The sequence below is a fragment of the Shewanella sp. WE21 genome (genome assembly GCF_002966515.1).
Taxonomy (GTDB): domain Bacteria; phylum Pseudomonadota; class Gammaproteobacteria; order Enterobacterales; family Shewanellaceae; genus Shewanella; species Shewanella oncorhynchi.
The window spans coordinates 4,383,029-4,440,699 of the sequence record NZ_CP023019.1 but is presented as its reverse complement, the minus strand read 5'-3'; the positions used below and the strand labels follow the sequence as shown (position 1 = coordinate 4,440,699).

At 46.0% G+C, this 57,671-nt stretch carries 51 protein-coding genes, 3 tRNA genes and 2 pseudogenes (2 of these 56 running past the window's edge); 32 read left to right on the top strand and 24 right to left on the bottom strand.

Annotated features, from left to right (window positions below; genetic code table 11):
* From CKQ84_RS19840 to CKQ84_RS19820, 5 genes and pseudogenes are all read left to right on the top strand, one after another.
* On the top strand, window positions 1–1,194 hold the 3' portion of the coding sequence (locus CKQ84_RS19840; protein ID WP_105252489.1) for an efflux transporter outer membrane subunit. It extends 273 nt beyond the left edge of the window; 1,194 of the gene's 1,467 nt are visible here — the last part of the coding sequence; its start codon lies beyond the left edge, outside the window; its stop codon occupies window positions 1,192–1,194.
* Window positions 1,195–1,270: 76 nt separating this feature from the next.
* Window positions 1,271–3,778, top strand: coding sequence for a heavy metal translocating P-type ATPase (locus CKQ84_RS19835; RefSeq protein WP_105252488.1), 2,508 nt, complete (start codon window positions 1,271–1,273; stop codon window positions 3,776–3,778).
* Window positions 3,779–3,861: 83 nt separating this feature from the next.
* Window positions 3,862–4,125 (top strand): hypothetical protein, encoded by a 264-nt coding sequence (locus tag CKQ84_RS19830; protein WP_105252487.1) that lies wholly within the window; start codon window positions 3,862–3,864, stop codon window positions 4,123–4,125.
* 20 nt (window positions 4,126–4,145) lie between these two features.
* Window positions 4,146–4,628 carry a Cu(I)-responsive transcriptional regulator gene (gene cueR, locus CKQ84_RS19825; RefSeq protein WP_105252486.1) on the top strand — a complete coding sequence of 161 codons (483 nt, stop codon included), beginning with the start codon at window positions 4,146–4,148 and terminating at the stop codon, window positions 4,626–4,628.
* 267 nt (window positions 4,629–4,895) lie between these two features.
* Window positions 4,896–5,050, top strand: a pseudogene (locus CKQ84_RS19820) (IS630 family transposase); the annotation flags it as partial.
* Here the strand turns inward: CKQ84_RS19820 and CKQ84_RS19815 are convergent.
* From CKQ84_RS19815 to CKQ84_RS24085, 3 genes and pseudogenes are all read right to left on the bottom strand, one after another.
* Window positions 5,046–5,406 (bottom strand): annotated as a pseudogene (locus CKQ84_RS19815) (transposase); the annotation flags it as partial. The pseudogenes CKQ84_RS19820 and CKQ84_RS19815 sit on opposite strands and share 5 nt — an antisense overlap.
* 1,056 nt (window positions 5,407–6,462) lie before the next feature.
* Window positions 6,463–7,758: a site-specific integrase gene (locus CKQ84_RS19810; RefSeq protein ID WP_105252485.1), complete on the bottom strand. Its 1,296-nt coding sequence runs from the start codon at window positions 7,756–7,758 to the stop codon at window positions 6,463–6,465.
* Between the two features lie 61 nt (window positions 7,759–7,819).
* Complete coding sequence (locus CKQ84_RS24085; RefSeq protein WP_105252484.1) at window positions 7,820–8,038, bottom strand: hypothetical protein; 219 nt, start codon at window positions 8,036–8,038, stop codon at window positions 7,820–7,822.
* A 180-nt stretch (window positions 8,039–8,218) separates the two neighbouring features.
* Between CKQ84_RS24085 and CKQ84_RS19800 the strand changes: the two genes are divergently transcribed.
* Window positions 8,219–9,790: a DUF3369 domain-containing protein gene (locus tag CKQ84_RS19800; RefSeq protein ID WP_105252483.1), complete on the top strand. Its 1,572-nt coding sequence runs from the start codon at window positions 8,219–8,221 to the stop codon at window positions 9,788–9,790.
* A 60-nt stretch (window positions 9,791–9,850) separates the two neighbouring features.
* On the opposite strand, the gene CKQ84_RS19795 is transcribed toward CKQ84_RS19800, so the two are convergent.
* Entirely contained in the window at window positions 9,851–10,303 is a 453-nt protein-coding gene (locus CKQ84_RS19795) for a hypothetical protein (RefSeq protein ID WP_105252482.1), read from the bottom strand.
* A gap of 257 nt (window positions 10,304–10,560) precedes the next feature.
* Here CKQ84_RS19795 and ccoN point away from each other — a divergent pair, with 257 nt between their 5' ends.
* The 11 genes from ccoN (at window position 10,561) to ttcA (ending at window position 20,791) form a co-directional block, all read left to right on the top strand.
* Window positions 10,561–11,997: a cytochrome-c oxidase, cbb3-type subunit I gene (gene ccoN, locus CKQ84_RS19790; RefSeq protein ID WP_028759964.1), complete on the top strand. Its 1,437-nt coding sequence runs from the start codon at window positions 10,561–10,563 to the stop codon at window positions 11,995–11,997.
* A gap of 13 nt (window positions 11,998–12,010) precedes the next feature.
* Window positions 12,011–12,637, top strand: a complete 627-nt coding sequence (ccoO, locus tag CKQ84_RS19785) for a cytochrome-c oxidase, cbb3-type subunit II (protein ID WP_028759965.1) — start codon at window positions 12,011–12,013, stop codon at window positions 12,635–12,637.
* An 11-nt stretch (window positions 12,638–12,648) separates the two neighbouring features.
* The gene (locus CKQ84_RS19780; protein ID WP_028759966.1) at window positions 12,649–12,825 is read left to right on the top strand and encodes a CcoQ/FixQ family Cbb3-type cytochrome c oxidase assembly chaperone; all 177 of its coding nucleotides are present in this window, start codon (window positions 12,649–12,651) and stop codon (window positions 12,823–12,825) included.
* Window positions 12,825–13,793, top strand: coding sequence for a cytochrome-c oxidase, cbb3-type subunit III (gene ccoP, locus CKQ84_RS19775; RefSeq protein ID WP_028759967.1), 969 nt, complete (start codon window positions 12,825–12,827; stop codon window positions 13,791–13,793). The genes CKQ84_RS19780 and ccoP overlap by 1 nt, the downstream gene beginning before the upstream one ends.
* 110 nt (window positions 13,794–13,903) lie before the next feature.
* Window positions 13,904–14,383: a FixH family protein gene (locus CKQ84_RS19770; RefSeq protein ID WP_105252481.1), complete on the top strand. Its 480-nt coding sequence runs from the start codon at window positions 13,904–13,906 to the stop codon at window positions 14,381–14,383.
* 22 nt (window positions 14,384–14,405) lie between these two features.
* The gene (locus CKQ84_RS19765; protein WP_105252480.1) at window positions 14,406–16,805 is read left to right on the top strand and encodes a heavy metal translocating P-type ATPase metal-binding domain-containing protein; all 2,400 of its coding nucleotides are present in this window, start codon (window positions 14,406–14,408) and stop codon (window positions 16,803–16,805) included.
* A 38-nt stretch (window positions 16,806–16,843) separates the two neighbouring features.
* Window positions 16,844–17,092, top strand: a complete 249-nt coding sequence (gene ccoS, locus CKQ84_RS19760) for a cbb3-type cytochrome oxidase assembly protein CcoS (RefSeq protein ID WP_028759970.1) — start codon at window positions 16,844–16,846, stop codon at window positions 17,090–17,092.
* Window positions 17,089–17,781 carry a sulfite exporter TauE/SafE family protein gene (locus CKQ84_RS19755; protein ID WP_105252479.1) on the top strand — a complete coding sequence of 231 codons (693 nt, stop codon included), beginning with the start codon at window positions 17,089–17,091 and terminating at the stop codon, window positions 17,779–17,781. The genes ccoS and CKQ84_RS19755 overlap by 4 nt, the downstream gene beginning before the upstream one ends.
* A gap of 55 nt (window positions 17,782–17,836) precedes the next feature.
* Complete coding sequence (gene etrA / locus CKQ84_RS19750) at window positions 17,837–18,589, top strand: electron transport transcriptional regulator EtrA (protein WP_006081599.1); 753 nt, start codon at window positions 17,837–17,839, stop codon at window positions 18,587–18,589.
* A gap of 222 nt (window positions 18,590–18,811) precedes the next feature.
* On the top strand, window positions 18,812–19,744 hold the full coding sequence (gene uspE, locus CKQ84_RS19745; RefSeq protein ID WP_105252478.1) for a universal stress protein UspE: 933 nt from the start codon (window positions 18,812–18,814) through the stop codon (window positions 19,742–19,744).
* A 78-nt stretch (window positions 19,745–19,822) separates the two neighbouring features.
* Window positions 19,823–20,791, top strand: coding sequence for a tRNA 2-thiocytidine(32) synthetase TtcA (ttcA, locus tag CKQ84_RS19740; protein WP_173244915.1), 969 nt, complete (start codon window positions 19,823–19,825; stop codon window positions 20,789–20,791).
* Window positions 20,792–20,976: 185 nt separating this feature from the next.
* On the opposite strand, the gene CKQ84_RS19735 is transcribed toward ttcA, so the two are convergent.
* Both CKQ84_RS19735 and CKQ84_RS19730 read right to left on the bottom strand, forming a co-directional pair.
* Window positions 20,977–21,600, bottom strand: a complete 624-nt coding sequence (locus CKQ84_RS19735) for a DUF2987 domain-containing protein (protein ID WP_105252477.1) — start codon at window positions 21,598–21,600, stop codon at window positions 20,977–20,979.
* Window positions 21,593–22,405 (bottom strand): glucosaminidase domain-containing protein, encoded by an 813-nt coding sequence (locus tag CKQ84_RS19730; RefSeq protein WP_028759975.1) that lies wholly within the window; start codon window positions 22,403–22,405, stop codon window positions 21,593–21,595. Before CKQ84_RS19730 ends, CKQ84_RS19735 begins: the two co-directional genes overlap by 8 nt.
* A gap of 310 nt (window positions 22,406–22,715) precedes the next feature.
* On the opposite strand from CKQ84_RS19730, the gene CKQ84_RS19725 reads away from it, so the two are divergent.
* Window positions 22,716–23,636, top strand: a complete 921-nt coding sequence (locus tag CKQ84_RS19725) for a YvcK family protein (RefSeq protein ID WP_105253119.1) — start codon at window positions 22,716–22,718, stop codon at window positions 23,634–23,636.
* 113 nt (window positions 23,637–23,749) lie between these two features.
* Here CKQ84_RS19725 and CKQ84_RS19720 read toward each other — a convergent pair whose 3' ends face one another.
* From CKQ84_RS19720 to CKQ84_RS19700, 5 genes are all read right to left on the bottom strand, one after another.
* Window positions 23,750–24,943, bottom strand: a complete 1,194-nt coding sequence (locus CKQ84_RS19720) for an amino acid aminotransferase (RefSeq protein ID WP_105252476.1) — start codon at window positions 24,941–24,943, stop codon at window positions 23,750–23,752.
* 391 nt (window positions 24,944–25,334) lie between these two features.
* Window positions 25,335–25,421: transfer RNA gene (locus CKQ84_RS19715), tRNA-Leu, on the bottom strand.
* A 49-nt stretch (window positions 25,422–25,470) separates the two neighbouring features.
* Window positions 25,471–25,544, bottom strand: a tRNA-Cys gene (locus tag CKQ84_RS19710).
* Between the two features lie 8 nt (window positions 25,545–25,552).
* Window positions 25,553–25,628 (bottom strand) — tRNA-Gly (locus CKQ84_RS19705).
* A 373-nt stretch (window positions 25,629–26,001) separates the two neighbouring features.
* Entirely contained in the window at window positions 26,002–27,435 is a 1,434-nt protein-coding gene (locus CKQ84_RS19700; RefSeq protein WP_105252475.1) for a glyceraldehyde-3-phosphate dehydrogenase, read from the bottom strand.
* A gap of 203 nt (window positions 27,436–27,638) precedes the next feature.
* On the opposite strand from CKQ84_RS19700, the gene CKQ84_RS19695 reads away from it, so the two are divergent.
* Window positions 27,639–28,538 carry a DUF2989 domain-containing protein gene (locus CKQ84_RS19695; RefSeq protein WP_105252474.1) on the top strand — a complete coding sequence of 300 codons (900 nt, stop codon included), beginning with the start codon at window positions 27,639–27,641 and terminating at the stop codon, window positions 28,536–28,538.
* Between the two features lie 201 nt (window positions 28,539–28,739).
* Entirely contained in the window at window positions 28,740–29,750 is a 1,011-nt protein-coding gene (gene gap / locus CKQ84_RS19690) for a type I glyceraldehyde-3-phosphate dehydrogenase (protein ID WP_006081590.1), read from the top strand.
* A 162-nt stretch (window positions 29,751–29,912) separates the two neighbouring features.
* On the opposite strand, the gene nadA is transcribed toward gap, so the two are convergent.
* From nadA to astE, 5 genes are all read right to left on the bottom strand, one after another.
* Window positions 29,913–30,995, bottom strand: a complete 1,083-nt coding sequence (nadA, locus tag CKQ84_RS19685; protein ID WP_028759980.1) for a quinolinate synthase NadA — start codon at window positions 30,993–30,995, stop codon at window positions 29,913–29,915.
* Window positions 30,996–31,127: 132 nt separating this feature from the next.
* Entirely contained in the window at window positions 31,128–32,750 is a 1,623-nt protein-coding gene (locus CKQ84_RS19680; protein WP_105252473.1) for a dihydrolipoyllysine-residue acetyltransferase, read from the bottom strand.
* Window positions 32,751–32,759: 9 nt separating this feature from the next.
* Window positions 32,760–33,737, bottom strand: coding sequence for an alpha-ketoacid dehydrogenase subunit beta (locus CKQ84_RS19675; protein ID WP_028759982.1), 978 nt, complete (start codon window positions 33,735–33,737; stop codon window positions 32,760–32,762).
* 3 nt (window positions 33,738–33,740) lie between these two features.
* Window positions 33,741–34,919, bottom strand: coding sequence for a thiamine pyrophosphate-dependent dehydrogenase E1 component subunit alpha (locus CKQ84_RS19670; RefSeq protein WP_105252472.1), 1,179 nt, complete (start codon window positions 34,917–34,919; stop codon window positions 33,741–33,743).
* Window positions 34,920–35,080: 161 nt separating this feature from the next.
* A complete protein-coding gene (gene astE / locus CKQ84_RS19665; protein ID WP_105252471.1) occupies window positions 35,081–36,115 on the bottom strand; it encodes a succinylglutamate desuccinylase in 1,035 nt (344 codons plus the stop codon).
* Between the two features lie 330 nt (window positions 36,116–36,445).
* Here astE and msrA point away from each other — a divergent pair, with 330 nt between their 5' ends.
* Window positions 36,446–36,925 carry a peptide-methionine (S)-S-oxide reductase MsrA gene (gene msrA, locus CKQ84_RS19660; RefSeq protein WP_105252470.1) on the top strand — a complete coding sequence of 160 codons (480 nt, stop codon included), beginning with the start codon at window positions 36,446–36,448 and terminating at the stop codon, window positions 36,923–36,925.
* 116 nt (window positions 36,926–37,041) lie between these two features.
* Here the strand turns inward: msrA and pgm are convergent, their stop codons facing one another.
* Together pgm and seqA are read right to left on the bottom strand one after the other, a co-directional pair.
* Window positions 37,042–38,694, bottom strand: coding sequence for a phosphoglucomutase (alpha-D-glucose-1,6-bisphosphate-dependent) (pgm, locus tag CKQ84_RS19655; protein ID WP_105252469.1), 1,653 nt, complete (start codon window positions 38,692–38,694; stop codon window positions 37,042–37,044).
* A 73-nt stretch (window positions 38,695–38,767) separates the two neighbouring features.
* Window positions 38,768–39,310, bottom strand: coding sequence for a replication initiation negative regulator SeqA (seqA, locus tag CKQ84_RS19650; protein ID WP_105252468.1), 543 nt, complete (start codon window positions 39,308–39,310; stop codon window positions 38,768–38,770).
* A 298-nt stretch (window positions 39,311–39,608) separates the two neighbouring features.
* On the opposite strand from seqA, the gene CKQ84_RS19645 reads away from it, so the two are divergent.
* From CKQ84_RS19645 to efp, 6 genes are all read left to right on the top strand, one after another.
* Window positions 39,609–40,385, top strand: a complete 777-nt coding sequence (locus CKQ84_RS19645) for an alpha/beta fold hydrolase (protein ID WP_105252467.1) — start codon at window positions 39,609–39,611, stop codon at window positions 40,383–40,385.
* 101 nt (window positions 40,386–40,486) lie between these two features.
* The gene (locus CKQ84_RS19640; RefSeq protein ID WP_006081578.1) at window positions 40,487–40,708 is read left to right on the top strand and encodes a DUF2788 domain-containing protein; all 222 of its coding nucleotides are present in this window, start codon (window positions 40,487–40,489) and stop codon (window positions 40,706–40,708) included.
* A 10-nt stretch (window positions 40,709–40,718) separates the two neighbouring features.
* Complete coding sequence (gene ybfE / locus CKQ84_RS19635) at window positions 40,719–40,991, top strand: LexA regulated protein (RefSeq protein ID WP_006081577.1); 273 nt, start codon at window positions 40,719–40,721, stop codon at window positions 40,989–40,991.
* A 54-nt stretch (window positions 40,992–41,045) separates the two neighbouring features.
* The gene (fldA, locus tag CKQ84_RS19630; protein WP_006081576.1) at window positions 41,046–41,573 is read left to right on the top strand and encodes a flavodoxin FldA; all 528 of its coding nucleotides are present in this window, start codon (window positions 41,046–41,048) and stop codon (window positions 41,571–41,573) included.
* 112 nt (window positions 41,574–41,685) lie between these two features.
* Window positions 41,686–42,867 carry an elongation factor P maturation arginine rhamnosyltransferase EarP gene (gene earP / locus CKQ84_RS19625; RefSeq protein WP_105252466.1) on the top strand — a complete coding sequence of 394 codons (1,182 nt, stop codon included), beginning with the start codon at window positions 41,686–41,688 and terminating at the stop codon, window positions 42,865–42,867.
* Window positions 42,868–42,912: 45 nt separating this feature from the next.
* On the top strand, window positions 42,913–43,473 hold the full coding sequence (gene efp / locus CKQ84_RS19620) for an elongation factor P (RefSeq protein ID WP_105252465.1): 561 nt from the start codon (window positions 42,913–42,915) through the stop codon (window positions 43,471–43,473).
* A gap of 132 nt (window positions 43,474–43,605) precedes the next feature.
* Here efp and CKQ84_RS19615 read toward each other — a convergent pair whose 3' ends face one another.
* On the bottom strand, window positions 43,606–44,940 hold the full coding sequence (locus CKQ84_RS19615; RefSeq protein ID WP_105252464.1) for a glutamine synthetase family protein: 1,335 nt from the start codon (window positions 44,938–44,940) through the stop codon (window positions 43,606–43,608).
* Between the two features lie 296 nt (window positions 44,941–45,236).
* On the bottom strand, window positions 45,237–46,619 hold the full coding sequence (locus CKQ84_RS19610; protein ID WP_105252463.1) for a Na+/H+ antiporter NhaC family protein: 1,383 nt from the start codon (window positions 46,617–46,619) through the stop codon (window positions 45,237–45,239).
* Between the two features lie 751 nt (window positions 46,620–47,370).
* On the opposite strand from CKQ84_RS19610, the gene CKQ84_RS19605 reads away from it, so the two are divergent.
* The 3 genes from CKQ84_RS19605 to CKQ84_RS19595 all read left to right on the top strand — a co-directional run bounded on the left by CKQ84_RS19605 (window position 47,371) and on the right by CKQ84_RS19595 (window position 50,757).
* Window positions 47,371–48,585 (top strand): pyridoxal phosphate-dependent aminotransferase, encoded by a 1,215-nt coding sequence (locus CKQ84_RS19605; RefSeq protein ID WP_105252462.1) that lies wholly within the window; start codon window positions 47,371–47,373, stop codon window positions 48,583–48,585.
* A gap of 209 nt (window positions 48,586–48,794) precedes the next feature.
* Window positions 48,795–49,382 (top strand): 5'-deoxynucleotidase, encoded by a 588-nt coding sequence (gene yfbR / locus CKQ84_RS19600; protein WP_006087181.1) that lies wholly within the window; start codon window positions 48,795–48,797, stop codon window positions 49,380–49,382.
* 25 nt (window positions 49,383–49,407) lie between these two features.
* Window positions 49,408–50,757, top strand: coding sequence for an anti-phage deoxyguanosine triphosphatase (locus tag CKQ84_RS19595; protein ID WP_105252461.1), 1,350 nt, complete (start codon window positions 49,408–49,410; stop codon window positions 50,755–50,757).
* 190 nt (window positions 50,758–50,947) lie between these two features.
* On the opposite strand, the gene CKQ84_RS19590 is transcribed toward CKQ84_RS19595, so the two are convergent.
* The 4 genes from CKQ84_RS19590 to zwf are packed head-to-tail and all read right to left on the bottom strand — an operon-like array spanning window position 50,948 to window position 55,641.
* Complete coding sequence (locus tag CKQ84_RS19590; RefSeq protein WP_028759995.1) at window positions 50,948–51,589, bottom strand: bifunctional 4-hydroxy-2-oxoglutarate aldolase/2-dehydro-3-deoxy-phosphogluconate aldolase; 642 nt, start codon at window positions 51,587–51,589, stop codon at window positions 50,948–50,950.
* Window positions 51,590–51,609: 20 nt separating this feature from the next.
* Complete coding sequence (gene edd, locus CKQ84_RS19585; RefSeq protein ID WP_028759996.1) at window positions 51,610–53,436, bottom strand: phosphogluconate dehydratase; 1,827 nt, start codon at window positions 53,434–53,436, stop codon at window positions 51,610–51,612.
* Window positions 53,437–53,460: 24 nt separating this feature from the next.
* A complete protein-coding gene (pgl, locus tag CKQ84_RS19580; RefSeq protein ID WP_105252460.1) occupies window positions 53,461–54,159 on the bottom strand; it encodes a 6-phosphogluconolactonase in 699 nt (232 codons plus the stop codon).
* 9 nt (window positions 54,160–54,168) lie between these two features.
* Entirely contained in the window at window positions 54,169–55,641 is a 1,473-nt protein-coding gene (gene zwf, locus CKQ84_RS19575; protein ID WP_028759998.1) for a glucose-6-phosphate dehydrogenase, read from the bottom strand.
* A 312-nt stretch (window positions 55,642–55,953) separates the two neighbouring features.
* On the opposite strand from zwf, the gene CKQ84_RS19570 reads away from it, so the two are divergent.
* The gene (locus CKQ84_RS19570) at window positions 55,954–56,808 is read left to right on the top strand and encodes a MurR/RpiR family transcriptional regulator (RefSeq protein ID WP_006081563.1); all 855 of its coding nucleotides are present in this window, start codon (window positions 55,954–55,956) and stop codon (window positions 56,806–56,808) included.
* A 188-nt stretch (window positions 56,809–56,996) separates the two neighbouring features.
* On the top strand, window positions 56,997–57,671 hold the 5' portion of the coding sequence (gene pyk / locus CKQ84_RS19565; protein ID WP_105252459.1) for a pyruvate kinase. It continues 765 nt past the right edge of the window; 675 of the gene's 1,440 nt are visible here — the first part of the coding sequence; its start codon is at window positions 56,997–56,999; its stop codon lies off the right edge, out of view.

Here is a 57,671-nt window from a genome sequence, read left to right as displayed (position 1 = left end):
GGTGAGAGCCGTCAGGGCTTCCTGCCGAGCGGTGGCGCTGAGCTTGGTTATGAGAACCGTCGCCGGAGTGAGGTCGAGACGCCCCATAGTCAGTCGCGTCAGATAGAAACCTATCGCGGCGCGGTAGACGCTTCCTGGGAAATCGATCTTTTTGGCCGTGTGCGGCGATCGGTGGAGGCCGCTCAGGCGCAAGCAGGCTCCCGCGAGGCTCTGCTGCGTGGTGTGCAGGCGGGGGTCGCTGCTGCGGTGGCTGCCACTTGGTTCGAGCTACGCGGTATCGAGGCCGAACTAGCTGTAGCCGCCGACATCAGCCAAAGCCAGCGCGAAAGCCTGAGCCTGGTCGAACGTCTCGTGCACGCCGGTTCTGCCAGCGAATTCGACCAGCTCCGTGCCGAGGCCTTGTTGCACCATGTCGAGGTGGCCGTGCCCGAATTGGAGCGCCGCCGTGCGGCCTCCAGCAATGCACTGGCCATCCTTCTTGGCGAAACGCCCCAGACGTTTAGACCACCCGCTGTAACGCCTGCGCGTGAAGCGCTTGCTGTTCGAATAATCGCCGTGGGCGATCCCGCAGCACTCCTTTCTCGGCGTGCTGATATTGCGGCGGCTGAACGGACTCTCGCTGCGGCGACCGCTCGGATTGGGTTCGAGACGGCTGGTCTCTACCCCGAGATCCAAGTGCATGGTTCAATCGGGCTCGTTGCTGGAAGTCTCGATGAAGTAAATGGCTCCGGAGTGTTGTCCAGCTTCCTCGGCCCAGTCATTCGCTGGTCTCTTTTCGATACTGGGCGCGTGCGTGCCCGCATCGCCGCCAGCGAGGCTCGTACCCAAGAGGCGTTGATCGTCTACGACCAGACCGTGTTGCGCGCACTGCAGGAAACCGAGGATGCCTTCAAAGCCTATGGTGCCGCGGGTAGCACGCTTGAGCTGCGTCTGCTTGAGTCAGCCGCAAATCGCGAGGCGGCTCGTCTTGCCCGTGTGCGGTTCTCAGCAGGTGAAGGCATCTACCTTGATGTGCTCGAAGCCGAACGGTCCGACTTTGCAAGCCGGCGTGCGCTGGCAATCGCTCGCACCCACCAACGGCTTGCCGTTGTCAGCATCTACAAGGCGCTGGGTGGCGGCTGGGAGATCTGCGCGCAGGCGGAGCAGGACTGCAGTGGCGCAGACGGCATTTCGAACGGACGCGTCGTGAAATAAATCACATATAGGACTTGACCTTCCCATAGCTGGAAGCATTAAGCTTTTTTTAACTCAACATTTAAGGAGTAGTTCAATGGCTTCTGTTTCCTTGCCACAAAACGCCAATCAATCCGTGTCCGCAGGCACTCGTCTGAGCCTGCCTGTCGAAGGCATGACGTGTGCATCATGTGTCGGCCGTGTCGAGCGAGCGTTGAAAGCGGTCCCTGGGGTGCAGACGGCCGTGGTCAATCTTGCCACCGAGCGCGCCGACATGACTTTCACCGGCGTAGCCGATCCGCAGGCGGTTGTCCACGCCATTCAGAACGCTGGCTACACCATTCGCGAAGAGACCATCGAGTTGGCGATCGAGGACATGACCTGCGCATCGTGTGTGGGCCGGGTAGAGAAAGCGCTCGTAAAAATTCCGGGAGTGCTCGAAGCCACTGTAAATCTGGCGACCGAGCGCGCGAGGGTGCGCCATTTTGCAGGGGTCGTCTCCACGGCAGATCTTGAAGCCGCTGTCGAACAGGCGGGTTACAAGTCCCGTCGCTTGTCCGCCGAAACGGCGAATGCTGGCGATCAGGACACTGAGCGTCGTGAGAGCGAGGCGCGGGCACTGCGACGTTCTTTCATCACTGCAGCCATCCTCACCTTGCCCGTATTCATCCTTGAGATGGGCTCTCACCTTATTCCCGCCATGCATCATTGGGTGATGGGGGTTCTGGGGCAACAGACCAACTGGTATGTGCAGTTCGTGCTCGCCACCCTGGTCCTGTTCGGTCCGGGTCTGCGCTTCTTCCTAAAAGGGGTACCGGCGTTGCTGCGTGGTGCTCCCGACATGAACTCACTGGTCTCGGTCGGCACCGCGGCGGCTTATGGTTATTCGATCGTCGCAACCTTTGCCCCTGAAGCGCTGCCGCAAGGCACTGCCAACGTCTATTTTGAAGCTGCTGCTGTCATTGTTACCTTGATCCTGCTCGGACGCATGCTGGAGGCGCGCGCCAAGGGGCGAACCTCGCAAGCGATCAAGCGGCTCGTCGGACTTCAGGCTAAGACCGCATGCGTCCAGCGCAACGGCGAAACGTTTGAAATACCGCTCGATCAGGTGATGACTGGTGACATAGTGCTCGTTCGTCCGGGCGAGAAGATTCCGGTCGATGGCGAAGTCGTCGAAGGTGCCTCCTATGTTGACGAGAGCATGATCACCGGTGAGCCGGTGCCCGTATCTAAAGGGGTGGGAGCCGAAGTTGTCGGTGGCACTATCAACAAGACGGGCGCTTTCAGTTTTTGCGTCACCAAGGTCGGCGCGAATACGGTGCTCGCGCAGATCATTCGTCTGGTCGAGCAAGCGCAGGGGTCAAAGCTGCCGATCCAGGCGCTGGTCGACAAAGTGACCATGTGGTTCGTCCCAGCGGTGATGGCAGCTGCCACGCTGACCTTCCTAGTCTGGCTAATCTTCGGCCCGTCCCCAGCGCTGACCTTTGCGCTCGTTAATGCGGTCGCGGTTCTTATTATCGCTTGTCCGTGCGCTATGGGACTGGCAACGCCGACCTCAATCATGGTTGGCACCGGCCGTGCGGCCGAGCTCGGCGTACTCTTTCGTAAGGGCGAAGCCTTGCAGGCGTTGCGCGATGTGAGCGTTATCGCGCTCGACAAAACTGGCACGCTGACCAAAGGACGCCCCGAGCTGACCGATCTCGTGCCTGCCGAGGGATTTGAATACAACGAAGTTCTTGCTCTTGTTGCGGCCGTCGAGACCCGCTCCGAGCACCCGATTGCCGAATCGATCGTCACAGCCGCAAAGCAGTTGAACCTCGCCCTTGCACCTATTGAGAGCTTCGACGCAACACCGGGCTTCGGCGTGTCGGCCAAGGTCGCAGGTCGTACCGTCGCCGTCGGTGCGGATCGGTTTATGACGCAGCTCGGTCTGGATGTGTCGAGCTTGCAGTCCACCGCCCTGCGTCTTGGCGAGCAAGGCAAGAGCCCACTTTATGCCGCGATCGACGGCCGCTTGGCAGCGGTGATTGCAGTCGCAGATCCAATCAAAGATACAACGCCTGAAGCAATCAAGGCGCTGCACGCGCTCGGACTGAAAGTCGCGATGATCACTGGCGACAATGCGGCGACCGCTGCGGCGATCGCCGAGCAGCTTGGCATCGATGAAGTATTAGCCGAGGTCCTCCCCGATGGTAAAGTCGAGGCGCTGAAGAAGTTCCGGAACAATGGCGCGCAAGTCGCCTTCGTGGGAGACGGTATCAACGACGCGCCAGCACTCGCCGAAGCTGATGTTGGGCTCGCTATCGGCACGGGAACCGATGTAGCGATAGAAGCTGCTGACGTGGTGCTAATGTCGGGCGACTTGCGTGGAGTGACGAATGCGATCGCGCTTAGTCAGGCCACGATCCGTAACATTAAGCAGAACCTTTTCTGGGCCTTCGCCTACAACGCCGTGTTGATCCCGGTTGCGGCGGGTGCGCTCTACCCGTTGAATGGCACCTTGCTTTCGCCAATTTTCGCAGCGGCCGCAATGGCACTTTCCAGTATATTTGTGCTCGGCAACGCGCTCCGACTCAAGCGTTTCAGGGCTCCGATGATGGTTTAAACCCACACCAAGTCATTGGCTTTTGGGGTGGTAGCGCAAAAGTCACGCTTGGTAGACGAATATTGTTGAAGGAGTAACACAACATGTTTTCACCAAATACGCCCTTGGATCACCTCAAGGACGATTATAGCGACGCCCGAGAACATCTCTTTGCCACTGCAAGAGTCGTCACACCTGAGGTGTGGCGGGACTATATGCATTTGATCACCACATTAGCTCTGAGCAATCTTCAGATGGAATATAGACAACATGAATGCGATCTGAATACCTGTATGCCGACGTGTTCTTTACGCCCAGAGAAATATCTGTGCGTAGGTAAACCTAAGTTTTTGGGCGTATTTGATTAATTTACTAGAAGGAGAGAATGATGAATATTGGTCAAGCAGCCAAGTTGTCCGGCATCTCGGCGAAGATGATTCGCTACTACGAACAGATTGGCTTGATACCCAAAGCTAACCGTTCTGATGCTGGCTACCGAAATTACAACTCGGCGGACGCGCAAAGCTTTCGCTTCATCCGTCGCGCACGCGACCTTGGCTTTTCTGTCGAACAAATCTCGGAACTCTTGGTCTTGTGGTGCAACCGAGATCGCGCGAGCGCCGACGTTAAGGCGTTGGCGCTCTCCCATGCCGACGGACTGAAGGCGAAGATCGTTGAACTACAAGCTATGGTGCAAACGCTCGAGCAGCTAGCTGAAAATTGCCATGGCGATGGCCGCCCGGATTGCCCGATCCTTGCGGATTTGGCTGAGCCAAGCGCTGCAGCTAAAGAACGTTCGCAAGTTCCACATAGAACACCTCGATTTGGGAGTGACACACCCGCCTCGTCACGCCATCGTCCGCCACGGTGACTAACTCGTGAGCTTCTTCGATGGCGGCGTTTTCCAAGTTAGTTGCCACTATTGACTTACGCATCGAAGAAGCCCAAAAAGCACAATCATCAAGTTCTGTACAAGAACCAATACTAATCAAAACCAGCTCCAGAGGATGACCTAAAAATTACGCTAAGCGCGATAATCATTTTTTGTTTTTCAGCCCAGGTATAAAGCCAACGCCAGCAATACAATTTACATTAATTATGTGGCCTAATTGATATTCGCTTTTTAATTATAAAAAATATGAATAATCCGAACATCGTAGCCTTAGTAAATCGGAGAAAAGTGCACGCAAACGTAGGCGCTATTTAGGCTTACTCCATTTCAGCGAAGGTAATTCTCGTACCGCTCTCGCAAGTATGCTGGTCAGTAGAATCAGTGTGAAACGATGGATAACAGTGTTATGGGAAACCGGTTAGATTGCTGTTTGATGAAACTAAATTTTACTTCATTATTTCTCTCGCAAAGAAGGCGCTGGCCTCGGTGTGCCCCTTGGGTATTTTTATCATATCTTTCTCCATGCGTAATAATTTTTTTATATACGAAATTTCTTCAAATCATTACGTTCAGACTATTCTAAGGTAAGGCCTTGCTGCAAGGCTTCGTGTTTTTCCTTCCAGTTGTAAAGCAGACTAGTGCTAACTCCAAGAGGCTTTTTCGCATCGGCAACGCTATAACCTTGCTCCAGCACCATCAAGACGGCTTCATCCTTAAATGCCTGCGGATAACTCTTATGTGATTTGTTCAGACTCATATTTACCTCTTAATTTATTGACCATACTGTCTCAAAGTTAAGTGTCCGATGGGATTAGACCAGAACACGCTATCAGGGGCAGTGTTATGGATATCAATCCCATTTAAAAGTCATTCGTATTATAAGCTACTCAGAAGTTATGGAGGTTAAACCGCTTAAGTAGGCGTTATCCATAGAAATTTTAATTCTAAATTCACTAATTCGAGCTAAAAGTCTAACTTGAAAATGTCCAGAAATGAGCTGGGTGGGGTCGAGTTGAGATTGTCCGATTAAGTCTAGCAATTTAATCAACGCTGTCAGTTCATATATGAGCTAGTACACATAATGATTTTTGTCCAAAAGAAGGTTAGGGCGCTTCACTCGATATCTATAAAAACTCCTTAAAATGAAATATTTATGTCCATGGCGGCTCAAAATCGGCAACATCTTAGTATTTTATTGTGACTTTTTGGACAAGCATAAGCGCGTTGCTAGGTGTTTCTGGCGAGTTTGCGAGTCCAATATACCAAAGCATTCACGTAGCGACGATTAAATTGTTTAAGATACAGTCAGGTGAAACTGGTGATGTGTTCGAGCGACTCCGATGTTGATAAATCACGTCATCAACATTACAACAAATTAATAGGTAAGATTAATAAGCAGTGGAAATATAGCTACGAACCAATTTCAATTAAGCTTGGTAAACCGATGAATTATTGTAAGTAATCATTCTAATGGAGCGACATGATTTGATTGGGACATTGTTTCATAAAATTCATTTCTAACACGTCATCTATACTTCAAAAGAGTTCGCATAGCTGCGAGTGAGATGCACTTTGTCAAAAAGCAGCAAACACAAAGTTTAATGCGCTCTGGATGAACAGCTTTGCACCATAATGGAGCAAAGCTGTTGGCGGAGTGAATTATAGCCTTGATATATAATAACAAAAGTCAGACTCACGAAATGACACAAAACTCATTTGGAATGACAAGCCACACAAAAACAGAGCGGCGATGGGAACCATATAGATAGAACGTATTTAACATAATATACATTGTGCGCATCTTTGTGTCGAATCACTCTATACCTTTCAAATGATCGATTGGTTTGTTGAACGCACTCTCATGACGTTCAATTTGGCTTGTGTGCAAATATTGCGATGTAGTGTCGATACTTTCGTGGCCAGCGTCGGCTTGTACATGGGATAACGGTCTGCGGTTGATATTGATATCGTGCGTAATGCCGGTGTGACGAATATTGTGGGCAGTAAGTTTGCGCATCTGCGCCGCATCTTGTGTAAAGCCATCGATTTCTATACGTTCTGCAGCCAGATTAATTATTTTTTGAATTTCGTCGCGAACATGACGAATGCCTAGATTGGCATTGAGGATACCAACATCTCGGCCGCGTCCAGCAGCTTTATGCCGTACAAACAAAGGATGATTTTCGTTTGGTCCTGGATAATCCGTTAATCCTAAAAACTGACGATATTTGACTAATGCATCGAGCAAAGCTTTTGAAATCGCAACACTGCGTCTTTTACCACCTTTACTCAACGGAATATGAAAACTCCAGATGCCCGTTTGCTGATTACGTTTAAACTGGTTCATCACCGGCGAATAACCCGCACGTGCAGACACATCTGAAATGCGTAAATAACAGCAATAAATCAATATAACGAGGAATAAACTTCTTTGATGTAACTCAGGAAATTCTTCTGCTAGTCCAGTAACGGTCGCCATAATATATGACCACTGTAATTCAGTAAATGCGAGACTATTTTCATCTTCATGACTTTGACGCTGATATTGCCTGTTTGCTGCAAATCGACTGTGATTAAGCCAGATTTGAGCAGGATTCCGCTCACAATATTCTTCACTTGTCAGATACGAATAAAACGAAGACAAAATGGCCATTTTTGTTTTTAACGCATTATCGCTTAACACATAAGGCTGGATTTGCCCGAGTTGTTTTTTGCCGACAAATGGTCGCCATTGCGAGTTTGGAACCCGTTCATCATGCAGTTTATCGTACTTAAACTGTGGCACATTAAAATAACCGATCAGTGCTATCGGCGGTGCTTGGCAATAATCAACGTAACGGCTCATGTCTTTGCGCGTAACTTGAATGGGAGACATTGAAACTACATCAAAACACCAATGCAGAAACGTAGTGAGTTCACTGCGATAAGCTTTATAGTTGTTTTCGTTATGCTTTTGCTCAAATAGCCAATCACTGGCATGCTCGATGACTAAGCCCGCATCAACCACCTTTTTCATGCTAATTTGGGTGATATATTGGTTAACAATACTATTGCCAACTTGTATGAATTCAAATGAGTCAAATAACGGGATTACTGGAGGAAGTTGCATATTACATCTGAATTATAAGAGTTTCTTGTATGATAATACTTAAACGCAAATGCCGATAATGTTATTTATCGGCATCAAGATATGTCAGATTTTTAGCGCAACTTGAAAATGAACATTGCTGACAAGTAATACGCTTTTTGCAACAGATCAAGCATAGCTGCCACACTTGCTGTTTCGATTGGCTATCTAAGCACGTGAAGTCAGATGCGCAGATGTGTCCATCATGTATCAGCTGTGCCAATTTATGCGCTGAAATTGATAAGTTAATTCGATTAGTCATGCCCTTTCCCTCCCTATCATTATTTGATAGTAATAGAATACACAAATGAGAATCGTTATCAACAAAGTAATTTAAGGATTGCCACTCATCTCGCTATTTTATGCAAGATTTTGCACCGCTTTGAAATGTGTCTACTACACTGATTATGTGATCATTATTTTTACTTGAATGAGGTATCGAATGCTGATTGATCTTGCAAAGAAAAACCCTCTTTTTTCCGGTAAAAAGTCTACCGAGACAACAGAGTCTGGTATTCCTTGGAAGGTATTAGTGGTCGATGATGAACCTGATGTTCATACCGTCACTAAGCTTGCCCTCTCCCGCTTTAAACTTGATGGCCGTGCCCTCACCTTTATCAATGCTTATAGTGCCGAACAAGCAAAAGAATTACTCAATCAAGAACATGACATCGCCATTGCCTTTATTGATGTTGTCATGGAAAGTGACCATGCAGGGTTAGAACTAGTAAAGTGGATCCGTGAAGAATTACTGAATAAAACCACTCGATTGATCTTACGTACAGGCCAGCCAGGGCAAGCACCAGAAGAAGACGTTATCGTCAATTACGATATTAATGATTACAAAGCAAAAGCTGAACTCGATTCCCGTAAGCTGATGACCAGCGTCTACTCAGCCCTTCGCTCTTATCGCGATATCATGGAAATCGAGCAAGCAAGGCGCACCCAAATAAATCACCGTAAGGGCTTAGAAAGAGTACTAGAAGCCACCTCAGGATTATTTGAACTGCGCACCCTGCATAAATTCGCCGATGGGCTACTGACTCAAGTGGCCACTCTACTTAATCTCGATTCAGAAACGCTACTGCTGACTTGTAATGCAATTGATGCGATTAGTGGTCATGTTGAACCTGTCAATATAGAAATCCTTGCTGGTACTGGCCAATTTGCGAATAAATCCCACATTACGCAACTACCTGAACATATTGATCGTCTACTGCGCAGTGCGCTCACCCAACAGCGGTGCCTTTATGAAGACAATTGTTTTATCGGTTACTTTCCCACCAAAGGCGGTTTAATCAATCTACTTTATATGGATGGTATTGATAGAATTGATGATCTTGATAAGAAACTCATTGATATTTTTGCCATCAACGTGGGCATAGCCTTTGAAAATTTGCTGCTCAATCAGGAGGTGGAAGATACACAATCAGAGCTTATTTTACGTTTAGGTGATGTTGTTGAAAGCCGCTCGAAAGAAGCTGCCAATCATGTGAAACGTATGGCGGAGTATTGTTCTCAATTAGCATTACTCGCCGGTTTAAGTGAATACGAAGCCGATTTACTGCGCCGTGCTTCACCAATGCATGACATTGGCAAAATTGCGATCCCCGATGCTGTCCTACTTAAACCCGGCAAATTAGATGACGAAGAATGGAAAGTTATGCGTCAGCACCCTATGATTGGCCATCAAATTCTTGCAAATTCTGAGCGACCAATACTAAAGGCCGCATCAATTATTGCACTGCAACATCATGAAAAATATGATGGTTCTGGTTATCCTGCAAATCTAAAACAAGACGAAATTCACATATTCTCGCGGATTGTGGCAATCGCAGATGTGTTTGATGCCCTTTCCCATGCCCGCTGCTATAAAATAGCTTGGCCTTTAGAAGAGGTTTTAGCTGAAATGCGTAAAGGGGCGGCAACACACTTTGATCCTCACTTATTACAGCTCTTTATTGAAAATGTAGACATTTTTGTCAAAGTAAAAGAAAACTGGAAGGATCACTAATCTGTATAGTTGATTGTCTTGATGTTTAGAAATCCATATCAAGCACTTTCAAAGATATATCTAACCATTGTCATCTGCGAGAAAATCAAAAACAGCCGTTTTAGTTTCACCATTAACGCTAAAACTCACAAAGCCACGCCAAACCATGTAACCACTACTACAAGAACCGTAGACTAACTGACCGATATAAGTCATTTCGTCAGTTTGCTTCACATTTACAGGAATAACGCCCATAAACATGTCTCTTCCTTCTAAGCGGATTTGCACATTAGAAATTGCCATGGAAGATAACAACTGTAATGTCAATGGCTTTTCGCTTGGTGCACTCCCTGGTGACAAGCGAAAAGTGAGCTCAACATCCCCAACTTTTTTAACACAATCCCCCTTAGAAAATTGGCAAAGTGAAGGATCAAGACTGCTTTTAAGTGTGACTTGCTTTGCATCTTCCTTACAAGCTGTGAGATTGAAGCTAAATAATGCAATAAATAAATAGGGACTCAGACGAGTTAGCACAAAGATTAACCTTATGATGCAATATGTTAACATTCTATGGCGTAGGTTGATCTAGATCAACTTTCCACACCCCTTCTTTGGTATCTTTTTTGATATGGCTCAAGTATCATTGCGAAACCTCATATTTGAGCAAAAATATGCAGGGTAACGCATTGACATCGCTCAGCAACCTTAATAGGGAGGCTGAGTTTTATGTCATTTATAACAGGTAAAGCTTGTCTTTACTAAAAGTAAAAGTAATAAGCAGTGGAAGCATTATGATGAACCATTCCCAGCCAACAGGCGCTGATTACAATTACGCCATTGTCCGCCAATTTGCCTTAACCACAGTTTTGTGGGGTATTGTTGGTATGTCAGTCGGCGTATTAATTGCGGCTCAGTTAATCTGGCCTCAGCTGAACTTTGACACTCCTTGGTTAACGTATAGTCGCTTGCGACCATTACACACCAATGCGGTGATCTTCGCGTTCGGTACATCAGCCCTTTTTGCAACATCCTATTATGTAGTACAACGCACCTGTCAAACCCGACTATTTGCACCTAAGTTAGCCGCATTTACGTTTTGGGGATGGCAAGCCATCATTCTGTCAGCAGCTATCTCTTTACCAATGGGTTTCACCCAAGGAAAAGAATACGCTGAATTAGAATGGCCTATCGATATCGCAATTACTATCGTTTGGGTGTCCTACGCTATCGTGTTCTTCGGTACTATTATCAAACGAACAACTTCGCATATTTATGTGGCGAACTGGTTCTTTGGTGCCTTTATTATTACCGTTGCCGTACTTCACATAGTTAACTCTATGGCAGTACCAGTCAGTCTGTTCAAGTCATACTCTCTGTATAGCGGCGCTGTCGATGCTATGGTGCAGTGGTGGTATGGTCACAACGCTGTAGGTTTCTTATTAACCGCAGGCTTCTTGGGGATGATGTATTACTTCGTACCTAAGCAAGCAGGTCGTCCTGTGTACTCTTACCGTCTTTCTATTGTCCACTTTTGGGCACTGATCGCACTGTATATCTGGGCTGGTCCTCACCACTTACATTACACAGCTTTACCTGACTGGACTCAGTCTTTAGGTATGGTGATGTCACTGATCCTATTCGCACCTTCTTGGGGCGGTATGATTAACGGTATCATGACCTTGTCTGGTGCTTGGCATAAACTGCGTACTGACCCTGTGTTACGTTTCTTAGTTGTTTCTCTGTCTTTCTACGGTATGTCTACCTTCGAAGGTCCTATGATGGCAATTAAGACAGTTAACGCATTATCACACTATACAGACTGGACTATCGGTCACGTTCACTCCGGCGCGCTAGGCTGGGTTGCAATGGTGTCAATCGGTTCTCTGTATCACTTGATCCCTGTATTGTTCGGTCACGGCCGTATGTACAGTATCAAATTAATTAACGTCCATTTCTGGTTAGCGACTATTGGTACTGTGCTTTACATCGTCTCTATGTGGATTTCAGGTGTAATGCAAGGTCTGATGTGGCGCGCAGTGAATGCTGACGGTACTTTGACTTATAGCTTTGTTGAAAGTCTGGAAGCTTCTTATCCTTTCTACTTCGTACGTTTCCTTGGCGGTTGTTTCTTCCTGACCGGTATGCTGATCATGGCATATAACGTGATCCGTACTGTGAAAGCCTCTAAAGATTCATTGCCAGCATTGGCTGAACCAACAGCGGCTTAAAGGAGCAAACTCGATGAAATTTAATCATGAGATAGTTGAAAAAAACATCGGTTTGTTAGCGATTTTTACCGTTATCGCTATCAGCTTCGGTAGTCTCGTTGAAATCACACCGTTGATTTTTCAAAAAGATACGACTGAGCCAGTTGAAGGTTTAAAGCCATACACTGCCCTGCAAATTGAAGGTCGTGACATCTATGTTCGTGAAGGTTGTTATAACTGTCACAGCCAGATGATCCGTCCTTTACGTGCAGAAACTGAACGTTATGGTCACTACTCTGTCGCGGGCGAATCAGTTTGGGATCATCCATTCCAATGGGGTTCTAAGCGTACGGGTCCTGATCTTGCACGTGTTGGCGGTCGTTATAGCGATAAATGGCATGAAGTTCACTTAATCGATCCTCGTGCTGTAGTTCCTCAATCGAATATGCCAGGGTTCCCATGGTTAGCCGAAAACAAGTTAGACGGCAAACTAACGGGTGACAAGATGACTATCCTACGTAACCTGCATAAAGGTGGTTACAAGGGTAATGATCTTTATACCGATGAAGAAATCGCAGGCGCACAGCAAGCTGTTGCAGGTAAGACAGAAATGGACGCCTTGATTGCATATCTTCAGTCTTTGGGTCACGCACTCAAATAAGGAGGCAATATATGGATTACGGCACATTACAAGGCATTTTGACCATCATTGTGATGCTGACCTTCGTCGGTATATTTGCTTGGGCATATAGCTCGCGTCGTCAAAAATCATTTGATGAAGCAGCTAACCTTGTGTTTTCCGATGAGGAAGTCAACAAGGTATCGAAGGACTCAGGAGAGAATAAGTGATGAGTAGCTTCTGGAGTGTTTGGATTACTGTACTCTCGTTAGTCGTGATCGCGGGTTGTTTTCTATTACTGCGTGTGTGTTCTAAGAACACCACTGACGTAAAAGAAGGCGAATCCATGGGTCACAGTTTCGACGGTATTGAAGAACTCAATAACCCACTGCCAAAATGGTGGAGTTATATGTTCTATATCACTATCGTGTTTGGCTTGATCTATTTGGCACTATTTCCTGGTTTAGGTAACTACAAAGGCTTATTAGGCTGGACGAGTTCTAACCAGAGTATCGGTACAGAGCATGGCATTAAAGCCGATTCTGCCGCAGCGATTGAGCTAGCAGCAAAAGAAGGTCTTTATGTTCAGTATGATCAAGAAGTAAAACACGCTGATGAAAAATATGGCCCAATCTTCGCGGCTTACTTGGCAACACCACTAGAAGAATTAGTGAAAAACCAAGAAGCGTTGAAAGTGGGTGGCCGTTTGTTCCTGCAAAACTGTGCTCAGTGCCATGGTTCTGATGCACGTGGTAGCAAAGGCTTCCCTAATCTTACCGATGGTGACTGGTTATATGGTGGTGAATTAGCCACGATTAAGACCACTATCATGGCAGGTCGTCATGGCATGATGCCACCCAAAGGTGGTTTGCCAATCGAAGATAGCGAGATTGCTGGTTTAGCTGAATACGTTGTTAAATTGTCTGGTCGTGAGCATGACGAGAAACTCGCTGCCCAAGGTCAAGGGTCATTCATGAAAGGTTGTTTTGCGTGTCATGGTATGGACGCTAAAGGCAACAAGTTTATGGGTGCTCCTAACTTAACTGACGATGTTTGGTTATATGGCGGTAGCCGTGGCATGATCGAAGAGACCATTAAACATGGTCGCGCAGGTGTGATGCCAGCATGGAAAGACGTTCTCGGTGAAGAGAAAGTTCACGTCATTACAGCTTATGTTTATAGCTTGTCAAACAAGTAATTAGGTATAAGTAACACTAAGGCCTCGAAGACTTCGAGGCCTTTTTTTTAAAGTGCTAAAACCGTCTTTTAACGGTAAAATGGCGCAAATTTTTTGAATGGGTATCTGACATGAGCGAACAACAAGCCTGGTATAAGCAGTTCTGGCCTTGGTTTCTAATTATTCTTCCTTTATGTGCCGTCGTCGCAAGTTTTACCACACTAAAAATTGCCCTTACGAACTCGGACTCTTTAGTCGCCGAGGATTACTACAAAGATGGCAAAGCCATTAATATGGACTTAAGTAAAGTGAAGTATGCCAAACAAATAGGCATGAATTTTTCACTCGATCAAGCCAATAATGAGATTTTACTGACGCAGCAAGGGGGACCTGCATATCAAGCCGCCTTGAAAGTTGAGTTCTATCATCCAACCATTGCCGACAGAGATATGAAACTCACTGCGACGGCCGATGCCAGCAATGTGTATCGCATTAGCATCCCTACTACCCTAACCGGCCCTTGGGAAGTTCGCCTCGAAAGTTACGACGGTAAATGGCGAATTCACCAACGCGTTGAATTAAAAGATCACGTCCAACTTTGGCTGAATTGATTGTGGTTAAATAAGTAGCGCTATGACGTATCCAAGTTGTTTTCACTGCCAAGAGCCCGTTCTGACGGGCCAGCAGTTTGTGACTCGCATTAATGACCGTGATGAACTGATGTGTTGCCCTGGCTGCCAGGCGGTTTCTCAAGCGATTGTCGATGCGGGATTACTCAGTTATTACAAGTTCCGCACTGAGCCTGGCAATAAACAGAATGCCCTGGTCCCCGAAGCATTAACGCAATTTAGCGCCTATGACTTGCCCGAAGTGCAACAAGACTTTGTGCATTCTGAGGACAATGTCGAGTCAGTATCACTCTCCATCGATGGTATCACCTGTGCCGCCTGTGCTTGGTTAATTGAACACAAAGTCAAACAACTCGCGGGCGTGAGCCAAGTGCTAGTCAACTCAACCACCCAACGCGCCATGATCAGTTGGGATAAACGCAAGGTAAAACTTAGCGATATTCTCGGACAAATTAGTCGTATCGGCTATCAAGCCGCGCCCTACCAAGTTGACGAACAAGAGCTCAACAATAAACTCAATAGCCGCAAGTTTTTACTGCGTTTAGGCTTAGCTGGCTTTGCGACTATGCAAGTCATGATGTTCGCCCTCGCCCTTTATACTGGCTACTTCACCGATTTAGACGTGCAATATCGGGACTATTTCCGCTGGGTTAGTATGATTTTTGCCACGCCTGTGGTGCTTTATTCGGCGCAACCCTTCTATTTTAGCGCCATTCGTACCCTGCTCAGCGGCAAACTCAATATGGATGTGTCTGTTTCGATTGCCATTGGTGGTGCCTATACTGCAAGCTGTTTTGCCACAGTGAATGGCACAGGCGAAGTGTATTTTGAATCCGTATCCATGTTTACTTTCTTTTTGTTACTCGGGCGTTACTTCGAGCAAAAGGCAAGACAAAAGGCCTCGGTCAGCTCCAGTAATTTACATAAACTGGTGCCGCTCACTGCACACTTAGTCACCGAAAATGGTCAAGAAGAAATTCCGGCCAAAAAGTTACGCCTCAATGATGTGATCCTTGTGAAACCAGGGGAAATGGTTGCGGCCGATGGTGTGGTGATTGAAGGCCACACAAACATCAATGAAGCTATGCTCACAGGTGAGCAAATGCCCATTGAAAAGCAGCAAGATCAGCAAGTGTACGCTGGTACTATCAACGTCGACCAACCGATAAAAGTTAAAGTTACCGCATTGGGGCAAGACCAACTCGTGGCTGAAATTATTCGACTGCAGGAACTGGCATCCAATACAAAACCTGCGATAGCCCTATTAGCCGATAAATTATCCCGCTATTTCTCGGGTACGATTCTAACAATCGCGACGATGACTTATTTGGTTTGGCAACAGATTTCCCCAGAGGATGCCTTTTGGGTAACGCTATCGGTTCTGGTCGCCACTTGTCCTTGTGCCTTAGCGCTAGCGACACCGACCGCCGTCACCTGTGCAACCGCCATTTTTACCCGTCTTGGGATCATTACCCGCAAAGCCGGCGTATTTGAAAAACTGCCGCAGATTAAACATGTGGTCTTTGATAAAACTGGCACCCTTACCTGTGGTACGCTCTCTATCGGGCAAACGCAGTGCATGGCCAATTTAACAAAGACGCAGGCCTTAGCTATTGCCGCAGCGCTGGAAACGGGCTCTCGCCATCCGATTGCGGCAGCATTTGCCCTATTTGCCGATAATGCCTTGGTCGCGGAACAAGTTCACCATGAAGTTGGCTTTGGTGTTCGAGGCCGTATCGAGGGGACTGACTATTTAATTGGTAATGCTGTATTTACTGGCGCACGTGTCGATACTCAGGACCCAACCCAAAAGATTTGGTTAGCACGCTCGGCCAATGAGCAGCTTGAAGTGCTTGCCAGCTTTGAGATCCAAGACAATATTCGTCAAGACAGTAAGGCCACGATTGAGATATTAAAGCAACAAGGTTGCCGCATTAGTATTGCCAGTGGCGATAGCTCCGGACATGTGCATCAACTGGCCAAAGAGCTGGGAATTGAAGATGTGCACAGCGGATTAACGCCCGCGGGTAAACTTGCCCTAGTAGCAAAATTACAACAGCATACTCGCGTGGCTATGTTTGGCGATGGCATCAATGATGCGCCTGTACTTGCGGGGGCTGATTTGTCGGTCGCCATGGGCAGTGGCAGTGCGATTGCCAAAAACAGTGCCGATTTGATTTTACTGAGCGATCATCTATCCCGTTTCACCCAAGCTGTCGCGGTCGCTAAACTGACCACGCAAATTATTAAACAAAATTTAGCTTGGGCGCTAGGTTACAACGCCCTTATCTTGCCTTTAGCTGTCACTGGTCATGTGGCACCTTATATTGCCGCGATTGGCATGTCGGCGAGTTCTTTGATTGTGGTCGGTAATAGCCTGAGATTATTACGGGTAAAAGTGTGATCATAATAAAACGTTTAACCAGATAGTAAGAGGTCATTATGGAAATTATTTATGTGCTTATCCCCATTGCCATGATCTTCGTCGCCATTGCGGTAATGGTATTTTTTTGGGCAGTGAAATCTGAGCAATTTGATGATCTTGACCGTCAAAGTGTTTCTATATTGTTTGATGAAAATACTGACAAACCTGGCCATCTAGCCACCCCCGCCATTCAGTCAACAGCAGAACATGATGACATCGCAGCGCAGCAAGCGATAAAAAATCAGCAAAAAGGTATGCCTTTGTGATTGAGTACAATGTCACTGGTGCCTTTCTCGTCGGCTTGATGGGAGCTGCACATTGTTTTGGTATGTGTGGCGGTTTAGTGGGCGCGTTTTCCGCCCAAATCCCTCATCCTAAAATAGGTAACCAGCTGGCCCATCAGCTTAAATATTTACTGAGTTACAATTTAGGCCGTATTTTAAGTTACACCTTAGCGGGCGGCTTAGTGGGCGCATCGTCGGCAGGTCTTGGTCACTTATTTGAGCTGGATATTTATCTGATTGTCCTGCGCATGATTGCCGGACTGATGATGATCGCAACAGGACTTTACATCGCTAAAATTTGGGTTGGAATAGTGCAAATTGAGCGTGTAGGTCAATGGCTATGGCAATATTTAAAACCGCTAGCGCAGCGTCTTGTTCCAATCAAGAATCCGAGCCAAGCAGTCATGGCGGGATTCATTTGGGGCTGGCTCCCCTGCGGCCTCGTCTATAGCACCTTAACTTGGTCGGTTGCATCTGGCTCTGCCAGCCAAGGCGCCTTGATTATGTTAGCCTTTGGCTTGGGTACTTTACCCGCCCTATTAAGCGCTGGCGTGGCGGCAAAACGCCTTGCTGCATGGGTACAAAAGAAAACCGTTAGACTATTGAGCGGCTTACTGTTAATTGCCTTTGGTGGTCAAACTTTATATATCGCACTCGCGCAGCTAAACTAGCCCAAGTGAGTGAATTGGTTTAACATGGTTGCAGTGGATAAACTTGAGAATCAACATGACAATTGAACAAAATAAGAATCGTCGTCCTGCCGCTAGCGGATGCACAATCCATTGTCACGATTGCAGTATGGGTACCCTTTGTATTCCTTTTACCCTCAATGCAAGTGAGCTAGATCAGCTCGATGATATTATTGAGCGTAAAAAGCCAATCCAGAAAGGCGAGCAAATTTTTAAGTCAGGTGACGCGTTGAAATCCCTGTTTGCGATCCGCTCTGGCACCATCAAAAGTTACACTATTACCGAGCAAGGTGATGAGCAGATAACGGGCTTCCATCTCGCGGGTGATGTGATTGGTTTTGATGGTATTCACGCTCAGTTGCACCAGAGTTTTGCACAGGCCCTCGAGACCTCTATGGTTTGTGAAATCCCCTTTAATATCCTCGATGAACTTTCGGGCACTATGCCTAAGTTACGTCAGCAGATCATGCGTCTAATGAGTAATGAGATCATGAGCGATCAAGAAATGATCCTGCTGCTCAGTAAGAAAAATGCCGAAGAACGTCTAGCAGCGTTTATCAGCAATTTAGCAAATCGTTTCGGCAGTCGTGGTTTCTCACCTAAAGAATTCCGTTTAACCATGACCCGCGGGGACATTGGCAATTATCTCGGTTTAACCGTTGAAACCATCAGCCGCTTACTTGGACGCTTCCAAAAGTCAGGCTTGATTGAGGTTAAGGGTAAGTACATCACTATCCTCGACTCGCAAGAGCTAAATCTGTTAGCGGGTAATTCTCGCATCGCGAGATAGTCAATCGCAAGAGCATTAACCGTGAGAGGTCAAGCCTAAATAATTGTCGCAAATAGCATAACAGTTTAATGGTAAAAGCTGTGCTTGCTAGACATGTCATGCAGATTAAGGCATGATTTTTAAGCGAGTTTTAATCAATTTCAAATGAGTTTGATCTAGAACAATACAGCTCACTGCCAAAGGCTCATGATGATATTGAGCCTATGACTAAAGGAACCTCCCATGAAGGATTATCAAAAAATACTGGTTGTGGTTGACCCTACCACTGAGAATCAAGTTGCCCTTGCACGAGCGGTCGCCTTGGCCAGTAAATGCAACGCTCAAGTCACTGTGTTTCTTTCTATCTTCGACTTCTCTTACGAAATGACTTCGATTCTGTCGAATCAAGAACGCGAAGCCATGCGTCAAGGTGTCATAGATCAACGGCTCGCTTGGATCCAAGACTTACTCGCCGCTTATACTCATCTGCAACTCAATATCGATACTCAAGTCATTTGGCATAATCGCCCCTTTGAAAGCATTATTAATCATGCTATTTCAGGGCAATACGATTTGATTGTTAAAGGCACCCATGCCCACGACAAACTCAAGGCGGTGATCTTCACTCCAACTGATTGGCATTTAATGCGTAAAGCCCCTGTGCCAGTGTTGATGGTGAAAGCCCATGACTGGCCAGCCGCGGGCAAAATCCTCTGTGCTGTGAATGTGGCAACCGAAGATACCGATCATCAAATGCTTAACGGTAAAATTATTGAACATGCAAAAGATTTGGCGAAAAAGTTCTCTGCTGAAGTACATTTAGTCAATGGTTATCCCGGCACGCCAGTTAACCTAGCCATTGAGCTTCCTGACTTTGATGCCCAGTCATACAACGAAACCATTCGCATGCAGCATGAGCAGCGCGTGAGTTATCTTGCGGGCGCTTATGATATTAATCCAAGTCATTGCCATGTAAAAGAAGGTTTACCAGAGGATGTGATCCCTGAGCTGGCTGAAAAACTTGATGCTGAATTGGTGATCTTAGGGACTGTTGGTCGTACCGGATTTTCAGCAGCATTGATAGGTAATACCGCTGAACATGTTATCGATAGCATCAACTGCGATTTATTGGCTATTAAGCCCGACGGTTATAAATCACCGTTAGAAGAAGCCTAAGCAATACGCGGCTCTTTACCCCACCAAAGATAGCTGGAATAATACGCGCCCTGAAACTGTGTTACTGGGCGCTTTTTTATGCTTGAAGCTATATCTGAAGTTACGGTAAATCCTATGCCGGAAGAATTATCAAAAAAACAAACTACCCGTCTGAATAAATTACAGAAGCGGCTTCGTCGTGAAGTGGGCAGCGCGATTGCCGATTACAATATGATTGAAGATGGCGATAAGATCATGTGCTGCCTCAGTGGCGGTAAAGACAGCTACGCCATGCTCGATATTTTGATGAATCTGCAGCAACGCGCGCCCATTCAGTTTGAAATCATTGCGGTTAATTTAGATCAGAAGCAACCAGGCTTCCCTGAGCATGTATTGCCCGCCTATCTCGATAAGCTCAATGTGCCTTATCACATCCTCGAGAAAGATACTTACTCGATAGTGAAAGACAAAATCCCTGAAGGTAAAACCACCTGCTCCTTGTGCTCTCGCCTGCGCCGCGGCACGCTTTATGGCTTTGCTCAGCGTATCGGCGCCACTAAAATCGCCCTAGGCCATCACAGGGATGACATTATCGAGACCTTGTTCTTAAATATGTTCTTTGGCGGTAAGATGAAAGCAATGCCGCCAAAGCTGCTGTCGGATGATGGTGCTAATATCGTCATACGTCCCCTAGCCTATTGTCGCGAGAAAGATCTCGAAGAATATGCCAGCTTAAAAGAATTTCCAATCATTCCATGCAACTTGTGTGGCTCACAGGAAAACTTAAAGCGCGCCGCAGTCAAAGACATGCTAAATCAATGGGATAAACAATACCCAGGACGCATTGAAACAATATTCACCGCCATGCAAAACACCGCACCATCACAGGGTGTTGACCGTGAGCAATTCGACTTTGTGTCTCTAACACGTGACCCAGATGCGCCTATGCGTGGTGATGTTGCTGAAGCCAATCTACCTGCATTCGATTTTCTTGATATCGCCAATAGCGGTCGTATCGATTTAGATGCAGCAAAACGCATTGATATTGTTAACACTTACGAAGTCTAACTTACACTGAATTTAGCGCCCTAGTCAGTAAGAGAAGTTAACGCAACGAAAGTTAGCAAGAGAAATTAGCACAACAAAATGCCCACTTAATGTGGGCATTTTTATGGCTACAGAATAAGTTTATCTTTGAGCCAGCGCTTCTGAATCGCTTATCTCAAGACGGCTATTCAAAGATACAAAGATGATTACTTCACCCAAGGACTCAGCACTAATGGCTGGGCACTGAAGCTTAGCGTGGTGATGCTTTCAAGCTCATTAGCGGCTAATTTATAACTGCCTTTTATAGCTTCTTCACGGCCATTAAGGCGTACATAGACTTCTTGTTCAGGTGAGAATTCAAAGTTTAAGCCAGTAATGGATTCCCTAAAATAACGCATCGGGAAGCCTTGCATAGCACCGAGCAGCGTGTCCATCTCAGTCATTATTTGTTGTAAGCGCGTTTTATCGTACTCGGCTAATGTCTGTTTTGCTCTAACTTGCATTGCAATACCACATCCCTCAGCGCTGCCAGCGAAATGCAGATTAACCAAGGCTCGCTGATCTTTTAAATCATCATCTAAGGGAATGAATAACCGCTGAGCATCAGTATACGTCAGTGGCGTTGAGGTTTTTTCACTGGAAATAGAACCACTTTGGATCAAACAATTCTTTTGCATTGGAACACTAAAAGCCACTTCCACGAGTTGATAACCGCCTTTATTGACTTGTTTCAACCTATCATAAAAGCCTTTATATTCAAGGGATACAGTTTCTGCGGCGGCGCTAGTTGCCAACAAAAACAGGCTACTAAACAACAGTTTTTTATACATCGACATTCACCAAATATTTTTCATTATGACGTAACATATCAAGCAGCTCATCAATATAAGCTTCTTGTCTTTCAGAATAATTAACTAAACCGTAAATCAATTGATCCGCTGTTGGCTCTAGCTCCTGTGAACGTAAATCTGCTCGAATAGAGCGAAATAACGCATAGGCAGTATTAGAATTTAAATTACGCATATAGGATGAAACCGATTCATCGACCGATGAAAACACTTTCACCTCATGACTTTTACCCGAACCACGTGAGGACGGCACTATGCCGCAGCCAGAAGTAAAACACCATTCACCAAAAAAGTTAAAACCTTCTCTGGCAAAACGTGAACTCCCCCAACCCGATTCATTCGCGGCTTGAATTAACACCATAGATTCCGGCACGATATCTACACGTTTAAGTAAGCTTGCTAATGACTTAGCATCTACGTTACGCGCCGCATATTGGTATTTATCGAATAACGCATTGATCTGCGCTAATTCGGTATCAGATAAACTCTTACCATTATCGACTAAGGCAAGCATCTCATTGATAAAGCCACGCTCCATCAAGATAATGGCATTCTGTTGCTGAACAATCGGCCGCAGGAAATCAAAAAAAGCTTTCTTCTTTTCGGTAATGTCGCTGATCGCTGAAAAGTCAGGGACTTGCGTAACAGGATCGACATCGCTAACGAATTGGGGCGCAATAGCGGATGAGTCATTCGAGTGAGGAATGATCCAAACTCGTAATGCAAAAATCGCCACTATGACCATGGCTAATGCCAATGTAAACGAACCGATTCTACCCGTTTTCAATCATTCACCTTAGGTGTAACGCCCTTATTGGGCAAATAAAGGCCGGATTATAAGCTATTTGTCAGATTTCACGAAATTTGCCCATCATCATGATCACGAACTCAGGTACAATATTACGCCTGAGGCACCATTATCGAGTCGAGCTTGCTATTACGCCGTCATTTATAGATGCAAGCATTTGACTGAGTATTTATACTAAGGTTCCTTAGCGTTATCACCATTGCACAACGGCTCATGAGCCATCCCGCTTATAGCGACAATGGATGGCTATGACATTAAATTTTCGGGTATTCAGGAAGGAAAAACCCAGATGCAGCATTTGATGTTAAATCAATTTGAACGTGTCGTCGCCATTGGCGGAGGCCATGGTTTAGGCCGAGTATTATCCTCGCTCGATTTTTTAGGCAACCGCCTTACAGGGATTGTCGCCACCACTGATAATGGTGGTTCTACTGGTCGACTGAGAGCCGAGCAAGACTGTATTGCTTGGGGAGATTTACGTAACTGCTTATCCCATTTAGCTAATCGTCCTTCCGTTGGCTCGCAATTGTTCGAATACCGTTTTCAAGGTGCCACTGAACTCAGTGGCCATAATTTAGGTAATTTAATTTTACTGGCTCTTGATCAACTCTGCGTTCGTCCATTAGAAGCGGTTAATCTCATCCGTAACTTACTTAAGATAGAAACCCAACTTATTCCCATGTCAGAGCAGCCCACTCACTTAGTGGCCCTGCAAGCCTGTGGCAGTAAAGTCTTTGGGGAGATCAATGTCGACAGTATGAATGAGGCTCCTATCGCGCTCTGCCTTGAGCCGCAGGTCGATGCCACCTTTGAAGCCTGTGAGGCCGTTCGGCACGCAGATTTAGTTATCCTAGGCCCTGGGAGCTTCTTAACCAGTATCATGCCGCCGCTGCTATTACCTAAGTTCGCGAAAAGCCTCGCTGCTACTAAAGCACAGGTGATCTTTATCGATAACCTTGCCGAAGAGGCCTCACCCGCGGGTCGGTTTAGCATTGAGCAACGTATCGCTTGGTGTCACCAAGTGATTGGCAAGCCCATTATTCACAAAGTACTTCGCCACGGTGAACAAACGCGTTTAGGGCCACTGATTAACTATTTTCCGTTAAAGAATCGCCATAATCCCAATCTACATGATCAAGCGAACTTATTAGATGCATTAAGCGCCCTGCTGCGGATCAATGATCTCACTCAACAACCGCTTGCCTGCTAGCGCTTACCTGTTAATCATTCAATCGCAATAATAAAGGACAGCAAGTGCTGTCCTTTATATTGTAAAGCGAAAAGGAATGTCCCTTTAGTCTGTCTATAAGTCTGCTATAACCATTACAACACTTGTGCTATGGCTTTACAGATAACAGGCATATTCGTCTTAGTCATGCCTGCAACGCTAATGCGTCCAGAGCCGACGATATAGACACCAAACTCGTCTTTCAAACGTGCCACTTGGGCTTTGTTTAAACCTGAGAAACTGAACATGCCATTTTGGCGAGAAATAAAACTGAAGTCCTGAGTCACGCCCTCAGCCTTTAAGCTATCAACAAACAGAGTACGCATTTCGGCGATACGTTCACGCATCTCTTTGACTTCCTGCACCCACATGGCTTTCAGAGCTGCATCATTTAATATCGTGCTGACGATCAGTGCGCCATGGGCTGGCGGATTAGAATAGTTGGCGCGTATGGTACGTTTCACTTGGCTAAAAGCACGTACGGCAGCATCAGCATCTTCAGCCACCACAGTCACGGCGCCAATACGCTCGTTGTATAAACCAAAGTTTTTAGAGAAAGAGTTAGCGACCAGCAACTCAGACACTTTAGACGCGACTAAACGCAGACCTGCCGCATCTTCTTCAATGCCAGCACCAAAACCCTGATAAGCAAAGTCAAACAGTGGTACGAGTTTCTTATCAGCACACAATTGAGCAACAAGTTCCCATTGCGCCAACGTTAAATCGATACCCGTTGGGTTATGGCAGCAACCGTGTAGCAGCACGACATCACCCGCATTGGCGTGAGACAAGTCAGTCATCATGGTATCGAAATCGATGTCATGGGCTTCTGCTTTGTAATAACCGTACTCTTTAACCGTTAAACCCGCCGTTTCAAAAATATTTTGATGGTTGGCCCACGTTGGATTGCTCACCCAAATAGTGTGCGAATCGGTATTACGCAGTAAAAACTCAGCAGCAATACGCAGTGCTCCTGTACCACCAGGAGCTTGCGCTGTGGCAGCACGGCCAGAAGAAATTAATGCACTGCCTTCGCCGAACAACAAGGTTTGTACTACACGGTTATAAGCTTGAACGCCTTCAATGCCTAAGTAGTTTTTGGTCTTCTCTTGCTCAAGTAAAATGGCCTCGGCTTTTTTCACTGAAGCCAGAACGGGAGTCTGTCCTGCCTCATCCTTATAAATGCCAACACCAAGATTAACTTTATCCTGACGCGGATCAGCTTTAAAGGTATCGGTTAAACCAAGAATTGGATCAGCGGGTGCGAGTAATACTTGAGAGAAAATCATGACTACGTATCCTAATATGCGCGTGTAGGGGAAATTTCGGCTTATTTATACCACTGTCTTTAAGGGGGTAATAGCGACTTAAGTCCCTTCTTAGGTAAATTATTACACTATTGTCGATTCAACAATAAAAAGTACATTTTATTACGCAATTATTAGCCCAATAGTGACATTACTTAAATAAAGTGATTTACAACATCTAGATCACAAAATCACTCAGTTTTGTATTGTAGAAAAGAAACAGGTCAGAAGTCGCAATACTGAATGAGTAAAATAGTGGGCTTGGGCCTAACCAATCTATAGCTGTAGTGATACTAGATTAAGAATCATGAAATATGGGTGTAGAAGTTATAAAGCAAAAAAGCCCTGACATCAGTCAGGGCTTTTCTGTTTTTGGTACCCGAGGCCAGACTTGAACTGGCACGCTGTTACCAGCGAGGGATTTTAAATCCCTTGTGTCTACCGATTCCACCACTCGGGCAAACTCTTTATATTAACGACGGGAATCGTGTCATTAATACTTTAATCTATGGAGGCGCGACCCGGAGTCGAACCGAGATCGACGGATTTGCAATCCGCAGCATAGCCATTCTGCCATCGCGCCCTAAAATTTGGAGCGACATATCGGGTTCGAACCGATGACCTATACCTTGGCAAGGTATCGCTCTACCAACTGAGCTAATGTCGCTTATCATTGCGCTTAATCATTTGAACTCATGCTCGGCATGCTTTCCCCTGACTGCGGATTGGAATTCTACCGATTTAGACCTCAGAGTCAATCAACAATTTTTAAAAAATGATCTAAGCCGTATCGTTTGCCCAATAAACCGCCACACCTCAGTAAAGTTGATGTTTCATTCATCAATTTAGGCTTTGTACCGATACTGATGCCGATGCTACCGCTAATTAAACGCGGCAGATAAACAAGGGATCATGGTGAGCTATGGAGTCGAGTCCAATAAAATTGTAGAAGTATAGAAAAACAAAAGCGCCCTATTGGGCGCTTTATTCAAAGGTTAGGCAAAGTCATTAATCACGCGAGCAAAACCTACGTGGGCAATTTACGCAGGTAGAGATAGCGTCGTTAAACCTAACATAGTCTGCATTACGCCAACCACTTGGCAACTGTAACCAAATTCGTTGTCATACCATACATAAAGAATGGCACGCTTGCCTTCTGCAATAGTCGCTTGTGAATCTACCACACCCGCGTAGCGAGAACCCACTAAATCGCTCGATACAATCTCAGTAGAGTCTGTGTAGTCAATTTGATTTTGCAGTGGTGATTGTAGCGCCGTATCTTTCAGATACTCGTTAAGCTCATCTTTACTGGTTTCAGCATTCAGGTTCATGCTGATGATCGCCATAGAGACGTTAGGCGTCGGCACACGAATCGCGTTACCTGTTAACTTACCGGCTAATGCAGGTAAAGCTTTAGCAACCGCTTTTGCTGCACCCGTTTCAGTGATCACCATGTTTAATGGTGCACTACGGCCACGACGGTCAGCGGTATGATAGTTATCAATCAGGTTTTGATCGTTGGTATAAGAATGAATCGTTTCAACGTGACCATTCTCGATACCATATTTATCATTCACAGCTTTCAGTACTGGCGTAATAGCATTGGTGGTACAACTCGCCGCTGAAACGATAATGTCTTCAGGGGTAATATCGCCTTCGTTCACACCGTAAACGATGTTCTTAATCGCGCCTTTTGCAGGAGCCGTCAGTAATACTTTGCTGGCACCAGGGCTCTGAAGGTGTAAACCAAGACCCGCTTCATCTTTCCAAATACCCGTGTTATCAACAATCAATGCATCATTGATGTCGTATTTAGTGTAATCCACTTCGTCGGGTGAATTAGCATAGATCACTTGGATATAAGTGCCGTTGGCTATGATGGCGTTGTTCTCTTCGTCAACTTCAACAGAGCCATTGAAAGGACCATGAACTGAATCACGACGCAGTAAACTCGCGCGTTTTTCTAAATCGCCTTTCTTGCCGCCACGTAAAACGATAGCGCGTAACCTTAACTTATTGCTGCGACCTGTGCGTTCAATCAGCAAGCGTGCCAATAAGCGACCGATACGGCCAAAACCATAAAGCACGACGTCACGCGGCGCGACATCATCGGCATGGTCGATAGCATCGGCCAATTCTTTTGCCATATAGCTTTCAATTTCGCTGACATCAGTATGGTCGCGCCAGTAATTAACTGCGAGTTTACCAATATCCACTTTACATTGTTTAACTGCGAGTTTGCTCAAAGCTTGAACGAAGGGGAAACTCTCGCGTAAACGTAATTTTTCACCGACATGACGACGAACTAAACGGTGCGCTTTAATGATTTCAATCGTAGAAGCATTGAGTAACGGCTTGCCATAGACCACGACTTCAACGCCTTGGTTACGGTACAACTTGCCTAACAAAGGCTGCATCGCCTCTGCCATTTCAAAACGTTCTTGCCAACTTTGTAGGTGTTTATCAGCGCTCATTTACAGATCCTTTATCTCACTTTTCAATAAAATGTACTGAAAGGTTTGAGTAACATGACGAAAAGACCAATAATCTAATGCGGGTTTTAGGGAAAACCCTGTTTTGGTCGGCGCCATTGTAATGAAAGTCGCGCTTTGTTGCCAGTAAGATATTTTCTGTAAATCTGTAATTTTATTAGAAAAATTATCGTTTGGAGAGTGTTTTGAGACAAAATCTAGTAATAATTACATCATTTACCTTAGGGATGAGCCTTTTCGGTCTTTTCGGTTGTGATAATGACCGAAATATCTCAGCAATTTGTAAAAATAATCCTGAAATTTGTGCCGATTTGCATAAGGATAGCTGGTGTTTGACTGAAAAGACCAAACTTATCCAAAACCGCTACATGTTAAAAGACAACGAAAACCTCACAGGTAAGCAGCTCTACTCACAATTAACCTACCTTGAGGATTACAGCCGTTGCATTGAACTCGCCTCTGGCGTTCAGCATATCATCCACACCAATCGCACAGCTGATAGAGCCAGAGCCTTTAGACTAAGCACTCAAAATTTAAGTTTACTACAAGATCAAACCCGTGAACGGCAAGACCCTTTTATGTCCTATTACCAATGGACTCGCTTTGGCGATACCGCAGCGTTAAATAGATTATTAGAACAGGAAAACGCCGGCGAAGTGACTGACCCCTTTCTACTTGCCCAAGTCGCAACCTATTACAGCAATCGAAATGCCATCAAAGCGCAACAACTCTATCTTAAAGTCTTTGCGGAGATCCATTACGATGATTTCGACGTTAACTGGTTACTTGGGCTCGCATCTGCCTATCGCCAGCAACAAGTTTTAGATAAATCCTATATGCTGACGAAAGCAAATTTACTACTTACGCAGCAGAAGTATTCTGAGGAAAAAATGCTAGCCTTGCTCGGTGGCAATAAAACGCTGGCGACTGAACTCGATCTAAAAGCCCAAGCCCTTATCGATGTGCTAAAAAAGGGCACTTATTCTATGAGTCCAGTAAGACAATGGCTTGATCCTCAAGCGGTTGCCCAAGCGCCAACTGCAACTGAGGTGGTGCCGCCTGCGCCTGTCGAAAAAGTAAACTAAGCAACTGATGGCAAAATGTTTGCCATCTTGTAATTTTTTACCCAATTAACGCGTGAAAAATGGCGATTTCGCGACCGATGTAAAAAAAATACCTAATTTGTTAATCAAGACAGCGGTAAAATGCCGATTTAACTTGACGATAGCTGTCAGTTTGGTAATTTTACTACCAGTTGAATTTTATAATCACCAGAGGGATATGAGATGACTATCCGTGTAGCAATAAATGGCTATGGCCGTATCGGTAGAAACGTATTACGCGCCTTGTACGAAAGCGAAAAAGCTTATCCAATCAAGATTGTCGCTATTAATGATTTAGGCGACGCTTCAATCAACGCTCACCTGACAAAATACGATTCTGTTCATGGTCGTTTCAATGCGAAAGTTGACCATGATGCCGAAGCTATTTATGTGAATGGCGATAAGATCCTCACTTTCCAAGAACGTGATCCTGCAAAACTACCATGGGCTGAGTTGCAAGTAGACGTGGTGTTCGAATGTACCGGTATCTTCACTTCTAAAGAAACCGTTCAACCACATTTAACCGCTGGCGCGAAGAAAGTGATTATTTCTGCTCCAGGTAAAAATGTGGATGCCACAGTTGTTTACGGTGTGAACAACAACGTGCTGACCTCAGACATGACAGTGATTTCAAATGCTTCTTGTACAACAAACTGTTTAGCCCCTTTTGCTAAGCCGTTAAATGACGAGATTGGTATCGAATCAGGCCTGATGACCACCATTCACGCTTATACCAACGATCAACGTTTATCTGACGTGTACCACACAGATTTACGTCGTGCCCGTGCTGCGGCACTGTCAATGATCCCAACTAAAACTGGCGCAGCAGCTGCTGTAGGTTTGGTTGTACCTGAATTACAAGGTAAATTCGACGGTTTAGCGGTTCGTGTACCTACAGTTAACGTATCACTCGTGGATTTATCTTTCATCGCTGCCCGTGATACGACAGTTGAAGAAGTGAATGCCATTATCGAACGCGCTGCCAGCGTTGCGCCATTGAGCGAAGTGTTAGCGGTAAACAAAGAGCCATTGGTGTCTATCGACTTTAACCACAATGCGTTTTCTTCAAACTTTGACGCCACTCAAACCCGTGTAAACGGTCGTTTAGTGAAAGTGATGTCTTGGTATGATAACGAGTGGGGATTCAGTAACCGTATGTTAGATAACGCGGTTGCACTGATGAACGCCAAGTAAGTAAGCGTAAAGTAATCTAGTCACTAGATTCCGCGTTATTCAATTAAGCCTCGCATTTGCGGGGCTTTTTATTGTCTTAAATTTGATGAAACAACAGACATAAAAAATCCCCACGCTATGGTAGGGATTTTTATTAGGCTGAAGAAAAGCTAAATAATGGGCTTAGGCATTACCCTTCACTTTCATATTCAGTGTCTTGGCAAAATCCAGCATACGCGTCAGCGGAATAAGCGCCTTAACTCTTAAGTCTTCATCCACAAAAATCTCATGGGTGGTTTTATCGCTGTCGGCGAGTGACGCTTCAATTGCCTGCAAACCGTTCATCGCCATCCAAGGACAGTGGGCACAGCTCTTACAGGTTGCGCCATTTCCGCCCGTTGGCGCTTCAATTAAAATTTTACCTGGCGCCGCCTGCTGCATTTTATAAAAAATGCCGCGATCGGTTGCCACGATAAAACGCTCATTTGGCATTGTCTGCGCCGCTTTGATCAGCTGACTGGTTGAGCCAACCGCATCGGCCATTGCCACCACACTGGCTGGCGACTCAGGGTGCACAAGAATCGCCGCATCTGGGTAAACGCTTTTCATATCGCGCAACGCGTTCGATTTAAACTCGTCGTGAACGATACAATCGCCCTGCCACATCAACATGTCGGCGCCCGTCTGCTTGGCAATATAGCTGCCTAAATGACGATCGGGTCCCCAAATGATCTTTTTGCCTTCGCTGTCTAAGTGCTCAACGATTTCAAGGGCAATGCTCGATGTCACCACCCAATCGGCGCGCGCTTTAACCGCAGCCGAAGTATTGGCGTAAACCACCACAGTATGATCTGGGTGCGCGTCGCAGAAAGCGCTGAACTTATCGATTGGGCAACCTAAGTCCAATGAACAAGTGGCTTCTAAGGTCGGCATTAAAATGGTTTTTTCTGGGCTTAAAATCTTGGCGGTTTCGCCCATAAACTTGACCCCAGCAACGATTAAGGTTTTTGCTGGGTGATCGCGGCCAAAGCGCGCCATTTCTAAAGAGTCTGAAACGCAGCCGCCAGTCTCTTCGGCAAGGGCTTGGATTTCAGGATCGGTATAATAGTGGGCAACCAGAACGGCATCTTTTTCAATGAGCAGTTGTTTGATACGCGCCTTGTAATCGGCTTTTTGCGCATCGGACAAAGGCACTGGTTTAGGCGGAAACGGGTAATCAATGGTTTCTATTGTTGGAGCAAATGGGCTGGGGGCTAACTGACTCATAACACATCCATCAGGATAACTACGTTCGGGAATTATACGTAATCGGGATCAAAAGATTAACCCATTTGTGCAAAGCAAATAAAAAAGGACGCTTTTAGCGTCCTTTTAGTGTCAGTTATTCGTGCCAGCGGCTTAGCGCATCGCTAATAACATCTCTTGAGGCTGCTCAAGATACTGTTTCCACAGATTACAGAAGCGAGCAATCGTACCGCCATCGATCACTCTATGGTCACCTGACCAGCTCACTTGCATGATTTGGCGAGCTTCGACTTCCCCTTTCGCGTTAAAGCGCGGTAGGATTTGCAACTTACCTAAGGCCACAATCGCCACCTCAGGTTTGTTGATAATAGGCGTCGCCACTGTGCCACCTAAGGCGCCAATGTTAGAGATGGAAATCGTGCCGTCTTTCAGATCCGCTGGCGCCACGCGGCCGCTGCGGGCTGCTTGGGTCAGGCGGGTGATTTCTGCCGCCACTTCTAAAATGCTCTTGTCCTGAACATCTTTGATGTTGGGCACCAAGAGACCGACTTTAGAATCCACCGCCATGCCGATATTGTGACGTGCCTTGTAAGTTAGTTCAGTGCAATCCGCATTCACTTGACTGTTCATCACAGGGAACTGACTTAACGCGAGCGACATCGACTTCATGAAGAAAGGCATCATGGTCAGCTTCACTTCATCTGACGAATACTTAACCTTCATGCTTTCACGCAGTGCTACTAAGTCTGTTAAATCAAACTCTTCACAATAGGTAAAGTGCGGAATGCTCGACACAGACTCCACCATCATGCGTGCCATCACAGCTTTTACGCCGCGAATCGGCTCAACCGCGTCAGCGCGTTGAGTCACTGTAGATGTTGGAACTTGGGTTTGAGATGTTTGAGTCGCTTGAACTGGCGCCTCTTTTACCTGAGCCACACTTGGAGCAGAAACATTGCTCGCGCCTTGTTGGAAGCGGGTGATATCTTCCTTATACACACGGCCATGCTTTCCTGTACCAGGTACTTGGCTCAAATCGATATCTAACGACCGCGCCATGCGACGAACTGCGGGGCTGGCTAAGGCTTTACCTTGGCGAGCAGGCTCTGCATTCACAATCTGCGCTGCAGGTGCCGCATTGACCACAGTATCTGTGTTTGTTGTTGCCGCAGGTGCAGAAGCCGTCTGTTCAACTTCAATGGCAAATAAAGGCGCATGTACTTTAGCTAGCTGACCTTTGCGATAATGCAGTTTGGCAATTTTACCCGCTTTAATGGCAGGAATTTGCACCAGTGCTTTATCTGTCATCACGTCGGCAATCGGTTGATCTTCCTCAACCCAATCACCTTCACTCACCAACCATTCAACTAGCTCACATTCAACAATGCCTTCGCCGATATCAGGTAGTAAGAATTCTTCAATGCTGACAGATGAACTGGATGACGTGGTCGCGTTTGTTACTGCCACTGGCTCAGTCACTTTTGCAGTCGTCGCAGCAGGTTCAGCCGTAACAGATTCGCCTGCGATTTCAACGGCATCTTCAATTTTTACGGCATAGAGCGGCGCATGCACTTTCGCAATATCGCCCTTGGCGTAATACAGCTTAGTGACTACGCCCGCAAAAGGCGCTGGGATTTGAACAAGTGCTTTGTCTGTCATCACATCGGCAATAGGTTGGTCTTCAACGACTGTGTCGCCTTCTTTGACCAGCCATTCAACCAACTCACACTCCACAACACCTTCGCCAATATCCGGCAAAATAAAATCTTTAATCATACCGGACTCCTAGAAGGTCACTGATGCTTTGATGGCTTCAAACGTTTTGAAAGCATCTGGCATGTATTCTTTTTCATGAATGAGTGGGTACGGGGTATCTAAACCACAAACGCGGCTGATGGGCGACTCTAGATACAAGAAGCATTCTTGCTGAATCGTCGCCGCGATCTCACCAGCAAAGCCACCGGTTAATGGCGCTTCATGGTTAACCAGTAAACGTCCGGTCTTTTTGACTGAATCGGCAACAGTATCGATATCCCAGGGTGACAAGGTGCGTAAATCGATAACTTCACAGGAGATCCCTTCTTTAGCAGCCATGTCGGCGGCTTTTTCAAGGATTTCCATTTGCGCGCCCCACGCCACTAAGGTGATGTCTTTACCTTCGCGAACCACTTCAGCCTTACCCAGTTCAATTTCATAATCGCCCGCGGGCACTTCGCCAACCGATGCACGATATAAACGCTTAGGCTCAAAGAAGATCACCGGATTTTTGTCACGGATTGACGCCAACAGCAGTCCTTTGGCTTGCTCAGGGTTGCGTGGCACCACCACTTTTAACCCCGGCGTCTGGGTAAAATAGGCTTCAGGTGATTGCGAGTGATAATGGCCGCCCGCGATACCGCCGCCATAGGGCGTACGGAACACTAATCCACCGACATCGAACTCATTACCGCTACGGTAACGGAACTTAGCCGACTCGTTGACGATTTGATCAAACGCCGGAAAGATATAATCGGCGAATTGAATTTCAGCCACGGCGGTCATGCCATTTGAGGCTAAACCATTGGCAAAACCGGCAATACCTTGTTCTGTCAGCGGCGTATTAAAGCAGCGAGCGCGACCGAATTTTTCTTGAAGACCGGAGGTAGCGCGAAATACCCCGCCAAAGTGGCCCACATCTTCACCAAAAACCACCATGCGTTCATCGGCTTGCATGGCAATCGACAAGGCCTCATTGACGGCCTGTAACATATTCATTTCAGCCACGGCTTATAGTCTCCCTGCACTTTTTGGATAGGCTTGCGGATATTTCTTGATATGTTCTTTAAGATCGGCGAGTTGCTTTTTCAGCACTGGCGTCGGCTTGTCGTACACATCTTCAATAATTTCATCCAGCATAGGCACAGGAATTTTTTCAGCCACTTTTACCGCAGCCAATACTTCTTCACGATATTTCTCATGCAGTTTTACATCATCCGCTTCAGCCAACCAACCTTTGTTGATAAGCCATAATTTGAAGCGTTTAACCGGATCGTGTTGCTGCCACTTGGCTTCTTCATCTTTCGAGCGATAACCAGAGGGATCGTCTGAAGAAGAGTGTGCGCCGAGACGGTAAGTCATGGCTTCAATCAGCACAGGCGAATTATGCTCAATCGCATAGGCGCGGGCTTGCTGAGTTGCGGCTAACACGGCCAACATGTCATTGCCGTCTACACGAATGGTGTGCATGCCATAACCCACACCGCGGCTGGCAATACCGTTTCCAGCAAACTGCTCTTCAGTGGGGGTAGAAATCGCGTAGCCATTGTTACGACAGAAGAAAATCACTGGGCATTTCAGTACCGCGGCCATGTTTAGGCCAGCATGAAAATCCCCTTCCGATGCAGCGCCTTCGCCAAAATAACAAACCGCGACTTTGCGCTTACCTTGCATTTTTAAGCTGTAGCCCACACCAGTCGCCTGCGGGATTTGCGTGGCTAACGGTGACGAAATCGTTTGATAATGCAATGCCGCACTGCCGTAATGGATTGGCATTTGGCGACCTTTACCAAGATCTTTCTCGTTACTGAACATCTGATTCATAAACTGTTCAGTGGTAAAGCCGCGATAACGCAGCGCCGCATGCTCACGATATTGTGCGAGGATCACATCTTCTTGATCGAGTGCGGCCACACTGCCGACAATCGCCGCTTCTTCACCCGTACAGGTCATGTAGAAGCTGATGCGTCCTTGACGCTGGGCGCCAAGCATACGTTCATCAAGTACCCGAGTGAATACACAGGTATCGTAAATTTTAGTGGCTAAGGTTTCATCTATCACAGGCAAAACCGCGGTTTCATAAGTGGTGCCGTCGGCTTGTAGAATTCGAAGGATAGGAATGTGTAGCGATGCCTTATCCAAGAAGCCGACACGGTGCACTGTATCAGTGTTGAGTGTTGCTTTGCTCATATTGTGCTCTTGTTATCTCATTACGCATCAAAGCGTTTGATGCGTCTGTTTATACGAATATGCCCGACGAACATTACGTTAACGTAAACTACCTATCAACCATTGGCATAGCTCAAACCACAAGTTATCCCTGCCACGCATGTATATATTGCTTTACAAGCCTAACGCACGTCCGCATTCACCGCAGGGATCAGGCAAATCACAGTGCGATTGCCAATAGGCACTTTGGTATTAGGGAACACGACAGACTCAAACTCATGTTCCACTTTAATTTCTTGCCCACCTTCCCGCGCTAAAACAAAGCCCTTCGGGAAAGATCTGAAGTTTTCGACATCAGTTGCGAAGGTAAATTCAAAATCATCGAAATGTTTATTGATGACGCGGCACACTTGGTACAAGTTAACCTTATCGGCATCAAATGCATCCAGCTCCAACGGCTTAGCGGTGATCAAGCGCATGAACATTTCATGGGTGACGATAAAACGCGTCATGTCGTTCTGCCCCATGGGATACACTTTGCCAAGCTCAATGGTAAAGGCATCGGCACCGTAGCGTTCAGAGGAAAAATAGCTGAAGGTCGTGGTCGGTTCATGGTGGAAAAGTACTGTATCGACGCCGCTTGCGGCTAAAAACATAATTTGCTCGCCGCTAAAGGCGCGCCCAGGACGATAGGGATAGATAGCGAACTTTTCATGCTTCGAAGCGCGCATCGCCGTGTGCAGATCATAATGGATGCGCTGACGTCCATCGGCAACCGCAGTATAAAAACGATCGACATAGGCTTCGAGTTTTTTCGCGCGTACTCGCTCAGGGTTCACTAACCCTGGTGGATTGGAATGCTCACCACTAAAGAGACGATTCATGTTTTCGTCAATAATCCGCGTGCCGTTATTAATCGCTAATGGGTTACCAATGAGAAATAAAGTGCGCTGCTTTGCGATGATCTTTTGCTGTAGAAGTTGTTTAATTAAGCTATTGCAGAGTTCAATGGGCGCGGTCTCGTTACCGTGAACACCGCAGGAAAGCACAATATCTTTTCCTTCATTCTTTACTGGTTCGAAAACAATAACACCGGTATCCCACACTTCCACTTGAGTATGATCGCCTAAGTTAAATGAAAATTCGCCATCGAACTGTTCAGGATGGGCTAAGGTGAGCGCTAAAAAATCCTTTGAATCTAACAGAGCTTGTAACACAGAATTCTCCTTATAATGATGTGTAACAGTATTGGCGCAATAGCATAAGTACAGGCAGTAATAACCACTTAAGCATTTATCTCACCGCGGTTAGTCTCACTCGCACCTAAAAAACGGCTTCAATACTAACACATGTTTTTAGTGCTGTTCTCAGACATTTATTGCCGTAGGACCCAGTTTTAAGCGGAATGACATTCAACTAAGCAGATTGTTAAATTCTTAGGACATTCCCTAAGAATTTCCCATGATAAATATTCCAGCTTGAGGCTTGCTTTTGCACTCAAGTTTTATCACAATCCTTAGCCATCTAGACTTCTATTGGATTTAATTATGGCGTTAGCAACCTTTGGTGCCGGCTGTTTCTGGGGCGTAGAGTATTTTTTTAGACAAGTGAACGGCGTATCCAATGCCACCTGCGGCTATATGGGCGGCAATAATGCGGCGACGAGCTATGAAGAAGTCAAAAAAGGCAAAACGGGCCATGCCGAAGTGGTGCAAGTGGAATTCGATCCCGCCCTTGTCAGTTATGAAGACTTGCTCGATGTATTTTGGAAAAACCACAATCCAACGAGTCTGAACATGCAAGGCGGAGATATTGGCACTCAATATCGCAGTACCATTTTCTTCCACGACCGTGAGCAAAAAGCGGCCGCAGAAGCCTCAAAGTTAGCTTTTGCCCGCTCGGGCCGTTGGGGATTACGCCATATCGTCACTGAAATAGTGCCACTTCAACAGTTCCATGTGGCTGAGGAATATCATCAAAATTACATCGATAAGAATAACTTACCGAGTTGCCATATCGAGTACTAAATACGGTCAAATCAGTATTAGATCAACTACTCACAGCTGAATTAGACACAAACAAAAACGCACTCAAATCTGAGTGCGTTTTTTATTTTGAGACGTTAGCTAAACCTACTACTGCATTAAGCTTTTAGCGCCTTATCAATTAATGCCTGCGCATCTTTGATGATCTCAGCCAAATGCTGCTCACTGATAAAACTCTCGCCGTAGATCTTAAATAACGCTTCCGTGCCCGATGGACGCGCCGCAAACCAACCATTCGCCGTAGTCACTTTGATGCCACCAATGGCCGCATTATTGCCCGGCGCATGGGTTAACACGTTTTCGATTGACTCACCTGCAAGCACAGTGGCATTTAAGGTTTCAGCATTCAATAACGCAAATTTGGCCTTGTTTTCAAGACTGATTGGGCTATCGATACGCTTATAGAAACTTTGGCCAAATTGTTTTACTAACTCTTGGTGACGCTGACCTGGGGTTTTACCTGTCACCGCAAGAATTTCTGCGGCAAGTAATCCTAAAATGAAGCCGTCTTTATCTGTGCACCATGTGCTGCCATCACGGCGTAAAAATGCCGCGCCAGCACTCTCTTCACCGCCAAAGGCGATTGTGGCTTCGGCTAAACCGTCGACAAACCACTTAAAGCCCACAGGCACTTCGAGTAACTTTTTGCCGTGGAAAGCACAGATTTTATCGATAAGCGCACTCGATACTAAGGTTTTACCTATGGCTAAGGTATCGCTCCAATCTGGTCTGTGTGTCAGTAAATAATCAATAGCGACCGCAAGATAATGATTCGGATCCATCAAACCCGTACCAGGGCAAACGATGCCGTGACGGTCATAATCGGGATCATTACCAAGGCATAAATCAAAGGATTCTTTATGGGCGAGTAACCCGGCCATCGCGTAGGGAGATGAGCAATCCATGCGGATTTTGCCGTCTTTATCCAGCGGCATAAAGCTAAAGCTTGGATCAACCTTATCATTAACTAACGTGATATCGAGCCCATAACGCGCGGCAATCGGTGCCCAATAGAAAATCCCTGAACCACCGAGCGGGTCAACGCCGATACGCAGCTTAGCGTTGGCAATCGCCTGCATGTCGATGACATTGTCTAAATCAGCCACATAAGGCGTGATCAAATCAATGGCGTTGACATAGCCTGATGCCAGCGCTTCGGCATACGCTAATTTTTGCACGCCAGCTAACGCTTGGCGCAAGTAATCATTGGCCCGCGATTCAATCCAAGCGGTGATATTACCTTCGGCCGGTCCGCCATGGGGTGGATTGTATTTAATCCCACCATCTTGAGGCGGATTGTGGGAAGGCGTAATGATCAAACCATCGGACAATGCCGCACCCGTAATATTGGCTTCGCGATTGGCGCAAATCACCCCATGGGAAACCACTGGCGTTGGCGTAAATCCGTCGTTCTGTTGGATTTTCACTGTGACTTTATTTGCCGCCAGCACTTCAATGGCCGACAAATAGGCCGCATAGGATAACGCATGGGTGTCAATCCCAAGGATCAGCGGCCCATCGATATTTGCCGATTGACGGTAGTCCACCACAGCTTGGGTAATCGCCCAAATGTGTTGTTGGTTAAAACTGCCATTGAAGGCGCAGCCTCTGTGCCCAGAAGTGCCAAAGGTGACGCGTTGTTGTACGTCATCCATATTTGGCGTGATGCTGTAATAATGGCTCATCAGTTTTGGAATATTGACCAGATCCGTCTGATTAGCGATTTGTCCTGCCCTTTGATGTATTGCCACCTATGGCTCTCCTGCACTCAATTACAATTAGAAAAAGTAGAAAAATGTCGTACTAACTTGGCTCATCCGCGGATTAAACGCGCTCGGCGATACCCGCTGCTACTGTCGCATCACAACCAAATTGCACTAAAACTTCCGATAAAATAGTGCGTTTCTTGGCGGTATTGTTGTTACTCGTTACCCAGAAACCACTTGTACCAATTTCTTTTGGGTTAGCCGAAGCACTCGCTTCGAGCAGTTGCTCCTTAGAGCGAGCAAAATACAAACGATCGCGCCCTTGGATCTGCAAAATTTGTGAGAATTGCTCTGGGGCTAATTGATACAAACTTTCGAGCAAAAACAGAAAACGACCTACTGCGCCTTTTTGCTGCGATAACTGATGTTCATCGACTAAGCGACTAAAATCATTCACTGCTGGCACTGTTTGCGCCGCGACGGGCTGAATAGGTTCAGCTTCAAGGCTCGGTTGGCTAATCGCCAAAGGCTGAGGTTGTTCGACCGCATCGACGGACAGGCCGAGTAATCGACGAAGAATGTCAGAGGCGCTCTCACCAATACGTTCTGTTTTGCTGGCAATATGACGATAGAGCTCTTCATCTACTTCGATATATTTCATAACCTTAATTATCCTTTGTTATTCGACAGGCTTAACCGAAAAAAGTGTACCACAGCGATCGGGGCAGATCATTGCGATCTGTTACCAGTGTATCTATCTCTATCAATCTGATAAAGCGCCATTATTCTAAAAGTGCGGGAAATAGCACAGCAAACTAGCAGTTAATCGACAATTGCCGAAAAAGCACACAAGTTACTGGCCGCTCCCACTATAGAAATGGCAACTGACTTGTCAAGCCAACGGCATTAAGGGCACAATTCGCGTCACGCTAAGCTAAAAATCTCCAACAGGAATCACCATGAACTTTGTTTCCACAGGCCAAGGACCCGCAGTGCTCTTGATCCACGGCTTGTTCGGTAATCTAGATAACCTCAAAGGTCTAGGGCAAGTATTAGAAAATCAGTATCAAATTATTCGTGTCGATGTGCCCAATCATGGTTTAAGTGAACATTGGGATCAAATGGACTACCCTCGCCTCGCCACTGCAATGATCAGCTTGCTCGACGAACTGGCTATTGAACGCGCCCATATTGTGGGTCACTCTATGGGCGGTAAAATCGCCATGGCGACGGCGTTAGCTCATCCAGAGCGCATTATCAGCATGGTGGCAGCAGATATTGCCCCCGTCGCCTATGAGCCAAGACACGACACAGTGTTTGCCGCATTAGAAAGCCTGCCCTTAGAAGGCCATACCGACAGACGCTTTGCCCTAAACCACTTGATTGACAAAGGTATCGACGAAGCCACGGCGCAGTTTTTACTTAAAAACCTGCAACGTACCGACACAGGCTTTCGTTGGAAGCTGAACTTAAGTGGCCTAAAAGCTTGTTATCCCAATATTATTGGCTGGCAAAATCAGACACTAAATCCAGTACAAAGCTATGCTGGACCAAGTCTGTTTATTCGCGGCGGCGACTCAAATTATGTCACTAGCGAGCACAGAAGCGCTATCATGGCGCAATTCCCCGCGGCACAGGCAAAAACACTTGAAGGATGTGGTCATTGGTTGCATGCGCAAAAACCCGCCATTTTTAACCGGATCGTGTCTGAATTTATTGACAAACATTCAATGTAAATCAGCAGCAAACTCGACCGAAAGCATATGGCAGCCGCCATCTTGTTGTGATATATTCGCGCCTCTTTTGGCCTTAGAACACTCTCAAGGACTAAGAAAGTATGTTATCTCAGTACATGGAACAAATTGAAACCATCGGCCTGAACCTGTTTTTTGCCTCGATATTTTTCTTTATCGGCATGGCCATCCACGATGTGCTTAAACAAGGTAACGTGCCAAAATTTGGTCGATTTATTGTTTGGTTAGTGTTATTTCTCGGCTGCGCCGGGTTTATTGTAAAAGGTATTATCCAGATCACTTGGGAAGGCTCAGGGATCGGTTAACAATAAGAACATGGCAAAAGAAGCAACTGACAGAACCACCATTGACCTTTTTGCCAATGAAAAGCGCCGGGGCCGCCCAAGAAGTAATCCTTTGTCCCGTAGCCAACAGCTTAAGGTCAACAAACGCAATCAAATCCAGCGCGATAAAGCCAACGGATTAAAGCGAATAGAGTTAAAGGTGTCACAAGATTTGTATGACGCCTTGAATGAGCAGGCATTGGCCAGTAACATCAGCCGTAGCCAGTTAATCGAATTAATTCTTCAGCAACAAGTTGAGTGCTGAACGAGTACCAGCAAGATTAACCTAATAAGTGAACTAGACATTAAAGGATAGACAATGGCAACTGTAGGTCTTTTTTTCGGTAGCGACACAGGTAACACCGAAGCTGTAGCCAAGATGATCCAGAAAAAACTGGGTAAAAAAATGGTTGAGGTGAAAGATATCGCCAAAAGTACCAAAGAACAGATTGCAGAGTATGACTTGCTGCTGTTCGGCATCCCGACCTGGTATTACGGTGAAGCGCAATGTGACTGGGATGATTTCTTCCCTGAATTAGAGCAAATTGATTTTACTGACAAACTTGTCGCTATTTTTGGTTGTGGTGATCAAGAAGACTACGCTGAGTACTTCCTTGATGCCATGGGCATGGTTGGCGATATTGTTCAGGCCCGTGGTGGTATCATCATCGGCCATTGGCCAACTGCAAGCTACAATTTTGAAGCCTCTAAAGGTCAAGTCGATGACGACCACTTTATTGGTTTAGGTATCGATGAAGATCGCCAGCCAGAGCTGACTGAAGAACGTGTTGATGCTTGGGTTAAGCAAATTTACGAAGAAATGTGTTTAGCTGAATTAGAAGATTAATTCTGTTAACCATTTGATTAAAGCGGCTTAACGCCGCTTTTTTTATGCATATATTTCGGACTTGTTGCAACTATCTACTTTTTGTAACTAAGAATAACGACATACCACACTCATGACCAACACAGCCCGCTCTAATCACTGGGATATTTTTTGCACCGTCGTTGATAACTACGGCGATATTGGCGTCACTTGGCGTTTAGCAAAACAAATAGCCAATGAGTATCAGATCCCTGTTAATCTGTGGGTCGACGACCTCGCAAGCTTCTCCCATATTTTACCGACACTCGAACCACTAAAAGCCACTCAAACCTTCAATGGTGTGAATATTATTCATTGGAAAGAGCCTTTGCCTGTAGCGTTTGTCGCAGGAGCTGTGCTCATCGAAGCCTTTGCCTGTGAACTCCCTGAACAGGTAAAAGCGCAGCTGGCTTATTTACATCAGAACGCCCCAAAATCTGTACCTATTTGGCTGAATTTAGAGTATTTAAGCGCAGAGAATTGGGTTGAAGGCTGCCATGGTTTGCCATCGTTACAAGCCAATGGTTTGAAAAAGTATTTCTACTTTCCCGGTTTTAGCGCCAAAACGGGTGGACTCATTTGCGAGCAAAATTTGTTTGCAGAGCGTGATGCTTGGCAAGCTGATACTGCCAATAAATTGCAGCTTTTTACTGATCTAGGTCTTAAGGACATTCAGGCACAAGACACTGTTATTAGCGTTTTTAGCTATGAGACCGAGGCGCTATCCGCATTATGTGAGTTATGGCAGCAATCGGCAGAAAAAATCCATGTGCTGCTCCCAAAGGGGCGTAGCTTAAACAGTCTGACACATTTACTGCCCTGTGAAATTGCCGATCTAGTGCCGGGTCAACAGATAAATCATGGTAATTTAACCCTGCACATTTTACCTATGACAGACCAACAGGGGTTTGATCGCCTGCTCTGGAGCTGTGATTTTAATATCGTGCGCGGTGAAGATTCCTTTTTACGTGCCCAATGGGCCGCAAAACCCTTCATTTGGCACATTTATCCCCAAGAAGATGATTATCACCTCGTAAAATTAGAAGCTTTTCTCAAACTTTACTGCGATAATCTGCCACCTAAAATTGCTTGTTATTGGTCTGAATTGAATCTCGCGTTCAACCAAGCACAGCAATCAGCCGTGAGCCTTCACTGGCAAAACCTTAATCCTGTTAATTTGCCCTTGTTGCATCACCATGCTAAACAATGGCCAATTAATGCATTAAATGCTGCAGATCTCGCTACTCGACTAGTTCAGTTCGTTAAAAACAGCTAAGATACTGCGCGAAAACAGAAAAATCTAAATATAGGAAATAGTGTAATGAAAACTGCTCATGAAATCCGTCCTGGTAACGTGATCATGTTAGATGGCAGCCCATGGGTTGTGCAGAAAACTGAAACAACTCGTTCTGGCCGTAACGCTGCTATCGTTAAGTTAAAGTTGAAAAACTTACTGCTTAACTCTGGTACTGAAACGACTTTCAAAGGTGAAGATAAGTTAGAAGACATCATCTTAGATCGTCTTGACTGCACATATTCTTACTTTGCAGATCCTATGTTTGTATTCATGGATGCAGAATACAACCAATACGACGTAGAAGCTGAAAACCTAGGTGATGCAGCGGCTTATATCGTTGATGGTATGGAAGAAACTTGCCAAGTGACTTTCTATGATGGCAAAGCTATCTCTGTTGAAATGCCAACCACTATCGTACGTGAAGTGATCTACACTGAGCCTTCAGCTCGTGGCGATACTTCAGGTAAAGTGATGAAGCCAGCGACTATCACTGGCGGTGGCACAGTGAGTGTTGCTGACTTCGTGAAAGTAGGCGACAAAATTGAAATCGACACTCGTACTGGTGAATTCAAGAAGCGCGTTTAATCGCCCTTCTCGTTTCCAGACACAGAAAAGCCAGTGCTTGCACTGGCTTTTTTGTTGCTGTTTTTTTAGTGATGTGTCGAGTCACTCAAGGGAATAGGCGTTATCCAGCAAAATCCCCTCATTAAATAAGTGTTAGCATTGCGGCCCTAAGAAACGTCGCTCCCAAGCCCCTATCTCACTCAAATAACTTTGGAATTCAATTTCCTTCACCGATACAAAGCCAGTGACAAAATCATCCCCGAGTAAGCGTCGTGCCGAATCACTTTGGCGCATTTGCGTTAACGCAGCTAAAAATGTCTGCGCTAGGTCATGGCTGCTTTCGTAGGCGCTCCCAGTTTCTGGTGCACTTGGCGATAATTTTTCTTCTATTCCGGCAAGGCCCGCAGCCAAAGATGCGGCAATCATCAGGTACGGATTAGCATCGGCGCCCGCAATACGATTCTCTACCCGTCTCGCTACTGGAGCACTTAATGGCACACGTAAGCCAGTGGTGCGATTATCGACGCCCCAACTTAAATTAATCGGCGCTTGACTGCCGGAAATGTAACGTCTAAATGAATTGATATTGGGTGCGAATAACAACATTAAATCAGGTAGATACTTTTGTAATCCGCCGATGTAGTGGTGAAAACGGTCAGTGTCACTACCATCAGCATGGCTGAAAATATTATGACCTTTATCATCGACGACACTTTGATGTAAATGCATAGAACTGCCGGGTTGACCCGCTATGGGTTTCGCCATAAATATCGCATTCAAGCCATGTTTTATGGCGATTTCTTTCGCCGCGTATTTGAACATAAAGGCTTGATCCGCTAAGGCCAGCGGATCGCCATGCACTAAGTTAATTTCATATTGCGATAGCCCCATCTCATGGATCCAAGTATCACCTTTAATCCCAATCGCATCGATGGCGGCATTAAACTCATCCCAAAATGGTGCGAGTTCATTGAGCATATTCATGCTAAACGCGGATTGACCATTTTCAGCTCGGCCACTTTTTGAAATGGGTGCCTGATACGGCACACTCGGATCGGTATTCGCCTCCGTAAGATAAAACTCAATCTCAGGGGCCACCACGGGCGTTAACCCAAGGGCTTGGTAACGGGCCAGCACATTTTTTAACATAGAGCGCGGCGCAAATGGACATAAATTGCCATCCAGTAATACGCAGTCATGGATGGCAAATGCGCGCGGCACTGTGCTCCATGGGATCATCTTGAGGGTGCTGTAATCGGGGACGAGTAAAAGATCAGGATCAGCATCAGGGAAAACAGGATCGTAGGAATACTCACCGGTAATCGCTTGCATCGAAATAGCTTGGGCAATACGTAATTCAGCACCCTGAGCAAAACTTCGGGCAGGCATAAGCTTTCCCCTTGGATAGCCTGAAATATCAGGGAATAAACACTCGACATCACGTATTGTGCCGTGCTCGAAAAACGCAGTAAGAAGAGTTGAGTCCATTTGATTCGTTTGCCACTAATGTTGAAAATAATGCCCTGAAGGATGCAAAGTATAATCAGGCTTTGATTTGAAAAGCTACATGGCGACGATGAAATATGTAAAATATAAATGACAATTTCGTAAAATATAATTTGACATTAGTTGAAAATCTTCATTTAGCAGTGTAATCGTGTTTATCCTAGTTCATACCTCATCACTCTTTACCCACCTTTTACTCACTCTAGCCGCCTAACCCCATTACGGCAGACATAAAAAAACCAGCCGTAGCTGGTTTCTTATATTAATCGTGACAGAAGTTATGCAATCACAATAAAGCCGATAAATGCTATTACTGCTGCGATAAGCGTATAAGGTAACTGAGTCACAGCATGGCTCACTAAGTTACAACCTGAGCCTTGGGCGGCCAATACGGTTGAATCTGAGTAGAAGCACGCTTGGCTACCAAATGATGATGCAGACAATAAGGCCCCAATGACTAATGGGATGTCCGCCCCAACCGCTTGCGCTAATGGCATCACGATAGGAATCGTCACGGCAAATATACCCCAGCTCGAACCTGTGGCAAACGCGAGGATAGCCATAGATAAGAACACTACCGCAGGCAGCAATTTAGGTGTCATAAATGGGCTTAATGATTCAATAACATACTGCGGCAGTAATAACTGATCACACACATCCTTAAACACAAACGCCGCAATCACAGTGCTAATGGCCGGCAGCATGCTTTTAAAACCATCGATCATTTGGTCCATCATCTCTGAAAATGGCATCAAACGCTGCACTGCATAATAAGGAATTGTGATAACTAAGGTCGCCAGTAAGCCTTTCCACACGTCAATATCAAAGTACACGGTAAAGGCAACTAATAAACCAATGGGCACTAAAAAGTTATGCAGTTTGCCCTGATTATCGGCGTGCTTAAATTCCTCTTCTATGGCTTTAACCGCATATTCATCCGAAGTTTGCACTTGGTCGAAATCCACTTGCGCTTCAGCGGGTTCACCTTGGGCAGCGCGCAGCTGCGCAGTCTTCATTGGACCAATGGCGGGCACAATACCTAATGCGACAAGTAGCACCATAGCCACAGCTAACCAAGCATAAAGCATGTAAGGAATAGCTTGCATATAAACTGCAATGCCTTGACCTTCGGCTGCCACACCGTTATCCACCAGTAATCCACCAAAAAATACCGCCCAAGTCGATAATGGCACTAACACACACACGGGCGCGGCGGTGGAGTCCACGACATAGGCAAGCATTTCACGGGACACTTTAAATTTATCCGTTACACGCTTCATGGTTTCACCCACAGTCAACGCATTGAGATAGTCATCGATAAAAATCACGATCCCAAGGATAAAAGTCATTAATAGGGAAGATTTAGGTCCTTTCGCCAATTTAAGTGCATTGCGGCCAAACGCTAATGCGCCGCCAGTTCGTACTAAAAGTGCGATGAGCGCACCAAAACCACCACACACCAGAATCAACCAACCTATGGTTTCATCGGCCATAACCTTCAATGACACACTAGCAAAATTGTTTAAGACTTGACTGGGATCGAGTAACAGGAAACCGGTTACCGCACCTATGATCAAAGATAAAATAGGACGGCGTAACCAAATAGCTAACACCAATACCACCAAAGGTGGAATGAGACTTAACGCTGTCGGTTCAGACATGCACTTAGGTCCTCTAAATAAATCGCCTAAAAGGCAAATGGTTTTAGAATAACGCCTGAAATCAACACGATTCAGAACGTCAACACAGCTGCTTCATGATGACTAACCCTGGAGATAAACCCGCGAATTGCTTGCTATCTAAGGTGCCTTGCCAAAAACATCGCGCAGAAAATAAAGCGCATCGAATATTGAGTCAACTATAAATTTAACTTGATAGAAAATAAATTTAATTCCCGCGAGACAATTTTACATAACCGTATAATCTAGAAGACTTTTAACACCATTGTAACTTAAACATTTATGATCTTCTTAGCTTAATAAGCATTCAATAAATATGCCTAATTATCACAAGATAAAATGCCGCGGCATAAGTTTACCTTATCAAAAATATCTGATTAAAAATCAACCATTAAGTATCAGCTAAAATACATTTCCTTCTGTCACGATTGATATGGCTAATATAGAGAAATTAAATATGGGTCAGCTAATGAAAACGCATTTTCATCTTTCGAAATGAAAAAACATAAACAAGATTCCCTACCAACCCAATAGATAAACAATCTTAAAATCATGCCAATGTCAGAACATAAAACTTGTGCAGATTTCTTTAATCGTCTGTTAAAGCATATTTAACTGAGGGATATTTATAAAAAAAGCGCAATTCTGTGCTTATCCCCCCTTTCATCTACAATGAAATTTCGTTATGGTGCGCTAACTTAAGCCAAAACTTTATGCATGTTCCGAGGTGTAAATGCGCCCTATCATCAAATCCAACAAGCTGGATACCGTTTGCTATGACATCCGCGGCCCAGTGCACAAGGAAGCCAGACGTTTAGAAGACGAGGGGCATCGAATCCTCAAACTCAACATTGGTAATCCGGCCCCCTTCGGTTTCGAAGCGCCTGAAGAAATTGTGCGCGATGTGATCCTCAATTTACCCAGTGCCCAAGGCTACTGTGAGTCAAAAGGATTATTCTCTGCCCGTAAGGCCATAGTGCAGCATTATCAAGCCCAAGGGATTTTTGGTGTCGATATCGAAGATATCTATATAGGTAACGGCGTTTCAGAACTTATTATGATGGCAATGCAAGGCTTGCTAAATACCGATGATGAGATCTTAATCCCCTCACCAGACTATCCCCTGTGGACGGCTGCGGCGAATCTCGCGGGCGGCAAGGCTGTACATTATCGCTGTGATGAAGAAGCGGACTGGTTCCCCGATCTCAATGACATTAAAAGTAAAATTTCATCACGTACCCGCGGCATAGTGCTGATTAACCCGAACAACCCAACCGGAGCGGTATACAGCAGAGAATTACTGCTGCAAGTAGTTGAACTTTGTCGCCAACATGATCTGATCCTTTTTGCCGATGAAATTTACGATAAAATTTTATACGATGAAGCCAAGCATATTCCTGCTGCGGGTCTATCAGATGATATTTTAACTGTTACTTTTAACGGTTTATCAAAGGCTTATCGTGCAGCAGGATTTCGTGTTGGTTGGATGATGTTATCTGGCAATCTTAAGGCTGCTAAAAGTTATATCGAAGGCTTAGAAATGCTGTCCTCGATGCGCCTCTGTGCAAACGTGCCCAATCAACATGCGATTCAAACCGCGCTCGGCGGTTATCAGAGTATTAACGAGCTTATTTTGCCTAATGGCCGCCTCACAGTCCAAAGGGATGCCTGTTACGAATTGCTTAACCAAATTCCAGGTGTGAGCGTTAAAAAACCAAAGGGCGCACTCTATGCCTTTCCGAAACTGGATATGAAAAAATTCAATTTGCGGGATGATGAGCGTTTAGTGCTGGATTTACTCAGAGAAAAGAAAATTCTGTTAGTGCACGGAACGGCCTTTAACTGGCCTGAGCCTGACCATTTACGAGTGGTTTTCTTGCCCTATAAAGAAGATCTGAAGAAAGCATTTACCGAGTTTGGTGCCTTCCTCGAAAACTATCGACAGTAAAATATCCTTTTAACGGTTTGAGACATAAAGCGATCCTAGCGGTCGCTTTATTTTTAGCAATTTCTTTAAATCCTCTACGCTCATGCTCACGTGTCATCCAAGGCTGTGATAATCTAAGACTTCACTAGCGTCAATACTGCCTATTCACTCGTATCATGTCTTCCATTGCAGCTTGTCGCCTACCGATTTCACTCTTTAGCAGGAAAACTATGAGTCACTTATTTGCGCATTTAGCTCGCATGAAACTTATCCAACGCTGGCCTTTGATGTACAACGTTCGCACTGAAAATGTTCAAGAACACTCGCTGCAAGTTGCCATGGTGGCCCATGCACTGGTGATCATCAGTAATAAGAAATTCGGCACGACGCTCGATCCCCATCAAGCCACGAGTCTGGCGATTTTTCACGATGCCAGTGAAATTCTCACGGGTGACTTACCGACGCCGGTAAAATACTTCAATAAAGAAATTGAAGCCGAGTATAAAAAGATTGAGGCGATTGCCGAGCAGCGCATGTTAGATATGGTACCTGAGGAATTTAAAGAAGATTATCGCAGTCTGTTCATCAGCGATTACGCCGATCCCGTTTACAAGACCATAGTGAAATCGGCTGATACTCTGTGTGCCTATCTTAAATGCCTTGAGGAAAACCGCGCAGGCAACAGTGAATTCAATACCGCCCGTAAGCGTCTCGAAGACATGCTGGCGACAAATCCAGATCCCGCAGTACAGTATTTTATGAGCTGCTTTGTGCCCAGTTTCACCTTGAATTTAGACGAAATTAACAAGATGCTTTGATTTTCCACTCTCGCTAGGAATGCATATGACTTCAAGTGTTTGGCAAGAACGCCGTCATGGTGAAGATAAACAACGGCGTAACGATCACCGCAGCCCTTACCAAAGAGACAGGGCGCGTATTCTCCACTCGGCCGCCTTTCGCCGCCTTCAGGCCAAGACCCAAGTGCTCGGCGTTGGCATGAATGACTTCTATCGCACCCGATTAACCCACTCACTCGAAGTCTCGCAAATTGGCACCGGCATAGCCGCGCAGCTCAGACGTAAATATCCACAACATAAACAGCTGCTTTGCTCTATGAGCTTATTAGAGTCCCTGTGCTTGGCCCACGATATTGGTCATCCTCCCTTCGGCCACGGTGGCGAAGTCGCATTAAATTACATGATGCGCGACCACGGCGGTTTTGAAGGCAATGGCCAAACCTTTCGTATCTTATCGAAACTTGAGCCTTACACATTAGATTTCGGGATGAACTTATGTCGGCGTACCATGCTCGGGATTTTGAAATACCCTGCGCCGCACTCGAAGCTATTTGTCGCGGGTGAACATAATGAAATCACCAACCACAGACAGTTAAAACCGTCACAATGGCCGCCGGTTAAGGGCATTTTCGACGATGATAACGACATCTTCGCTTGGGTGCTTGAGCCTTTGTCTGAGGCGGATAGCCGTCGTTTTACATCAACTCAGCAAGGTTCACACCCCGCCCTGCACCACTATCCACATCTGCGAACCCAGTTTAAATCCTTCGATTGCTCGATTATGGAACTGGCAGATGACATCGCCTATGCGGTGCACGATCTCGAAGATGCGATTGTGATGGGCATAGTCACAGCGTCCCAGTGGCATCAAGATGTGGCGCCGACACTGACCAACAGCAGCGATGCGTGGATAAAACAAGAGCTGGCAGATATTGGCAACAAGCTGTTTTCCCATGAGCATCACCTACGTAAAGATGCCATAGGCACACTCGTTAATGGCTTTGTCACCGCTATTGTTATCTCAGAAGATGACGTGTTCGAAGAGCCATTATTACGCTTTAATGCGACGTTAGAGCCAGAATTTGCCATTGCGCTCAATGTGCTCAAGCAACTGGTTTATAAATACGTGATCCGTAAACCTGAGATCCAAATGCTCGAATATAAGGGCCAGCAGATTGTGATGGGATTATTCGAAGCCTTCGCTTCCGATCCCGAGCGTTTACTGCCACTGAACACCCAAGAGCGCTGGCGCGAAAGTGAGCAACAAGGCTTAAACAGTCACAGAGTGTTGGCGGACTATATTTCAGGGATGACAGATGAGTTTGCGGGGCGACTGTATCAACAGCTATTTAGCCCCAAAGCGGGCTCAAATGTGGAACTGAGCAAGGAAATGTAGGCAAGTAATCATTTCGCAGCCCGACTTGCTATAAAGCCAGACCGTTTGTAAATGTACGAGTTTCTATAAAAGCTAGACTTTCTACAGAGTCAGCGATCACAGCCGTTCTTTATCAAAATGCGAAAGATAAAAGACAAAAAACCACCTTGCGGTGGTTTTTATTTTGTCACTATTTCAAGTCAAGCTCGATTTATAAAGCGCCGATGGCATCTTTACAAAGTTGAGTGATACGATCCCAATCGCCGTGTTCCATTGCATCCGTTGGCGCAATCCAGCTACCACCAATACAATCGACGTTTTTCAGCGCTAAATAATCTTTATAGCTGCTTGGCGTAATGCCACCTGTTGGGCAGAAGCGAATATCCGCTAGCGGACCCGAGAAGGCTTTAAGGGCATCGACACCACCCGAGGCTTCGGCTGGGAAGAATTTAAAGTGGGTGTAACCGAGCGCCATCCCCGTCATCACTTCTGAAATGCTCGCAACCCCTGGAATTAAAGGGATTGGACCATGCATACCCGCTTTGAGCAGTTCAACCGTTGCACCTGGGGTAATAATAAACTGCGCGCCAGCGGCAATCGCAAGATCAAGCTGAGCTTCGTTTAGGATAGTCCCTGCGCCCACTAAGGCCTCAGGCACTTCTTTGGCGATTTTAGTGATAGCTTCGAGTGCACAAGGCGTACGCAAAGTCACTTCTAACACGCTAATGCCGCCGGCAACCAGTGCTCGCGCTAATGGCACCGCATGTTCAATCTTGTTAATCACCATAACAGGAACAATAGGGCTGCGTTTAAAAATATCTTGTGGCTGTAGTGACCAGTTATTCTCAAGCATTGCGTTATTCTTCCTTTGTATTAATAAAGTTCATCGATGGCATTAGTACAACGCGCACCAGTTTCTGGACTACTTAGATTTGAACGTAGCGCACTAAATAACTCGCGGCCCATGCCATAACGTGAGCGATGTAAATCCACTATTCCCGCGGCTCTGGTGGCAAGTTCAGCTTCAGAGACCAGCAGGCTCAGTTCGCCTGTTAACGCATCGACACGGATCAAGTCGCCATCTTGGACTTTGGCAATTAAACCGCCATCTAAGGCTTCTGGCGTTAAATGAATGGCCGCAGGGACTTTACCCGACGCACCAGACATGCGACCGTCGGTCAGCAGCGCGACTTTAAACCCTTTGTCCTGAAGCGTTCCCAATAATGGGGTTAACTTGTGCAGTTCTGGCATACCATTGGCTTTCGGGCCTTGACCTTTAACCACCACAACACAATCTCTATCCAGAGCACCGGCTTGGAACAAGGCATCGAGTTTGTTTTGATCGTCAATCACCACCGCGGGCGCTTCAACGACACGATGTTGTTCTTGTACTGCTGACACTTTGATCACAGCGCGGCCTAAGTTACCTTTGAGTAATTTTAAGCCACCGTTGCCTTGGAAAGGTGATGCGACTGACGTTAACACTTCAGTATCTAAGCTAGTCGTTGGACCATCGACCCAGCGCAGTTCACCGTCGAGCAACCTTGGCTCTTGGGTATAACGGCGTAAACCAAAGCCCGCAACGGTATTCACATCTTCATGCAATAAACCCGCATCGAGCAATTCTTTGATTAAGTACGCCATGCCACCGGCTGCATGGAAATGATTAATATCGGCATGACCGTTTGGATACACGCGCGCCACTAATGGTACAGCATCGGATAATTCAGAAAAATCATCCCAGTTCACAATAATACCGGCAGCACGAGCCGCGGCGACAATGTGCATCGTCAAGTTAGTAGAACCGCCAGTAGCCAAAAGTGCCACAATGCCATTAACCACAGATTTTTCGCTGACCACTTCACCGATTGGGGTATATTGGGTGCCCATTTCGGTTAAACGACACACTTGCTTAGCTGCCATCTTATTTAACGCTTCGCGCAGTGGATCATCAGGATTCACAAATGACGAGCCAGGTAACTGCAGGCCCATCACTTCAAGCATCAACTGATTCGAGTTTGCCGTGCCGTAGAAAGTACAAGTTCCCGCACTGTGGTAAGACTGGGCTTCAGCTTCTAACAGTTGCGCGCGATCCACTTTACCTTGGGCAAATTGCTGACGAATACGGGCTTTTTCTTTGTTCGGGATACCTGATTTCATCGGCCCAGCAGGCACGAATAACATAGGCAAGTGACCAAAACTTAAGGCGCCGATAAGCAAACCTGGAACGATTTTATCGCAAATGCCGAGCAGTAAAGCGCCATCAAACATGTTGTGAGACAAGCCCACAGCCGTTGCCATCGCAATCACTTCACGACTCAGTAAGCTCAATTCCATACCGGGTTGACCTTGAGTCACACCGTCACACATGGCCGGAACACCGCCCGCCACTTGTGCAACACTGCCAACTTCCTGACAGGCTTTTTTAAGCAATTCAGGATAGCTTTCATAGGGTTGGTGCGCAGATAACATATCGTTAAATGCCGTCACTATGCCGATGTTCGCTTTATTCAATTGACGCAATGCATTTTTGTCGTCTGGATTACAGGCGGCAAAACCATGGGCTAAGTTGCCACAGCTCAATGAGCTACGGTGTACACCATGGTTACGGGCATCATTCAATGCGGCGAGATAACCTTCACGTGACGCTTTGCTACGGGCAATAATTCTGTCGGTAACAGCTTGAACTACTGAATGTATTTCTACTGAGTGCATAGTGACTCCTTAAGCGCTCCAGAACACATCAACGGGCGTTTTACGCTGCGCTAATACGGCTCTGATAGGCATAGCATGGACATCATCACTTTCTAACGCTTGACGATATACGGATAATTTCTGTTCCCCGACCAAGTGCAGATAAATTTGTCTGCTGTTCAGAATCGCACTCTTAGAGAGCGTAATTCTACCATGGGGCGCTGTGGTGGGGTTCGTCGCCACACACAAGGCTTGGGTTGTGAGCGCATTTTCAAGCTCAGCACTGCAGGGAAACCAAGAGCAGGTATGACCATCGTTACCCATGCCTAACACCACCACATCAAAAGGACGTGGGAAGTTAGACAAGGACTCGGCGGCCATATCGGCGCCCGCTTCTGCGGTCGAAAACATGTTTTTTAAACCGCGGAATTTGGCATTTGCCGCACGGTTTTGTAATAAATGTTCACGCACGAGACGCTCATTAGAAGCATCGGCGTCGGCTTCAACCCAGCGCTCATCGGCAAGCGTGATATAAACATCACTCCAATCGATGGATTTCATGCTCAATAGTTGAAATAACTTAAGCGGCGTCGAACCACCGGAAACCACTAAGCTCGCTTTTCCGCGGGCATCGACGGCTTCCTGCAACTGGCTCGCAATTCTATTCGCAAGCTGTTGTTCTAACGCACTTGGCGTATCGAAAGATTTGAATACGGTTTCTTTAATCATCAAAGTCTCCTACTCGTCCCACGAACGGCCATCTTTGGTGATCAAAGCAACTGACGCAACTGGACCCCAAGTACCCGCAGGATAAGGTTTTGGTTTTTCGTTGCTTTGTTCCCACGATTGGATAATACCATCCACCCAAGTCCATGCCTGCTCGACTTCGTCGCGGCGCACGAACAGCGCTTGATTACCGAGCATAGCTTCGAGTAACAGACGCTCGTAGGCATCGGCGATACGTTCATTTTTGAAGGTATCAGAGAAGCTCAAATCGAGTTTAGTGGTTTGTAGACGTTGTTTTTGCTCCAAACCTGGCACTTTGTTCATCATCTGGATTTCAACCCCTTCATGGGGCTGCAGACGGATCGTCAGCTTGTTCGGTGGCAGATTTCGGTAGCTTGAGCGATATAAGTTATGCGGTGGGTTTTTGAAATACACCACAATTTCAGAGCTCTTAAACGGCATACGTTTACCGCTACGTAAATAGAAAGGCACACCCGCCCAACGCCAGTTGTCGATATCCACACGAATAGCCACGAAGGTTTCTGTGTGTGATTGAAGGTTGGCGCCTTCTTCTTCTAAATAACCCGGGACTGGGCTGCCCTTTAAGAAGCCTGCGCTGTACTGACCGCGTACGGTATTTTCATACACATTGTCAGAATTAATCGGACGCAGTGATTTAAGTACTTTAACTTTTTCATCACGGATGCTGTCAGCGTCTAAGTTAACGGGTGGGTCCATGGCAACGAGCGTTAACACTTGCAGCAAATGGTTTTGGATCATGTCGCGCATCTGACCCGCTTTGTCGAAGTAACCCCAACGGCCTTCGATGCCCACTTCTTCTGCGACTGTGATCTGGACGTGGTCAATCGTACGGTTGTCCCACTTAGAGGCAAATAAAGAGTTAGCAAAACGCAGTGCAATCAAGTTCTGTACGGTTTCTTTACCTAAGTAATGATCGATACGGTAAACCTGACGTTCTTTGAAGTAAGCGGAAACTTGGTCATTGATAACGCGAGAAGAGTCTAAATCTGAGCCGATGGGCTTTTCGAGCACCACGCGTGAATCTGGGTGGATAAGATCTTGTTCATGCAAACAACGGCAAATGTCGCCGAATATTGCAGGTGGCGTAGCAAAGTAACTGACCATAACGCGCTCTTCTGGTTTGAGCAGATCATGGAAGGCACTGTAGCCCGCTGAATCGGTAAAGTTAGTGCCTATATAGTGGCAGCGGGACAGGAAACGTTGGAGAGTCTCTTCGCACAAAGGCTCTTTCACGAAGGTGTTTAATGCAAGCGTGACTAATTCGATAAACTCATCTTGAGTAAACTCGTCTTTCGCGACACCGATCACTTTCGTATCTTTATCGAGAAGTTCAGCTTTATCTAGCTGGTATAAAGAAGGTAACAACTTGCGTCGTGCCAAATCGCCTTTAGTACCAAAGAGTACGAAGTCACAAGCTTTGGCGCCTGATGTTGTTTTGCCCATTGCGTTACGATCTCCTTTGTATGTCGTGTCCCTTCATGTCGATGAAGAAATCCACACTTTTGTTGTAATATAACAACAGAATTTGTTAAATGCATCTATTTTTATAAATATTAACATTCTTGCTAACTAGTCACTTGCTGCATAAATCTGATATGCTTTTTGTGCTTAAATTACTGAAGGTAGTAAAGTCTTATTTCAAAATTGTACTGAAAAGTTACTACATAGAGTCTATTAGTGGGCCGCCAGTCTTGATCTGCTCCCACGAAATAAAAATAAATAAAATTACATTCTCAATTTAGCGGACATACGCGTATGAATACCCTAGAAAAGGTTCAAAAAAGCCTCACCCATTTTAGTAAATCAGAACGCAAAGTTGCAGAGGTGATCTTAGCATCACCACAGACAGCTATACATTCTAGCATCGCCACACTGGCTAAGATGGCAGATGTCAGTGAACCTACTGTGAATCGTTTCTGCCGCCGCTTAGATACTAAAGGTTTCCCTGATTTTAAGTTACATCTAGCGCAAAGTCTTGCGAACGGTACACCTTATGTGAGCCGCCACGTTGAAGAAGATGATTCGACTGAGTCTTATACGACAAAAATATTCGAATCTTCAATGGCTTCGCTCGATACCGCACGTCAAAGCCTAGACATTTCAGCCATTAATAAAGCCGTTGATATTCTCACTCAAGCTAAGACTATTTCCTTTTTTGGCCTAGGCGCATCCGCTTCAGTTGCCCATGACGCGCAAAATAAATTCTTCCGCTTTAATGTCCCTGTCATCTGTTTTGACGATGTTCTAATGCAACGCATGAGCTGTATTAACAGTAATGAGGGCGATGTGGTGGTATTGATTTCCCACACTGGCCGTACTAAGTCATTGATTGAAATCGCGCGTTTAGCGAGAGAAAATGGTGCAGCTGTGATTGGTATTACCGCCCGCAACTCGCCTTTGTCAATGGAATGTACACTGCCCGTGACAATGGAAGTGCCAGAAGATACTGACATGTATTTACCTATGGCCTCGCGTTTAGCCCAATTAGTCACTATAGATGTATTGGCAACGGGTTTTACCTTACGTAGAGGCCCACGTTTCCGCGATAATTTGAAACGAGTGAAAGAAGTGTTAAAAGAGTCTCGCATCAATAAAGATCCGATACTGTAACTCACTTCCTTTTCTAAAAATGGCTAGTGTTGATCCTTAACCTAGCCATTTATCGTGCAAATATCAGCGATACCTCACAATTTTCATACATAACTTTAGATCAATTTGATTGTAACTTTACTACAAAATTTGGAATTGCATGGTAATATAGTCCCAAGATTTTTTTTTAACTTTAACGGAGTATCCTTATGTTCCGCAGAACCAAAATCGTCACCACTCTAGGTCCCGCTACCGATCGTGATGATAATCTACGCCGCATCATCGCGGCAGGTGCAAACGTTGTACGTCTTAATTTCTCCCACGGTTCCCCCGAAGATCATCTAAAACGAGCAACTCAAGCGCGCGAAATCGCTAAAGAGTTAGGCGTTCATGTGGCCATTCTTGGTGACTTACAAGGCCCTAAAATCCGCGTTTCTACTTTTAAAGACAATAAGAAAGTACAACTCGTATTAGGTCAAGCCTATGTACTTGATGCCGAGTTAGCCAAAGGTGAAGGCGACGAGACCCAAGTGGGTATCGATTACAAGCAATTGCCAGACGATGTGACTGTTGGTGATATCCTGATGTTAGATGATGGCCGTGTTCAATTACGCGTTGAGCGTGTTGAAGGCCGTAAAGTGCATACCACAGTGACTGTGGCAGGCCCTTTATCTAACAACAAAGGTATTAACAAACAAGGCGGCGGACTTTCTGCTGCTGCGCTGACCGAAAAAGACAAGGCTGACATTCTCACTGCAGCAATGATCCAAGTGGATTATTTAGCCGTGTCTTTCCCGCGCAGTGGTGCTGACTTGGACTATGCTCGCGATCTTGCTCGTCAAGCAGGTTGTAATGCGTTGATCGTTGCTAAAGTTGAACGTGCT

Bases quoted from the DNA above. Each gene is read 5' to 3' on its own strand.
- cueR (WP_105252486.1), top strand. From the start codon at position 4,146: ATGAATATTGGTCAAGCAGCCAAGTTGTCCGGCATCTCGGCGAAGATG.
- CKQ84_RS19610 (WP_105252463.1), bottom strand. From the start codon at position 46,619: ATGTCTGAACCGACAGCGTTAAGTCTCATTCCACCTTTGGTGGTATTG.
- CKQ84_RS19770 (WP_105252481.1), top strand. From the start codon at position 13,904: ATGAGCGAACAACAAGCCTGGTATAAGCAGTTCTGGCCTTGGTTTCTA.
- CKQ84_RS19725 (WP_105253119.1), top strand. From the start codon at position 22,716: ATGCAGCATTTGATGTTAAATCAATTTGAACGTGTCGTCGCCATTGGC.
- uspE (WP_105252478.1), top strand. From the start codon at position 18,812: ATGAAGGATTATCAAAAAATACTGGTTGTGGTTGACCCTACCACTGAG.
- nadA (WP_028759980.1), bottom strand. From the start codon at position 30,995: ATGAGTCAGTTAGCCCCCAGCCCATTTGCTCCAACAATAGAAACCATT.
- CKQ84_RS19800 (WP_105252483.1), top strand. From the start codon at position 8,219: ATGCTGATTGATCTTGCAAAGAAAAACCCTCTTTTTTCCGGTAAAAAG.
- CKQ84_RS19810 (WP_105252485.1), bottom strand. From the start codon at position 7,758: ATGCAACTTCCTCCAGTAATCCCGTTATTTGACTCATTTGAATTCATA.
- CKQ84_RS19570 (WP_006081563.1), top strand. From the start codon at position 55,954: ATGAATACCCTAGAAAAGGTTCAAAAAAGCCTCACCCATTTTAGTAAA.
- fldA (WP_006081576.1), top strand. From the start codon at position 41,046: ATGGCAACTGTAGGTCTTTTTTTCGGTAGCGACACAGGTAACACCGAA.
- ccoN (WP_028759964.1), top strand. From the start codon at position 10,561: ATGATGAACCATTCCCAGCCAACAGGCGCTGATTACAATTACGCCATT.
- etrA (WP_006081599.1), top strand. From the start codon at position 17,837: ATGACAATTGAACAAAATAAGAATCGTCGTCCTGCCGCTAGCGGATGC.
- ybfE (WP_006081577.1), top strand. From the start codon at position 40,719: ATGGCAAAAGAAGCAACTGACAGAACCACCATTGACCTTTTTGCCAAT.
- CKQ84_RS19720 (WP_105252476.1), bottom strand. From the start codon at position 24,943: ATGATTTTCTCTCAAGTATTACTCGCACCCGCTGATCCAATTCTTGGT.
- CKQ84_RS19735 (WP_105252477.1), bottom strand. From the start codon at position 21,600: ATGTATAAAAAACTGTTGTTTAGTAGCCTGTTTTTGTTGGCAACTAGC.
- CKQ84_RS19835 (WP_105252488.1), top strand. From the start codon at position 1,271: ATGGCTTCTGTTTCCTTGCCACAAAACGCCAATCAATCCGTGTCCGCA.
- ccoP (WP_028759967.1), top strand. From the start codon at position 12,825: ATGAGTAGCTTCTGGAGTGTTTGGATTACTGTACTCTCGTTAGTCGTG.
- CKQ84_RS19640 (WP_006081578.1), top strand. From the start codon at position 40,487: ATGTTATCTCAGTACATGGAACAAATTGAAACCATCGGCCTGAACCTG.
- pgl (WP_105252460.1), bottom strand. From the start codon at position 54,159: ATGATTAAAGAAACCGTATTCAAATCTTTCGATACGCCAAGTGCGTTA.
- CKQ84_RS19765 (WP_105252480.1), top strand. From the start codon at position 14,406: ATGACGTATCCAAGTTGTTTTCACTGCCAAGAGCCCGTTCTGACGGGC.
- CKQ84_RS19645 (WP_105252467.1), top strand. From the start codon at position 39,609: ATGAACTTTGTTTCCACAGGCCAAGGACCCGCAGTGCTCTTGATCCAC.
- CKQ84_RS19615 (WP_105252464.1), bottom strand. From the start codon at position 44,940: ATGGACTCAACTCTTCTTACTGCGTTTTTCGAGCACGGCACAATACGT.
- gap (WP_006081590.1), top strand. From the start codon at position 28,740: ATGACTATCCGTGTAGCAATAAATGGCTATGGCCGTATCGGTAGAAAC.
- CKQ84_RS19670 (WP_105252472.1), bottom strand. From the start codon at position 34,919: ATGAGCAAAGCAACACTCAACACTGATACAGTGCACCGTGTCGGCTTC.
- CKQ84_RS19590 (WP_028759995.1), bottom strand. From the start codon at position 51,589: ATGCTTGAGAATAACTGGTCACTACAGCCACAAGATATTTTTAAACGC.
- CKQ84_RS19780 (WP_028759966.1), top strand. From the start codon at position 12,649: ATGGATTACGGCACATTACAAGGCATTTTGACCATCATTGTGATGCTG.
- yfbR (WP_006087181.1), top strand. From the start codon at position 48,795: ATGAGTCACTTATTTGCGCATTTAGCTCGCATGAAACTTATCCAACGC.
- CKQ84_RS19700 (WP_105252475.1), bottom strand. From the start codon at position 27,435: ATGAGCGCTGATAAACACCTACAAAGTTGGCAAGAACGTTTTGAAATG.
- CKQ84_RS19605 (WP_105252462.1), top strand. From the start codon at position 47,371: ATGCGCCCTATCATCAAATCCAACAAGCTGGATACCGTTTGCTATGAC.
- earP (WP_105252466.1), top strand. From the start codon at position 41,686: ATGACCAACACAGCCCGCTCTAATCACTGGGATATTTTTTGCACCGTC.
- msrA (WP_105252470.1), top strand. From the start codon at position 36,446: ATGGCGTTAGCAACCTTTGGTGCCGGCTGTTTCTGGGGCGTAGAGTAT.
- CKQ84_RS19680 (WP_105252473.1), bottom strand. From the start codon at position 32,750: ATGATTAAAGATTTTATTTTGCCGGATATTGGCGAAGGTGTTGTGGAG.
- CKQ84_RS19595 (WP_105252461.1), top strand. From the start codon at position 49,408: ATGACTTCAAGTGTTTGGCAAGAACGCCGTCATGGTGAAGATAAACAA.
- seqA (WP_105252468.1), bottom strand. From the start codon at position 39,310: ATGAAATATATCGAAGTAGATGAAGAGCTCTATCGTCATATTGCCAGC.
- ttcA (WP_173244915.1), top strand. From the start codon at position 19,823: ATGCTTGAAGCTATATCTGAAGTTACGGTAAATCCTATGCCGGAAGAA.
- ccoS (WP_028759970.1), top strand. From the start codon at position 16,844: ATGGAAATTATTTATGTGCTTATCCCCATTGCCATGATCTTCGTCGCC.
- CKQ84_RS19830 (WP_105252487.1), top strand. From the start codon at position 3,862: ATGTTTTCACCAAATACGCCCTTGGATCACCTCAAGGACGATTATAGC.
- CKQ84_RS24085 (WP_105252484.1), bottom strand. From the start codon at position 8,038: ATGACTAATCGAATTAACTTATCAATTTCAGCGCATAAATTGGCACAG.
- ccoO (WP_028759965.1), top strand. From the start codon at position 12,011: ATGAAATTTAATCATGAGATAGTTGAAAAAAACATCGGTTTGTTAGCG.
- efp (WP_105252465.1), top strand. From the start codon at position 42,913: ATGAAAACTGCTCATGAAATCCGTCCTGGTAACGTGATCATGTTAGAT.
- zwf (WP_028759998.1), bottom strand. From the start codon at position 55,641: ATGGGCAAAACAACATCAGGCGCCAAAGCTTGTGACTTCGTACTCTTT.